This window comes from Vibrio paracholerae, from assembly GCF_037672085.1.
Taxonomy (GTDB): domain Bacteria; phylum Pseudomonadota; class Gammaproteobacteria; order Enterobacterales; family Vibrionaceae; genus Vibrio; species Vibrio cholerae.
The window spans coordinates 115,343-173,013 of sequence record NZ_JBBHLM010000003.1 but is presented as its reverse complement, the minus strand read 5'-3'; the positions used below and the strand labels follow the sequence as shown (position 1 = coordinate 173,013).

The 57,671-nt window shown below is 48.8% G+C and carries 49 protein-coding genes (2 of these 49 running past the window's edge); 31 read left to right on the top strand and 18 right to left on the bottom strand.

Annotation, left to right across the window (positions count from 1 at the left end):
• From R4537_RS18080 to R4537_RS18060, 5 genes are all read left to right on the top strand, one after another.
• Positions 1-1,308, top strand: the 3' portion of a protein-coding gene (locus R4537_RS18080) for a dipeptide ABC transporter ATP-binding protein (protein ID WP_071178124.1). It extends 408 nt beyond the left edge of the window; only the last 1,308 of its 1,716 coding nucleotides appear in the window; its start codon lies off the left edge, out of view; the stop codon is at positions 1,306-1,308.
• 91 nt (positions 1,309-1,399) lie between these two features.
• Positions 1,400-2,956: an ABC transporter substrate-binding protein gene (locus R4537_RS18075; protein WP_000855619.1), complete on the top strand. Its 1,557-nt coding sequence runs from the start codon at positions 1,400-1,402 to the stop codon at positions 2,954-2,956.
• Positions 2,957-3,109: 153 nt separating this feature from the next.
• Positions 3,110-4,087 carry an ABC transporter permease gene (locus tag R4537_RS18070; RefSeq protein ID WP_071178125.1) on the top strand — a complete coding sequence of 326 codons (978 nt, stop codon included), beginning with the start codon at positions 3,110-3,112 and terminating at the stop codon, positions 4,085-4,087.
• A gap of 2 nt (positions 4,088-4,089) precedes the next feature.
• A complete protein-coding gene (locus tag R4537_RS18065; RefSeq protein ID WP_029628102.1) occupies positions 4,090-5,028 on the top strand; it encodes an ABC transporter permease in 939 nt (312 codons plus the stop codon).
• Positions 5,029-5,202: 174 nt separating this feature from the next.
• Entirely contained in the window at positions 5,203-6,141 is a 939-nt protein-coding gene (locus R4537_RS18060) for an SPOR domain-containing protein (protein ID WP_071178126.1), read from the top strand.
• Between the two features lie 78 nt (positions 6,142-6,219).
• Here the strand turns inward: R4537_RS18060 and gorA are convergent, their stop codons facing one another.
• Both gorA and R4537_RS18050 read right to left on the bottom strand, forming a co-directional pair.
• Positions 6,220-7,575 carry a glutathione-disulfide reductase gene (gene gorA / locus R4537_RS18055; RefSeq protein ID WP_071178127.1) on the bottom strand — a complete coding sequence of 452 codons (1,356 nt, stop codon included), beginning with the start codon at positions 7,573-7,575 and terminating at the stop codon, positions 6,220-6,222.
• A gap of 105 nt (positions 7,576-7,680) precedes the next feature.
• A complete protein-coding gene (locus R4537_RS18050; RefSeq protein WP_071178128.1) occupies positions 7,681-8,520 on the bottom strand; it encodes a 23S rRNA (adenine(2030)-N(6))-methyltransferase RlmJ in 840 nt (279 codons plus the stop codon).
• Positions 8,521-8,799: 279 nt separating this feature from the next.
• Here R4537_RS18050 and prlC point away from each other — a divergent pair, with 279 nt between their 5' ends.
• On the top strand, positions 8,800-10,842 hold the full coding sequence (gene prlC / locus R4537_RS18045) for an oligopeptidase A (RefSeq protein ID WP_071178129.1): 2,043 nt from the start codon (positions 8,800-8,802) through the stop codon (positions 10,840-10,842).
• 137 nt (positions 10,843-10,979) lie between these two features.
• Positions 10,980-13,151 (top strand): DNA helicase II, encoded by a 2,172-nt coding sequence (gene uvrD / locus R4537_RS18040; protein WP_000566888.1) that lies wholly within the window; start codon positions 10,980-10,982, stop codon positions 13,149-13,151.
• A gap of 859 nt (positions 13,152-14,010) precedes the next feature.
• Here the strand turns inward: uvrD and R4537_RS18035 are convergent.
• The 3 genes from R4537_RS18035 to rarD all read right to left on the bottom strand — a co-directional run bounded on the left by R4537_RS18035 (position 14,011) and on the right by rarD (position 16,531).
• Entirely contained in the window at positions 14,011-14,679 is a 669-nt protein-coding gene (locus R4537_RS18035) for a LysE family translocator (protein WP_071178130.1), read from the bottom strand.
• A gap of 74 nt (positions 14,680-14,753) precedes the next feature.
• Positions 14,754-15,581, bottom strand: a complete 828-nt coding sequence (locus R4537_RS18030) for an AraC family transcriptional regulator (RefSeq protein ID WP_071178131.1) — start codon at positions 15,579-15,581, stop codon at positions 14,754-14,756.
• A gap of 101 nt (positions 15,582-15,682) precedes the next feature.
• Positions 15,683-16,531, bottom strand: coding sequence for an EamA family transporter RarD (rarD, locus tag R4537_RS18025; protein WP_029628108.1), 849 nt, complete (start codon positions 16,529-16,531; stop codon positions 15,683-15,685).
• 226 nt (positions 16,532-16,757) lie between these two features.
• Between rarD and recQ the strand changes: the two genes are divergently transcribed.
• Together recQ and R4537_RS18015 are read left to right on the top strand one after the other, a co-directional pair.
• Positions 16,758-18,593 (top strand): ATP-dependent DNA helicase RecQ, encoded by a 1,836-nt coding sequence (gene recQ / locus R4537_RS18020; protein ID WP_071178179.1) that lies wholly within the window; start codon positions 16,758-16,760, stop codon positions 18,591-18,593.
• Positions 18,586-18,897 carry a DUF3630 family protein gene (locus R4537_RS18015; protein WP_071178132.1) on the top strand — a complete coding sequence of 104 codons (312 nt, stop codon included), beginning with the start codon at positions 18,586-18,588 and terminating at the stop codon, positions 18,895-18,897. Before recQ ends, R4537_RS18015 begins: the two co-directional genes overlap by 8 nt.
• Before the next feature lie 20 nt (positions 18,898-18,917).
• On the opposite strand, the gene R4537_RS18010 is transcribed toward R4537_RS18015, so the two are convergent.
• Positions 18,918-19,766 (bottom strand): SIS domain-containing protein, encoded by an 849-nt coding sequence (locus R4537_RS18010; RefSeq protein ID WP_071178133.1) that lies wholly within the window; start codon positions 19,764-19,766, stop codon positions 18,918-18,920.
• 230 nt (positions 19,767-19,996) lie between these two features.
• On the opposite strand from R4537_RS18010, the gene murQ reads away from it, so the two are divergent.
• The gene (gene murQ / locus R4537_RS18005; protein ID WP_071178135.1) at positions 19,997-20,899 is read left to right on the top strand and encodes an N-acetylmuramic acid 6-phosphate etherase; all 903 of its coding nucleotides are present in this window, start codon (positions 19,997-19,999) and stop codon (positions 20,897-20,899) included.
• Positions 20,900-20,922: 23 nt separating this feature from the next.
• Positions 20,923-22,368: a PTS N-acetylmuramic acid transporter subunit IIBC gene (gene murP / locus R4537_RS18000; RefSeq protein WP_071178136.1), complete on the top strand. Its 1,446-nt coding sequence runs from the start codon at positions 20,923-20,925 to the stop codon at positions 22,366-22,368.
• Between the two features lie 105 nt (positions 22,369-22,473).
• On the opposite strand, the gene R4537_RS17995 is transcribed toward murP, so the two are convergent.
• Positions 22,474-22,962: a TIGR00645 family protein gene (locus R4537_RS17995; RefSeq protein ID WP_000440285.1), complete on the bottom strand. Its 489-nt coding sequence runs from the start codon at positions 22,960-22,962 to the stop codon at positions 22,474-22,476.
• A gap of 387 nt (positions 22,963-23,349) precedes the next feature.
• Between R4537_RS17995 and R4537_RS17990 the strand changes: the two genes are divergently transcribed.
• The 13 genes from R4537_RS17990 (at position 23,350) to R4537_RS17930 (ending at position 40,048) form a co-directional block, all read left to right on the top strand.
• Positions 23,350-23,640 (top strand): helix-turn-helix domain-containing protein, encoded by a 291-nt coding sequence (locus tag R4537_RS17990; protein ID WP_071178137.1) that lies wholly within the window; start codon positions 23,350-23,352, stop codon positions 23,638-23,640.
• The gene (locus R4537_RS17985; RefSeq protein ID WP_071178138.1) at positions 23,630-24,979 is read left to right on the top strand and encodes a type II toxin-antitoxin system HipA family toxin; all 1,350 of its coding nucleotides are present in this window, start codon (positions 23,630-23,632) and stop codon (positions 24,977-24,979) included. The genes R4537_RS17990 and R4537_RS17985 overlap by 11 nt, the downstream gene beginning before the upstream one ends.
• 48 nt (positions 24,980-25,027) lie before the next feature.
• Positions 25,028-26,152, top strand: coding sequence for a hypothetical protein (locus tag R4537_RS17980; RefSeq protein ID WP_071178139.1), 1,125 nt, complete (start codon positions 25,028-25,030; stop codon positions 26,150-26,152).
• Between the two features lie 439 nt (positions 26,153-26,591).
• A complete protein-coding gene (locus R4537_RS17975; protein ID WP_071178140.1) occupies positions 26,592-26,897 on the top strand; it encodes a helix-turn-helix domain-containing protein in 306 nt (101 codons plus the stop codon).
• Positions 26,894-28,144, top strand: coding sequence for a type II toxin-antitoxin system HipA family toxin (locus tag R4537_RS17970; RefSeq protein WP_071178141.1), 1,251 nt, complete (start codon positions 26,894-26,896; stop codon positions 28,142-28,144). The genes R4537_RS17975 and R4537_RS17970 overlap by 4 nt, the downstream gene beginning before the upstream one ends.
• 331 nt (positions 28,145-28,475) lie before the next feature.
• Positions 28,476-28,718, top strand: coding sequence for a helix-turn-helix transcriptional regulator (locus tag R4537_RS17965; RefSeq protein WP_071178142.1), 243 nt, complete (start codon positions 28,476-28,478; stop codon positions 28,716-28,718).
• Positions 28,705-30,447, top strand: coding sequence for a DUF927 domain-containing protein (locus R4537_RS17960; protein ID WP_071178143.1), 1,743 nt, complete (start codon positions 28,705-28,707; stop codon positions 30,445-30,447). Before R4537_RS17965 ends, R4537_RS17960 begins: the two co-directional genes overlap by 14 nt.
• Positions 30,448-30,695: 248 nt before the next feature.
• On the top strand, positions 30,696-30,893 hold the full coding sequence (gene mads1, locus R4537_RS17955) for a methylation-associated defense system helix-turn-helix domain-containing protein MAD1 (RefSeq protein ID WP_001083515.1): 198 nt from the start codon (positions 30,696-30,698) through the stop codon (positions 30,891-30,893).
• 1 nt (position 30,894) lies between these two features.
• Positions 30,895-33,285, top strand: a complete 2,391-nt coding sequence (gene hsdR / locus R4537_RS17950; protein WP_071178144.1) for an EcoAI/FtnUII family type I restriction enzme subunit R — start codon at positions 30,895-30,897, stop codon at positions 33,283-33,285.
• Positions 33,286-33,305: 20 nt separating this feature from the next.
• On the top strand, positions 33,306-34,874 hold the full coding sequence (locus tag R4537_RS17945) for a class I SAM-dependent DNA methyltransferase (RefSeq protein WP_175463831.1): 1,569 nt from the start codon (positions 33,306-33,308) through the stop codon (positions 34,872-34,874).
• A 1-nt stretch (position 34,875) separates the two neighbouring features.
• The gene (locus tag R4537_RS17940) at positions 34,876-36,012 is read left to right on the top strand and encodes a restriction endonuclease subunit S (RefSeq protein ID WP_071178146.1); all 1,137 of its coding nucleotides are present in this window, start codon (positions 34,876-34,878) and stop codon (positions 36,010-36,012) included.
• Positions 36,012-36,809 carry a hypothetical protein gene (locus R4537_RS17935; RefSeq protein WP_071178147.1) on the top strand — a complete coding sequence of 266 codons (798 nt, stop codon included), beginning with the start codon at positions 36,012-36,014 and terminating at the stop codon, positions 36,807-36,809. Before R4537_RS17940 ends, R4537_RS17935 begins: the two co-directional genes overlap by 1 nt.
• Positions 36,806-40,048: a DEAD/DEAH box helicase gene (locus tag R4537_RS17930; RefSeq protein ID WP_071178148.1), complete on the top strand. Its 3,243-nt coding sequence runs from the start codon at positions 36,806-36,808 to the stop codon at positions 40,046-40,048. Before R4537_RS17935 ends, R4537_RS17930 begins: the two co-directional genes overlap by 4 nt.
• Before the next feature lie 250 nt (positions 40,049-40,298).
• Here R4537_RS17930 and R4537_RS17925 read toward each other — a convergent pair whose 3' ends face one another.
• From R4537_RS17925 to R4537_RS17910, 4 genes are all read right to left on the bottom strand, one after another.
• Positions 40,299-41,000 carry a hypothetical protein gene (locus R4537_RS17925; protein ID WP_071178149.1) on the bottom strand — a complete coding sequence of 234 codons (702 nt, stop codon included), beginning with the start codon at positions 40,998-41,000 and terminating at the stop codon, positions 40,299-40,301.
• A gap of 502 nt (positions 41,001-41,502) precedes the next feature.
• Positions 41,503-43,878: a TOTE conflict system archaeo-eukaryotic primase domain-containing protein gene (locus R4537_RS17920; protein ID WP_071178150.1), complete on the bottom strand. Its 2,376-nt coding sequence runs from the start codon at positions 43,876-43,878 to the stop codon at positions 41,503-41,505.
• A 25-nt stretch (positions 43,879-43,903) separates the two neighbouring features.
• A complete protein-coding gene (locus tag R4537_RS17915; RefSeq protein ID WP_071178151.1) occupies positions 43,904-44,275 on the bottom strand; it encodes a helix-turn-helix domain-containing protein in 372 nt (123 codons plus the stop codon).
• A gap of 97 nt (positions 44,276-44,372) precedes the next feature.
• A complete protein-coding gene (locus R4537_RS17910; RefSeq protein ID WP_071178152.1) occupies positions 44,373-44,678 on the bottom strand; it encodes a type II toxin-antitoxin system HigB family toxin in 306 nt (101 codons plus the stop codon).
• A gap of 324 nt (positions 44,679-45,002) precedes the next feature.
• On the opposite strand from R4537_RS17910, the gene R4537_RS17905 reads away from it, so the two are divergent.
• Positions 45,003-45,323 (top strand): helix-turn-helix domain-containing protein, encoded by a 321-nt coding sequence (locus tag R4537_RS17905; protein ID WP_071178153.1) that lies wholly within the window; start codon positions 45,003-45,005, stop codon positions 45,321-45,323.
• Positions 45,316-46,545 (top strand): type II toxin-antitoxin system HipA family toxin, encoded by a 1,230-nt coding sequence (locus R4537_RS17900; protein WP_071178154.1) that lies wholly within the window; start codon positions 45,316-45,318, stop codon positions 46,543-46,545. Before R4537_RS17905 ends, R4537_RS17900 begins: the two co-directional genes overlap by 8 nt.
• 208 nt (positions 46,546-46,753) lie before the next feature.
• On the opposite strand, the gene R4537_RS17895 is transcribed toward R4537_RS17900, so the two are convergent.
• The 3 genes from R4537_RS17895 to R4537_RS17885 form a co-directional block, all read right to left on the bottom strand.
• Positions 46,754-47,092, bottom strand: coding sequence for a hypothetical protein (locus R4537_RS17895; RefSeq protein WP_071178155.1), 339 nt, complete (start codon positions 47,090-47,092; stop codon positions 46,754-46,756).
• Position 47,093: 1 nt separating this feature from the next.
• A complete protein-coding gene (locus R4537_RS17890; protein WP_054823113.1) occupies positions 47,094-48,344 on the bottom strand; it encodes a tyrosine-type recombinase/integrase in 1,251 nt (416 codons plus the stop codon).
• A gap of 338 nt (positions 48,345-48,682) precedes the next feature.
• Entirely contained in the window at positions 48,683-49,549 is an 867-nt protein-coding gene (locus R4537_RS17885) for a YicC/YloC family endoribonuclease (RefSeq protein WP_071178156.1), read from the bottom strand.
• A gap of 241 nt (positions 49,550-49,790) precedes the next feature.
• Between R4537_RS17885 and rph the strand changes: the two genes are divergently transcribed.
• Both rph and pyrE read left to right on the top strand, forming a co-directional pair.
• Entirely contained in the window at positions 49,791-50,507 is a 717-nt protein-coding gene (rph, locus tag R4537_RS17880; protein WP_032481519.1) for a ribonuclease PH, read from the top strand.
• A gap of 364 nt (positions 50,508-50,871) precedes the next feature.
• Positions 50,872-51,513 (top strand): orotate phosphoribosyltransferase, encoded by a 642-nt coding sequence (gene pyrE, locus R4537_RS17875; protein ID WP_001924404.1) that lies wholly within the window; start codon positions 50,872-50,874, stop codon positions 51,511-51,513.
• An 86-nt stretch (positions 51,514-51,599) separates the two neighbouring features.
• Here the strand turns inward: pyrE and lpxN are convergent, their stop codons facing one another.
• Genes lpxN through slmA form a run of 3 tightly spaced genes read right to left on the bottom strand, consistent with a single transcriptional unit; the run spans position 51,600 to position 54,131 of the window.
• On the bottom strand, positions 51,600-52,577 hold the full coding sequence (lpxN, locus tag R4537_RS17870; RefSeq protein WP_071178157.1) for a lipid A biosynthesis myristoyltransferase LpxN: 978 nt from the start codon (positions 52,575-52,577) through the stop codon (positions 51,600-51,602).
• Positions 52,578-52,587: 10 nt separating this feature from the next.
• Entirely contained in the window at positions 52,588-53,535 is a 948-nt protein-coding gene (lpxL, locus tag R4537_RS17865) for an LpxL/LpxP family Kdo(2)-lipid IV(A) lauroyl/palmitoleoyl acyltransferase (protein WP_071178158.1), read from the bottom strand.
• A gap of 5 nt (positions 53,536-53,540) precedes the next feature.
• Positions 53,541-54,131 (bottom strand): nucleoid occlusion factor SlmA, encoded by a 591-nt coding sequence (gene slmA / locus R4537_RS17860; RefSeq protein ID WP_000918348.1) that lies wholly within the window; start codon positions 54,129-54,131, stop codon positions 53,541-53,543.
• Between slmA and R4537_RS17855 the strand changes: the two genes are divergently transcribed.
• A complete protein-coding gene (locus tag R4537_RS17855; RefSeq protein ID WP_001889830.1) occupies positions 54,087-54,224 on the top strand; it encodes a hypothetical protein in 138 nt (45 codons plus the stop codon). The two genes, slmA and R4537_RS17855, sit on opposite strands and share 45 nt — an antisense overlap.
• A gap of 65 nt (positions 54,225-54,289) precedes the next feature.
• Here R4537_RS17855 and coaBC read toward each other — a convergent pair whose 3' ends face one another.
• On the bottom strand, positions 54,290-55,489 hold the full coding sequence (gene coaBC / locus R4537_RS17850; RefSeq protein ID WP_071178159.1) for a bifunctional phosphopantothenoylcysteine decarboxylase/phosphopantothenate--cysteine ligase CoaBC: 1,200 nt from the start codon (positions 55,487-55,489) through the stop codon (positions 54,290-54,292).
• Between the two features lie 182 nt (positions 55,490-55,671).
• Here coaBC and R4537_RS17845 point away from each other — a divergent pair, with 182 nt between their 5' ends.
• Entirely contained in the window at positions 55,672-57,351 is a 1,680-nt protein-coding gene (locus tag R4537_RS17845) for a methyl-accepting chemotaxis protein (protein ID WP_042988059.1), read from the top strand.
• Positions 57,352-57,462: 111 nt separating this feature from the next.
• On the top strand, positions 57,463-57,671 hold the 5' end (the start) of the coding sequence (gene radC / locus R4537_RS17840; RefSeq protein ID WP_000053459.1) for a RadC family protein. The gene runs 466 nt beyond the window's last position; 209 of the gene's 675 nt are visible here — the first part of the coding sequence; the start codon lies at positions 57,463-57,465; its stop codon lies off the right edge, out of view.

Sequence of the window (57,671 nt, the reverse complement as noted above, 5' to 3'; positions counted from 1 at the left end):
CAAGTCGGTATTCCGCAGCCTGAAAATCGTCTTAAACAGTATCCACACCAATTTTCTGGTGGCATGCGTCAACGGGTGGTGATTGCGATCGCGTTGGCTGGTGAGCCGGATTTGATCATCGCCGATGAACCTACCACCGCGCTGGATGTGTCGATTCAAGACCAGATCCTGAATCTGATTCGTGAACTGTGTAAGAAGAATAATGTGGGTTGCATGTTGGTTACTCACGATATGGGGGTGGTTTCTAACGTTACTGATCGCGTCGCGGTGATGTATCGTGGTGATTTGGTGGAGTTCGGCCCGACCGCCAAAGTACTTGGCACACCGGAGCACCCTTACACTCGTAGTTTGATTTCGGCGGTACCGCGTTCTGATCGCAAACTCGACCGTTTCCCCCTGGTGAGCTATATCGAAGAAGCGAAAGAGCTCAAGCCGTTGGATGTGAAAAGCCATTGGTTGGGGCAGAGCCAAGATCACCGCAAATACACAGGGCCGCTGTTAAAAGTCGAAAACGTCAATCTACGTTTTGTGACCAAAGATTCGCTGTTTGAAAGCCGCCGTGAGTATGTGCAAGCGTCGAATAACGTCAGTTTTGAAGTACATGAAGGGGAAACCTTTGGTTTGGTGGGCGAATCGGGTTCAGGTAAATCGACCATTGCGCGTGTGATTGCTGGTTTGTATCAACCCAATGCGGGTCGAGTGACTTTTGAAGGCATCGATTTAACCGCGATGAAATCGGAGCACGAACGCCGTCCACTGCGTCGTCAAATGCAGATGGTATTCCAAAACCCGTACACCTCGATGAACCCGCGGATGAAGATATTCGACATCATCGCAGAGCCGATCCGCTTCCATAAGTTGACACGTAATGAGAGTGAAACTCGGCAAATCGTCAACGATCTGCTTGAGCATGTTGGCTTAGGTAAGATGGCGGGTTTGAAGTATCCCCATGAATTTTCAGGTGGTCAGCGTCAACGGATCTCGATTGCACGCGCTTTGGCAACGCGTCCGCGACTTTTGATTTGTGATGAACCGACTTCGGCACTAGATGTGTCGGTGCAGGCACAAATCCTCAATTTACTCAAAGATCTGCAAGATGAGCTCAACCTCACCATGCTGTTTATCAGCCATGACTTACCCGTCATTCGCCAGATGTGCGATCGAGTGGGAGTCATGCAGATGGGGACGCTACTGGAAGTGGCACCCACTGAGCAGTTGTTTACCGATCCGCAGCATGAATACAGCAAGAAATTGATTTCCTTAATGCCTGAATTCACAGGCTTACGCGAAAGCACTACGGCAGCATAGCCGTTAACCATGGACCAACTTTGGTTGGCGATTGTTACAAAAGCAAATACAACAAACTAGGGATCTGGATTCCCGCATAAGGAGTTATGCAATGAAAACCATGAAAAACAAACTGGCGTTGGCTTTGATAGCGGCTGGCTTGAGTTTTGGTGTGATGGCAGCGGATATTACCGTGGCTTACGACGCTGACCCGGTCTCAATGGACCCACATGAGCAGCTCGCTGGTGCAACGTTACAGCTCTCACACATGGTGTTTGATCCACTTATTCGCTTTACACAAAAAATGGAATTTGAACCTCGTCTGGCAGAATCTTGGCAGCGTGTGGATAACGAAACCATGCGTTTCACTTTGCGCAAAGGCGTGAAATTCCACACTGGTAACGATTTTACTGCTGATGATGTGGTATGGACGTTCAATCGTTTGAAAGAATCGGCGGATTTTAAAGGGATTTTTGAACCTCTGGTCTCTTTGACTAAAGTTGATGATTACACCATCGAAATCAAAACCGCAGGTACTTACCCGCTGATTGAAAACGTGGCGACTTACATCTTCCCGATGGACAGCAAGTTCTACACTGGCACCACGGCGGATGGTAAAAACAAAGCAGAAATCGTTAAGCACGGTAACTCTTTTGCTTCTGAAAACATCTCCGGTACTGGGCCATTTAAGGTGACTGGGCGTGAACAAGGCGTGAAGCTTGAGTTCCAACGCAATCCAGAGTACTGGGATAAAGCCTCTAAAGGTAATGTGGACAAACTGAAGCTGGCCGTGATTAAAGAAGATGCGACTCGCGTTGCGGCACTGCTGTCTGGCGGTGTGGATATGATTGCACCGGTTTCACCGAATGATTACCAACGCATTAAAGATGCTAAAGGCGTTGATCTCTTCACTATGCCGGGCACGCGCGTGATTACCTTCCAAATGAACCAAAACAGCAACCCAGCGTTGAAAGATGTGCGTGTACGTCAAGCGATTGTCTACGCCATCAACAACGAAGGGATTGTCGATAAGGTGATGAAAGGGGCGGCCACCACGGCTGCGCAGCAAAGCCCAGTTGGTTATGCAGGCTACAACGAGAGCCTAAAACCGCGCTTTGACCTCAATAAAGCGAAAGAGCTGATGAAAGAAGCGGGTTATGAGAAAGGGTTCAACCTGACCATGATTGCGCCAAACAACCGTTACGTGAACGATGAGAAGATCGCGCAAGCGGCATCGGCGATGTTGTCAAAAATCGGTATTAAAGTTGACCTAAAAACCATGCCTAAAGCGCAATATTGGCCCGAGTTTGATAAGTGTTCGGCAGATATGCTGATGATTGGCTGGCACCCAGATACCGAAGATTCAGCGAACTTTACTGAGTTCCTGACCATGACGCGCAACGCTGAAACGGGTAAAGGGCAATACAACTGTGGTTATTACTCGAATGCGGAAGTGGATCAGTTAGTCAATGCCGCTAACGTTGAAACCGATCTGGAAAAACGTAGCGCTATGCTGAAGAAAGTGGAAGAAATCCTGTATAACGAAGCGGCGTTTGTACCTCTTCACTTCCAAGACCCGTCATGGGCTGCGAAAAACACCCTGGATATTGCACCGATCATCAATGGTATGGACTTCCCATACTTTGGCGATCTGGTGGTGAAAGAGTAATCTCGGACACTCTGCTCTGTAGGCGTTGGTCTACAGAGCCTACCTTCGGGTACAGGGTTTTGTTTCAGTCGGACCCTGTACCCTTTTTCAGGCTGAAAGGTTTTGGCGCTTAATCGCGTACACAGATTCACATGGAAAGTTAAGGGGCAAGGAATGTTTTCGTTTCTGGTCAAGCGCCTGTATCAGGCACTGATAGTGATGTTTGTGATCAGTTTGGTAGCGTTTGCCATTCAGGACAACCTGGGTGATCCGCTGCGCGAGCTTGTGGGTCAGTCCGTTTCCGAAGCAGAGCGTCAAGCACTGCGTGACGAATTAGGCCTCAATGATCCCTTCATTATTAAATATTCACGTTTTATTACTGCTGCGGTGCAGGGGGATTTAGGGACTTCCTATTTCTTTAAGCGTCCGGCGTTGGAAGTGATCTTCGATAAGCTGGTGGCGACACTGGAGCTGGTGTTTGGTGCCACGTTGATCATCATAGTGTTTTCGATTCCACTTGGGGTCTATTCGGCAATTCATCCGAAAAGTTTGTTTACCAAGATAGTGATGGCGGGCAGCAGTATCGGCATTTCGATTCCGGTCTTTTTAACCGCGATCATGTTGATGTATGTTTTCTCGATTGAGTTAGGCTGGTTACCATCTTATGGTCGCGGCGAAACGCTTAACCTATTGGGTTGGGAGTCGGGCTTTTTTACTATCGATGGCTTGCGTCATCTGGTATTGCCTTCTATTGCGTTGGCTTCAATCATGTTGCCGCTGTTTATTCGTCTGGTACGCTCGGAAATGCTCGAAGTACTGAGCTCGGAATACATCAAGTTTGCTCAAGCCAAAGGTTTGCCGCTCAATAAAATCTATTACCAACATGCGCTGAAAAATACCATGTTGCCAGTATTGACCGTGGGTGGGGTGCAGATTGGTACTATGGTGGCCTATACCATTTTGACCGAAACCGTATTCCAGTGGCCGGGAACGGGCTTGCTGTTTTTAGAGGCAATTAACCGTGTGGATACGCCACTCATCACCGCCTACGTCATCTTTGTTGGATTGATCTTTGTCGTGACTAACACGATTGTCGACCTTTTATATGGCCTGATTAACCCGACCGTCAACCTCACTGGCAAAGGAGCTTAACCATGAGTGCAGTATCGACCGCTCCTTCACGTTGGGAGCGCTTTAAGCAGTCTGATTTTCTGTATTATTTCTTGCGCGACAAAGTGGCGATGAGCAGCTTTGCGTTGTTTATGCTGTTTGTGGTAGTGGCAATCAGCGCGCCCTTGATTGCGCCCACCAACCCGTACGATCTCTCTTCGATTGACATTATGGACGCAGAACTTCCACCCTCATGGATGGAAGGGGGGAATGAACACTTTTTGCTGGGCACCGATGAGCAGGGGCGCGATATTTTCTCGACCATTCTGTACGGTTCACGCTTATCACTGACCATCGGCTTTTTGGCAGTGGGCCTACAACTGACACTCGGCATTGTGATTGGTCTGTCAGCAGGTTATTTCGGTGGCCGTATCGATAGTTTTTTAATGCGTTTTGCCGATATTCAGCTCTCATTCTCCACCATGATGGTGGCGATCATCGTCTCGGCGATTTTTAAAGCCAGCTTTGGTGGCGAGTTTTTCAGCCAATATGCGGTGGTGATGCTAGTGGTGATCATCGGTATTGCTGAATGGCCACAATACGCGCGTACGGTACGTGCTTCGGTGCTGGCGGAGAAGAAAAAAGAGTATGTCGAAGCGGCACGCGTAATGGGCTTTAAAGCCCCACGTATCATGTTCCGTCATATTCTTCCCAACTGTTTATCACCGATCCTGGTGATTTCAACGGTACAAGTGGCAAACGCGATCATGTCAGAGGCGGCACTCTCCTTCCTTGGCTTAGGTTTACCGGTCGATCAGCCTTCACTGGGCTCTCTGATCAGCATCGGTTTTACCTACATTTTCTCCGGTGCATGGTGGATAACCGCCTTTCCCGGCATTGTATTGGTATTGCTGGTATTGGTGATTAACTTGCTTGGCGATTGGTTGCGTGATGTATTTAACCCGAAAATTTACAAAGGGTAAGTAAATCCGATTGATTTGCTTCACAAACTGTCCATAAACTAAGAGCCGTATTTAAATGCGGCTCTTTTTTTGCATTTATTTTTGCTATGCCGATTCTCAATTAGGGGCCGAGGAAGGTGGTTTCGCCTTGTTCGAACTCTTATTTCAATCACTGAGTATTAAGGAGGTAAGCGGATGCCCAGATGGATTCTATGCAGCAAGTCGATATTGGCTTTGCTGTTGTTCGCTCCCGTGGTCGCTGCAGAACAGGCGGCAGCAGAAAATCGCGAGTATTTATGTGATGCACAGCAGGCGGCGGTTAATCAACTGCCGGTGCTGGATGGATCTTGCCCAATAGGCGATGGTTTGTGGGGCAAAAAACCTAAGTCTGGTGACTCTCTGTTTTGGATCCAGTGTGGCATGTTAAGTAAGCCTATGCCGCTTTCGACAGTCAAAGCGATCTACAAACAGATCTCAACTGATATTTGGGTCAAGCCTGAGCCTAAAGGCGAGCGCTGTTTGATTGGCCCTTATAGCGATTTTACGAGCGCTAGCAAGGAGCTGAAAAAGGTCAAAAAACTGGCGACGTTTGAACAGGCGTTTATTCGCCAAGTGGTGAAAACCTCTGCCCAACAAGCAGTAATGAAACCTAAATCGGCGGGCTCGTCCATCTCCGCTCCTGTCACTTCTGCGGCTCAATCGGTTAGCCCAACGAAGGTGGCAGAAAAGTCGCCTCCTGTTGCTGCTACCACCCCAAATAGCACTAAACCCAATAACACTACTCCCAAGCCAAGCGGTAATAACGGTTTTGTTTTGCGTAAGTCAGCAAAAGTAGGTAACCAAACCTTTGGATTACCGTATAGCGATAATCCCAAAGTACAGTTTTACATGGAACATGAGATGGCATGGAACCGCCTCGATTATGATGCGGCGCAAATTGTGTGCCGAGATCTGGGTATGCGTTTGGCTAGCGAGCAAGAGTGGTCGACTCTATTAACATCGAAACAGATGCAGCAAAATCAATGGCCTGTGCAATTGCCTTATTGGGGTGTAGATCGTAAGGCCATGTTCAGCAACGGGAAAGTCAATCCAGTGAAGGGAAATTCTTTGCTTAATGTGGTGTGTATTAAGTAAAACGATTCGAGATGTTGAATACCATCAGATCAAATAAAGAGAGCGGCCTACAGCCGCTTTCTTTATTTGCATTAGAGACTACCGCATCGTGACGAACTCTTCCGAGCCTGTAGGGTGAATTGCGACCACGGAGTCGAAATCGGCTTTGGTTGCGCCCATTTTCATCGCGACACCAAAACCTTGGATCATTTCATCAACCGCAAAACCGATGCCGTGTAGACCGACCACGGTTTCTTCAGGGCCTGCGCACACCAGCTTCATTTTGCATGGCTGACGGTGAGAGGTGACGGCGGTGTACATAGCGGTGAAGCTGGATTTGTACACTTTCACATTCTCTGCGCCGTATTGTGCAATCGCTTGTGGCTCAGTAAGACCAATGGTGCCGATCGGTGGGTGGCTAAACACCACGGTTGGCACCAACTGGTAATCCATCTTGGCGTTCAGTTTGTTGTTAAACAGGCGCTCAGAGAGTTGGCGACCTGCTTTTACGGCAACAGGAGTCAGCTCAATGCCGCCTTCCATGATGTCACCCACACAGTAGATGCCTGCTACGTTGGTGTTTTGGAATTCATCGACCTTGATGTAGCCTTGCTCATTGGTAGCAACGCCCGTTGCAGCAAGGTTGATGGCATCGGTGGCTGGGTGGCGACCGATGGCCCAAATTAGGGTATCAACGTTGTACGTTTGACCATTTTCCAGATGCAGCGTCAGGCTACCATCGGCTTCTTTGACCACTTGTTTTGGCACGCTATGGGTGTGCAGCTGTGGCCCTTCCGCGTTCATCACTTCCACTAAGGTTTCGATGATCATGGGGTCGAAGCTACGCAGTGGAGACTCTTTGCGGCAGAACAGGTGAGTTTCGCTGCCGAGCGCATTCAGCACGCCGGCGATTTCTACTGCGATATAGCCAGCACCGATCACGGCAACGCGTTTTGGCTGCTCATTCAGCTCAAAAAAGCCGTTCGAGTCGATGCCGTATTCTGCGCCTGGAATATTAGGAATGCTTGGTCGGCCACCTACGGCAATCAGAATGTGGTCAGCGGTGTAAAGTTCGCCATTCACTTCGACGGTTTTCGCATCCACAAACTTAGCGAAGCCCTTAATCACGTGAACTTTATTGTTGCCCAGAACACGATCGTAAGATTGATGGATGCGTCCAATATAAGCTTGACGGCTTTCCACTAGCTTTGCCCAGTTGAAGTTTTTCACATCGACATCAAAGCCGTAATCTTCTGCATAAAGGTGCATCGCTTCTGCGATTTGCGCGCCGTGCCACATCACCTTTTTCGGTACGCAGCCAACGTTGACACAAGTGCCGCCGAGATCTTTGGCTTCGATGAGTGCCACTTTCGCGCCGTACATCGCCGCGCGGTTAGCGGAAGCGATACCACCGCTACCACCACCAATGCACAGGTAGTCAAAATGTGTTGCCATTACTTTCTCCAATTATGTCTGGCGAAGATGCTCTTCGCTCTTTTCTTGTATTCCTTATATCAGGGCGAGGGCGTCACAATCCACCCACCTTGATGAAAAAACAGCTTATTCCGGTACCACCCACTCGACTTTATAGTGTCCAGTGGCGGGGGCAATCGCCTGTTTGAGGAAAGGCAAAATGGTCTGCATCTGGCTTTCCAGCGTCCACGGAGGGTTAATCACTATCATGCCCGAAGCTGTCATGCCGCGCTCATTGGTATCTGGCGCGACACCGAGTTCAATTTGTAAGATTTTACGGATCTCTAAGCCTTGCAAGCCTTGTAACATGTCATCGATATCGCAGCGATTGACCACTGGATACCAAATCGCATAAATGCCGGTTGCCCAACGTTTATAGCTGTGAGCGATGGCGCGCACCACATCACCATACTCTTTAGCCAGCTCATAAGGCGGGTCAATCAGCACTAAACCACGGCGTTCTTGTGGTGGCAAACTGGCTTTCAGGCGTGCGAAGCCATCTTCTTTATAGATAGAGACTTGGCGATCGCGGTGAAACTCTTGCTCCAGCAATGGGTAATCGCTTGGATGCAGCTCAGTCAGTACCATGCGATCCTGTTCACGCAGATGGGCGCGTGCCACACGGGGTGAACCCGGGTAGTAACGCAGCGTTTCCCCTTGATTGAGCTGGCGAATCGCATCCAGATAGCTGTCGAGCTCCGCCGGAATGTGGTCTTGTTGCCAAACGCGGGCAATGCCTTGCTTGTATTCGCCGGTTTTTTCTGACCATTCATGGGTCAGATCGTAACGACCTACACCAGAGTGAGTATCATGGTAGACAAAAGGTTTCTCTTTTTGTTGCAGAGAATTGAGGATCAGGCTCTGTACGATGTGCTTGAGCACATCCGCATGATTGCCTGCGTGGAAACTGTGTCGGTAACTTAACAAAATAGACTCTCAAACCCGCTTGAGGGGCGCTGTACTGACCGCTGATTGACTTGCGCCCAGTAATAGAAACAAAAATATTGGCTCGATTATATACCGATTTTACGTGCAGCGCGCAGCGTAACGGCGTGGTTTTTTAGGCGGCTTAAGGCGCGAGTGAGTCGTATTTTGCAACGCTTTTCCTTGGGTCAGCTATTGAAAAATCGTTCTGCTACCTATATTTACTTATACAACTCACAGGTCAAAATTCGGCCTGTCTCTATGCTGAAAAGGAATCTTTTTATGTCAAACCCACTTCTTACCTTTACGGATCTGCCGCCGTTTTCTGCGATTAAACCGGAGCACGTAAAGCCAGCGGTTGAGCAGGCGATAGCGGATTGTCGCCACACCATAGATAAGGTTTTAGCCGAGAATCCACAACCGAGCTGGGAAAGTGTGATTGTGCCGATTGAAGAGGTCGATGATCGCTTAAGTCGTATCTGGTCACCAGTCAGCCATATGAATTCGGTGCTGAACAGTGATGAGCTGCGTGACGCCTACGAAAGCTGCTTACCGCTGTTGTCCGAGTACAGCACTTGGGTTGGCCAGCATAAAGGGCTGTTTGAAGCCTACAAAACCATTAAAGAGAGCGCGGAGTTTGCCAAGCTCGATCGCGCGCAGCAAAAAACCATCAGCGACAGTCTGCGTGACTTTGAATTGTCAGGCATCGGCTTGCCACTGCAAGAGCAAAAGCGCTATGGCGAAATCAGTAAGCGTATGTCTGAGCTTGGCTCTAAGTTCTCCAACAACGTGCTGGATGCCACCATGGGTTGGACCAAGCAGATCACCGATGTAAACCTGCTCGCGGGCATGCCGGAATCGGCACTGGCGGCGGCACAAGCAGCAGCTGAGGCCAAAGGTTTAGAGGGGTATCTGCTGACCTTGGATATTCCGTCTTATCTACCAGTGATGACTTACTGTGATAACCAAGCACTGCGCAAAGAAGTGTATGAAGCGTATGTCACGCGCGCTTCGGATCGCGGCCCGAATGCGGGTAAATGGGATAACAGCGAAATCATTGCTGAGCAGCTCAAACTGCGCCATGAGATCGCGCGTATGCTCGGCTTTAGCACTTACAGCGAAAAATCGCTGGCGACCAAAATGGCGCAAACCACTGATCAAGTGCTTGGTTTCTTAAATGATCTCGCCAGCAAAGCCAAACCACAAGGTGAGCGCGAAGTGGAAGAGCTGCGCCAATTTGCTGAAAGTGAGTTTGGCGTCAAGCAGCTTGAGCTGTGGGATATTGCTTACTACAGCGAAAAGCAAAAGCAGCATCTGTTTGAAATCTCCGATGAAGAGCTGCGCCCTTACTTCCCAGAACAAAAAGTGGTGAATGGCCTGTTTGAAGTGCTGAGCCGTTTGTTTGGCATGCAAGTCAAAGAGCGCCAAGGGGTAGATGTATGGCACGAATCGGTGCGCTTTTTTGATATTTTTGATGCGCAAGGAACGCTGCGTGGCAGCTTCTATCTCGACCTGTATGCTCGTGAACACAAACGCGGTGGCGCGTGGATGGATGAGTGTCGTGTACGTCGCACTACCGACAGTGGCGCACTGCAAACACCAGTGGCTTACCTGACGTGTAACTTCAACCGCCCAGTGGGTGATAAGCCTGCGCTGTTTACCCACGACGAAGTGACCACTCTGTTCCACGAATTTGGTCACGGCATTCACCATATGCTGACGCAAGTGGAAGTGGGCGCGGTATCCGGCATCAATGGTGTGCCTTGGGATGCAGTCGAGCTGCCAAGCCAATTCTTGGAAAACTGGTGCTGGCAAGAAGAGGCGCTGGCGTTCATTTCTGGTCATTACCAAACTGGTGAGCCACTGCCGAAAGCCATGCTCGATAAAATGCTGGCGGCGAAAAACTTCCAATCGGCGATGTTTATTCTGCGTCAGTTGGAGTTCGGATTGTTCGACTTCACGCTGCACACCACTTACGACCCAGAAGTGGGCCCCCAAGTGCTGGAAACCTTGGCGGAAGTGAAAAAGAAAGTGGCGGTGCTGCCGGGCTTGGAGTGGAACCGCTTCTCGCACAGCTTTAGCCATATCTTTGCGGGTGGCTACAGCGCCGGTTACTACAGCTACTTGTGGGCAGAAGTGCTTTCGGCGGATGCGTTCTCACGCTTTGAAGAAGAAGGCATTTTCAACCGTGAGACTGGCCAAAGCTTCCTCAACAACATCCTTGAGATGGGTGGCAGCGAAGAGCCGATGGAGCTGTTTAAGCGCTTCCGTGGCCGTGAACCACAAATTGATGCTCTGTTGCGTCATGCCGGAATCGCCGCGTAATCGATAGTACTTTCAGCCCACCTCGTGTGGGCTGAAATTTTTCCGGTCACCGCTGCGCCCATTCAAGACGTTTGGGTATCTGCGACACTTGGGGTTATAATCGCCGCCATTATGTATAAATAACCAGTGGCGAAGTCATGATCGATCCCTCTCTATTGCTCGACGGTCTCAACGATAAACAACGCGAAGCGGTGGCAGCGCCACTGGAAAACTTACTGATTCTGGCCGGTGCTGGTAGTGGTAAAACCCGCGTGCTGGTGCACCGAATTGCGTGGCTGATGTCGGTGGAAGAAGCCTCACCGTTTTCGGTGATGGCGGTGACCTTTACCAACAAAGCCGCAGCCGAAATGCGTGGTCGAATTGAAGAGCTGATGCATGGCACCGCCTCTGGCATGTGGTGTGGGACTTTTCACGGTATTTGCCACCGCATTCTGCGCGCCCATTATCTCGACGCTAAGCTGCTGGAAGATTTTCAGATCATCGACAGTGACGATCAGCAGCGCCTGCTCAAACGCCTTATCAAAGCGCACAATCTGGATGATAAACAGTGGCCGGCACGGCAAGTCGCATGGTGGATCAACAATCAAAAAGATGAAGGGTTGCGCCCGGCGCACATCAACGCCTTTGATCCGGTTACTCAAACTTATCTCAAGCTGTACACCGCTTACCAAGAAGCGTGCGATCGCGCGGGCTTGGTCGATTTTGCCGAAATTCTGCTGCGCGCCCTAGAGCTTCTGCGTGGTAATCAGCACATTCGCGAGCATTATCAGGCGCGCTTTAAGCACATTTTGGTTGATGAATTCCAAGACACCAACGCGATTCAGTACGCGTGGCTGCGCATGATGGCGGGCGCACAGTCGAATGTGATGATTGTCGGTGACGATGACCAATCGATTTACGGCTGGCGTGGCGCGCGAGTGGAAAACATCGAAAAATTTACCCGCGAATTTCCGAGCGTGAATACCATTCGACTGGAGCAAAACTACCGCTCCACCAAGACCATTTTGGAAGCCTCAAATACACTGATCGCCAATAACAGCGAGCGGATGGGCAAGCAGTTGTGGACTGAGGGCTTGGTTGGCGAACCTATTTCGGTGTATTCAGCGTATAACGAGCTCGATGAAGCGCGCTTTGTGGTCAGCAAAATCAAAGGCTGGCAGGAGCAAGGCGGCACACTGACCGATTGTGCGATCTTGTATCGTAACAACGCCCAGTCACGGGTACTGGAAGAGGCGTTATTGCAAGCGAGTTTGGCGTACCGCATTTATGGCGGGATGCGCTTTTTCGAGCGTCAAGAGATCAAAGATGCGCTGAGTTATCTGCGTTTGATTAATAACCGCAATGACGACACCGCATTTGAGCGAGTGATTAATACGCCGCCGCGCGGTTTGGGTGATAAAACCCTAGAGACCATTCGCTTTGCCGCGCGCGATCGCGGCTGCACCTTGTGGGATGCCAGTGTCGGTCTGCTCAATGACCAAGTGCTCACTGGGCGTGCTGCGAGCGCGCTGAGCCGCTTTGTTGAGCTGATCAATGCTTTGGAAGAGGAAGGCATCGACATGCCGCTGCACGTGCTGACTGACCATGCGGTGAAAACCTCGGGTTTGCTGGAGATGTATCAGCAGGAAAAAGGCGAAAAATCCAAAGCGCGAATTGAAAACTTGGAAGAGCTGGTGACGGCGACGCGCCAGTTTGAAAAGCCAGAAGAAGCGCAAGAGATGACCATGCTGACCGCATTTTTGACCCATGCGGCACTGGAAGCCGGTGAAGGTCAAGCCGATGAGCATGATGATGCGGTACAGCTGATGACTTTACACAGTGCCAAAGGATTAGAGTTCCCGCTGGTGTTTATGGTCGGTGTGGAAGAGGGCATGTTCCCGAGCCAAATGTCTGCCGAAGAGGCGGGGCGTCTCGAAGAGGAGCGTCGCCTGTGTTACGTCGGTATGACCCGCGCGATGCAAAAGCTCTACATCACCTACGCGGAAATGCGCCGCTTGTATGGGCAAGATAAGTATCACAAACCCTCACGCTTTATTCGTGAACTGCCAGAAGGCTGTTTGGATGAAGTACGCATGAAGGCGCAAGTCAGCCGCCCAACCAGCACAGGGCGCTTTAGCCAAACCGTAGTAAAAGAAAGCTTTAACGAAACCGGTTTTAATTTGGGTTCACGAGTCCGTCACCCGAAATTTGGCGAAGGCACCATCATTAACTTTGAAGGCAGTGGCCCGCAAAGCCGAGTGCAAGTGGCGTTTAATGGCGAAGGCATTAAGTGGTTAGTGACGGCTTACGCGAGATTAGAGAAGGTGTAGATAGAATAGGGCGGCGACGTGGCTCCCCCCCCCCTTTTTTAGAGGTAGGTCTTACTCTCCTCCCCCTTTTAGGGGGAGGTCGGGAGGGGGTATTGCGCACCAAGCAATAATCACCCAACCATTTGCAAGCGCCAAATACCCCACCCTAACCCTCCCCTAAAAGGGGAGGGAAGAAATTGCCCCTAGATACAAAGTAACGATTAACGTTTCTGTTGAGGAGTAAAGTGGTGATGACTTTTCGGGATAAAAAAGAAAACCCCGGGGGCAAGCCCACCGGGGTTAGAGTCTTACTCGCAGCATTCCAGCTACTAAAAGGTGCTCCCTGCATCTAATCCTTGATAGTACGCTGCAATCCGTCAGCTCAATCCTTGCATCGCCATCCTAGCGGTGTCCTGTGTCTTCCATTACAACTCACAATCCTAGCGAGTTCACATCACTTGTTCCTTGAGCGGTGTCCCTGCCATCATCCTGATGTTCAGTCCTTGCCTCGTCCAGAGGTGTCCATTTCCCATCCTTGTCGTTACCATCCTAGCAACGATTGCGTCCGTTCAATGTCCAATTACGCTTTCCTTGCCGAGCATTCATCCTGAATGTTCGATTCTTCTTCCTGAAGATCACCAATCCTTGGTGCTTTCCTGTTCCGTGTCAGTATCCTTCCGACGAGATTCATCTTACTGAGCTGAGCTTTCTGAACAAGCAAATCGAAGCGATTTCTTGATGTTCGAAATAATGAAATTTTGAACATTTTATTTAAAAACAATTATTTAAGTTGTTTTTGTCAGTGTTTTTTATCGCAGAAAGCGAATTTGTCCTACCGCTTTGTAAGAGATCTCGCACAGCATGATCGGCCAAAGTCGGATCATAGCCATCCGAAGGTTTGTGCTATAGCGCGGCTTGCTTGCCATAAAATCACGCCACCGGCCAAGATAAACACCGCAGCGCATATGCTATCGACGGATCGCGTAATGCGCTGCATACGTTGTTGCATGGCAGACGTGGTAAGCAGCCAAGCTAAACAGGAGAACCAAGTTAGGGATAAACCAGCTAAAATCAGGGCGGCACTCACTTTACCAGACACGGACATGCTGGCTGGGATCAGGCTAGATAACAGGCTGACAAAAAATACGAGAGCTTTCGGGTTCAAGAGATTGGTCATCATGCCTTTTGTGAAGGCTTGACGGCGGTTGCCGAGAATGGAGAGCGCAGGGCTATGCGTCGGTGTGCTGGCATTTTTTTGCGCCACCACTGATTGCAAAGCGCCGACCCCCAGATAAAGCAAGTAGCTGCCGCCAGCCAGTTGTAACAGGTTAAACAGCATTGGCTGCTGTTTGACTAAGTAGCTAATGCCGGTCAGGCTCAAAATCAAATGGATTAAAATGCCGCACGACAAACCTAACGCGATCATCACGCCAGTTTTACGCCCGTGCTGTGTGGCGTTTTGCACCACTAAGGCGACATCAGGCCCTGGGCTTAATAAGGCAATAAAATGCACACCGGCTAAGGTGGCTAAAATGGACATTTCGTTCATGCTTTCTCCTCACATTATTCACGGAGTATGCCGCGCGGCGAGCGCGAGGAGCTTGTAAATTTTTGACAGCGTGGTTAAGAAAAGCGAGTGATCAAAGAAGGCGAAAGGCCATAAGTGGCTTTGAAGGCTTTACTGAAATGGGCCTGATCGTAAAAGCCGACCTGATACGCGACATCTGTACCTGGTTTGCCACTTTGCAGCAGTTTCATTGCTTGCTCTAGGCGTAGCCGCCGCAACCAAGCGTAAGGCGTGAGTCCTGTTTGGGCTTTAAAATGGCGCTGAAATTGAGTTGGAGAGAGTTGGCACAATTGCGCTAACTGTTCGAGCCGGATTGGTTGGTCAAGCTGGCTGAGTACCCACTCTTTGAGTAGAGCGAGATTGTGTTGACCGAGTGGTTTTACGGCGGGCTGTTTTAGGTAGCTATAACGCTCAAGCAGCGGAGCAAAGCCTTGATAAGGTAAGCAATCTTTGGCGAGCTGGCTGAGGTTGTCCTGTCGCAGCAAATGGTGAAGTTGCTGCAAGGAGTGAAATAGGGTCGGGTCTTGTACAATCAACTGCTCAAAGCCGATCACTTGCTCAATCTGGTTGGCTTCGAGCGTCTGCTGTAACCATTCAGGTTCAATGGAGAACACTTGCACTTGATAGCCCGTATTACTGTGCGCGTGACCATCATGCAACTCATCGGGTGACATCAATACCACGCCACCTTGTCCCACTTGATGCCAAGCCCCTTGGTGATAAAAACGTTGCACACCTTGGGTGATAAGGCCGATATGGATATCCAGATGATAGTGACGCTCAAACGCAAACTGGCGATAATCTGCTTCAATCAGACTGATCGCGGGGTAAGCGCTGGGGCGATAATTCACTGTATCTTTCACTTTGTCCTTCACTTTATCCATTAGAGACCTAATGTATAGACACCGAATCTAGAAAAGCCAAAAAGTCGGCTAGATTGGTGCAAGCTTAGGCAGTCACGCTTCTTCTGTCTTGTAAAAAATGATCAGTCTCTTCGTGCCCGTCTTGCTGCGTGCCCTGTTTTTAAACCATCAACACTGAAGATGACCAACGCACTCCAAATAAAAGCAAAGGTGATCGCTTTATCGCTGGTAAAGGCTTCACCGTAGACCAGAACTGCGAGCAAAAACATCAAACTCGGGCCGATATATTGGAAAAACCCAAGCGTTGAGAGTTTGAGACGCGCCGCGGCTCCGGTAAAACAGAGCAGGGGCAAGGTAGTCACGACGCCAGCGCAAACCAAGAGCAGATTGAGTTGCCAAGTGTTGAGTGCCATATCACTGGTTGGCGTATCGGCGAGCCAGATTAGGTAGATGGCGGCGGCGGGCAGCATAAACAGGGTTTCAAGGAACAAGCCTGTTTGCGCATCGACTTGGATCTTTTTACGCAGCAGACCATAAAAGCCAAAGCTGGTGGCAAGGGCAATCGCCACAATCGGCACTGAGCCAAACACCACTAACTGAATACCCACGCCAATCGCGGCAAGCGCGACCGCAAACCACTGCAATTTACGCAGGCGCTCGCCGAGAAACAGCATGCCGAGCAGCACGTTGAGTAGCGGATTAATGTAGTAGCCCAAACTGGCATCCAGCATATGGTTGGCGTTGATTGACCAGATAAAAATCAGCCAGTTACCCCCCACGAGCAAAGCGGTCACTAACAGCAGCCAAAATTTACGTGGAGTGTGTACTACGCCAACGACGCTGCGCCAGCGACGACCGAGGTGAATCAGCACTGCGAGCAACACAAATGACCACACCACTCGGTGGCTAAGGATTTCCAGCGCGGATACGGCGCCAAGTGCTTTGAAATAAATCGGCGCAATGCCCCACATGGTGTATGCGCTGATCGCGAGCAAAATTCCTTTTTTGGCATCTTGTTGGTCGGGTGTCATGAACAACTTCTCTGGTTATGGTGATGACCGCTTTGGCGGCGGTAGCAGCGAAGTATAACCTGAGAATAGTACACTGTACGTATTTTGCGGTTTTATTCACCGAGTAACCCCTCTACAATAGCCAGCTTGTTGGCGACTGATGAATCACACTTTGCACTCTATCGATATGACCGCGACTTTAATGGCTGAATCTTCTGCTCTCTTTGTCACTCCTGAACGTGTTTTGCACGAGGTGTTTGGCTATCAGCAATTTCGCGTCGGTCAGCAAGAGGTGATTGAGGCGGCGCTGGCTGGGCGTGATAGCTTGGTCATTATGCCGACTGGCGGTGGTAAATCGCTCTGTTACCAGATCCCTGCACTGGTGCTGAAAGGGGTCACCTTAGTGATTTCTCCCCTGATTTCGCTGATGAAAGATCAGGTTGACCAGCTTAAAGCCAACGGTGTCGCCGCCGAGTGTGTCAATTCCACCTTGGCGCGCGAGGAACTGATCGCGATTTATAACCGCATGCATGCTGGCCAGCTCAAGCTGCTGTATGTGTCGCCAGAGCGGGTATTGACCGCCGAGTTTATCGAACGGCTCAGCCATCTGCCGTTAGCCATGATTGCGGTCGATGAAGCGCACTGTATTTCGCAATGGGGACACGATTTTCGCCCTGAATACGCCTCATTAGGCCAGCTTAAGCAGCGTTTCCCGAATGTGCCAGTGATGGCGCTGACGGCGACTGCGGATGACGCGACGCGTCACGACATTATGCAGCGTTTGCAGCTCAATGAGCCGCATCAGTATCTGGGCAGCTTTGATCGCCCGAACATTCGCTACATGCTGGTGGAAAAACATAAGCCGGTTTCACAAGTGATCCGTTATCTGGAAACTCAGCGTGGGCAGTGCGGCATCATCTATTGTGGTAGCCGTAAAAAAGTCGAAATGCTCACCGAAAAGCTGTGCGGCAACCACATTCGCGCCGCCAGTTACCATGCCGGGATGGATGCCGATGAACGCGCTTGGGTGCAAGAGGCGTTTCAGCGTGATGACCTGCAAATTGTGGTGGCGACCGTGGCGTTTGGCATGGGGATTAATAAACCCAACGTGCGCTTTGTGGTGCATTTTGATATTCCACGCAACATTGAATCTTACTATCAGGAAACTGGCCGCGCAGGGCGTGATGGCCTGCCTGCTGAAGCCATGATGCTGTACGACCCTGCTGACATGAACTGGCTGCGCCGCATGCTGGATGAAAAGCCCGATGGCGCGCAAAAACAGGTCGAAAGCCACAAGCTCACCGCCATGGGCGCGTTTGCTGAAGCGCAAACTTGTCGCCGCCAAGTGTTGCTCAATTATTTTGGCGAATATCGCGATAAGCCATGTGGTAACTGCGATATCTGCCTCGATCCACCCAAGCGTTTTGATGCCACGGAAGAGGCGCGCAAAGCGCTGTCGTGTGTCTATCGCGTCAATCAAAACTTCGGGATTGGCTATGTGGTGGAAGTGCTGCGCGGCATGCAGAACATCCGTATTCGCGAGCATGGCCACGACAAAATTACCACCTACGGCATCGGCCGCGATCACAGCCACGATTACTGGGTGAGTATTTTCCGCCAACTGATCCACAAAGGCATGCTCTACCAAAACATCACGCGCAACTCGACGCTGCAACTGACCGAAGAAGCGCGCCCCTTGCTGCGCGGTGAGATGAATATTGAGCTGGCGGTACCGCGTTTAGATACCGCGGCGCGCGCGGCGAAATCCGATAAGTTGTCGGGCAAAAACTACGACAAAAAGCTATTTGCCAAACTGCGTAAGCTGCGTAAATCGATCGCCGATGACGAAGGGTTGCCACCGTATGTGGTGTTCAGTGATGCCACCTTGATTGATATGGCGGAGATCATGCCGACCTCTTATGGCGAAATGTTGGCGGTGAATGGGGTTGGGCAGCGCAAGCTGGAAAAATACGCCGACCCGTTTTTGGATCTGATTCAGGAGCATTTGACCTATCATGGCTGAGTTTGGTTTAGGTGAATACCTTGCCGGCGAAGGACGCTTGATTGTGCGCGCCGAAAACTTCGATTTTGAGGCTTTTGCTGAAACCGCTTGGCGTTTGGTGAACCTGCTTTCCGCTCGGGTGTTGGAAAAGCAGTGCGATGCAGATCTACACACTTGGCTAATTGATTTTGAAGGCTGCCATTTACTGCTGCGCGGCGAGCATTACAGCCAATCATTGTGGCTAGAAACCCTAACCGCAGGTCAGGGTGATGAGGAGCTGGCGTTTATTGCCAAGCTCTTGCCGCCGACCTGCAACGCCAAGTAGTTTGGGTATAGGTATCACATTCAACGCATCTGGCGAATGTCGGAAGAAATGTCATCGATCAACTGCCGTGCGGACGTTTCACGCTGCTGAGTGAGGGTGATAAAAATCAGGTCGGTCAGCACGTTTTGCGCGGTACGCGAAGCAATCGCAGAGCTGCGGTGCTGCGTTTCATCGGCAATCGTATCCAGTGCCAGATCGGCCAGTTCACGTAAGCGATTTTTGTTCGGTGTAGTTAGGGCAATCACTTTCGCGCCTTGCTGTTTGGCCGCTTGTGCTGCAATCAGAATTTCGCGCTTTTCTCCCGAAAATGAAATCGCAATCAGCACATCTTGGCTATGTAAGGTGCGAGCGGTCGCGATCTGCACGTGGCTATCTTGCTCCGTGAGCGCGGTAATGCCGAGCTTGAGTAGCTTAAATGCGAGATCTTTGGCGACCAGTGCTGAGCCACCAATTCCGATGATCTGTACCCGCACCGCTTGCTGAATCCAGCTGATCGCCTCACTAAACTCATCCAAACGCAGGGCATTGGTGGTGTGAAACATCGCTTCGGTTTTGGTTTGCACCAGTTTTTGGGCAATTACGGCCACGGGGTCATCGGCCAAGATGTTGCTGTGTAAAGGCTGGTTGACCATGACTTGTTTGCGTCCCAGCTCTTCGGTGAGGGCGAGTTTAAATTCGCTGTAGCCTTTAAAACCAAGCCGTTGGGTAAATTTGACTATGCTCGATTGGCTCACATTGGCCCACGCCGCCAAATCTTGGCTGGTCATCGCTGCCGCCTGCGCCGCATTGGCGAGAACCCAATCACCAATCTGGCGGCCACTCTCGGAAAGTTGGGTGCGACGGCTGACGATGCGTTGTAGTACGGACATTTTTTACACTCCTTATGAATAAATTATTCCATTGTAGGAATAATGCCTGCCACGCGTCACTCTTTCTCAATCAATGGCTTCATGGTTGAACGTTTATTTTTCTCGATGCTTTTCACGATTATTCCAAAAAACGCCTGCTTAAAGAATAACCTTAATTGTGATTCCTATCACCAAAATGGAATATTTTATTCCATAGAATCGCCTCAATTCGAAATTTGCCGAGAAGCCTTATGAAGATTGATTTAACCCGCTTAGTGACCGAAAGCCGTAATCCAGCCAGTGAGCAGATTGATACCTTGTCCACGTTGGACATGCTGCAAGTTATCAACCAACAAGATCAGTTGGTCGCCTTGGCGGTCGCGCAAACCTTGCCACAAGTCGCGCAAGCGGTGGAAGCGATTACCGCTGCTTTTGCTCAAGGTGGACGCTTGATTTATATGGGCGCAGGTACGTCAGGTCGTTTAGGCATTCTTGATGCGAGTGAATGTCCGCCGACCTACGGTAGTAAGCCTGATCAGGTGATTGGTTTGATCGCTGGTGGACACACGGCGATTTTGAAAGCGGTCGAAAATGCCGAAGACAACCGCGAGCTAGGCCAAAGCGATCTCAAGGCCCTGAACCTTAATGAAAAGGATGTGCTGGTTGGCATCGCGGCCAGTGGACGCACCCCTTATGTGATTGGGGGAATGGAGTACGCGCGCTCAGTCGGTGCCACCGTCGTGTCACTGGCGTGTAATCCGGGCTGCCCGATGGAGGCGTGCGCCGATATTGTGATTACCCCGGTAGTGGGTGCGGAAGTGGTTACTGGCTCATCACGCATGAAAGCGGGCACTGCGCAGAAACTGGTGCTCAATATGCTGACCACGGGCGCGATGATCAAAAGTGGCAAAGTGTTTGGCAACTTGATGGTGGATGTGGAAGCGACCAATGCCAAGCTCATCCAACGGCAAACCAATATTGTAGTAGAAGCGACAGGCGTAAGCGCTGAGCAAGCGGAAGCGGCATTGGCCGCGTGTGGTCGCCACTGCAAGACTGCGATTTTGATGATTTTGGGGGGTTTTAGCGCAGAGCAAGCCGCACAAAAACTGGCGCAGCACCAAGGCTTTATCCGCGCAGCGCTCAACCAAGAATAAACAGCAGAGAGAAGGAGCCGATGATGGTCAAAATAACCCAAACCATGATGGCACAGGTGCTGTCTCTGGTGGGCGGCAGTGGTAACGTCGCCAAATGTGGTAACTGCATGACTCGCTTGCGTTTAACGCTGAATAATTCTGCGCTCGCCGATCATGCGGCGTTGAAAAAAATTTCCGGAGTGATGGGTGTGGTTGAAAGTGACGCGCAACTGCAGATCATCCTCGGTCCCGGTAAAGCACAAACGGCCGCGGATATGATGAATGCCTTGATTGAATCGGGCGACAACGTGGCACCTTCAGTGAGCGAGGCGGATCTCTCCACGATTGCCGCGCAGCAGAAAAAGCAGATGAAGAGCAAGCAAACCAGTGCGGTACAACGCTTTTTGAGCAAGTTTGCCACCATTTTTACCCCGCTGATCCCCGGATTTATTGCCGCAGGCTTGCTACTTGGCATTGCGACTCTGCTTGAGCAAATCTATGTGGTTGGCCAAACCCCGAGCGAGTTTATGCTCGATCTGGTGGCTTACCTAAAAGTGTTTGGCAAAGGGCTGTTTGCGTTTCTCAGCATCTTGATTGGCTATAACGCGCAGCAGGCATTTGGCGGCTCTGGCGTGAACGGGGCGATTCTGGCTTCGCTGTTTGTACTCGGTTATGACCCAGAAGCAACCAAAGGCATTTACTCGGGGATGAGTGAGTTCTTCGGCTTTGCAATTGACCCGCGTGGCAACATCATCGGGGTATTACTGGCAGCAATTTTAGGCGCGCAAGTGGAACGTAAAGTGCGTGAATACATGCCGGATGATTTGGATATGATCCTGACTTCGGTGGTGACTTTGCTGATCATGGGCGCGGTGACTTTCCTCATCATCATGCCTATCGGCGGTGAGCTGTTTAAAGGCATGTCATGGCTGTTTTTAAACCTCAACGATAACCCACTCGGTGCTGCCATCTTGGCCGGTTTGTTCTTAATCTCGGTGGTGTTTGGTATTCATCAAGGTTTTGTGCCGGTTTATTTCGCGCTGATGGAAGCGCAAGGCTTTAACTCACTGTTCCCGATCCTTGCTATGGCGGGTGCTGGGCAAGTCGGTGCTTCACTGGCGCTGTACGCGAGAGCCAAAAAAGAGACCACGATTCGCACTCAAATTAAAGGGGCGATCATCCCAGGTATTCTCGGCATTGGTGAGCCACTGATTTATGGCGTGACGCTACCGCGAGTGAAACCTTTTGTCACCGCCTGTATTGGCGGTGCGGCGGGCGGCTTCTTCATCGGCCTCATCTCTTATTTAGGGCTGCCGGTTGGCCTCAATACGGTGTTTGGCCCATCCGGTGTGGTGGCGATTCCTCTGATGACTTCAGCCGACGGTATTTTTGCGGGTATGGCGGTATTTGTCGGTGGTTTGCTCATCTCTTATACCGTTGGCTTTGCTGCTACCTACTTCTTCGGTTGTAAAGACGTCGATCTGAGCTAAGTGGGTTCCCTGTAGGTTATCCCCTTAACGGATGGGGGATAGTAAAAGCGCCCAATCTAGGGCGCTTTCTTTTCAACGATTCAAGTTTTTCAACGATTCAAGACGCTACTTCTTGGTGATTTTATCTAAGTAGCCCATCGCAAAAGCCGATACCACAAAAGTAATGTGCAGCAGCAAGTACCATTTGATTTTGTCACTTTCGATGTTTTCGGTATTCATAAACACTTTGAGCAGATGAATGGATGAGATGGCCACAATCGAAGCAGATACTTTGTTTTTCAGCGAGCTGGTATCAAGCTTGCCTAGCCAACCGAGTTTATCTTCGCTCTCATCGACATCGAGTTTAGACACGAAGTTCTCATATCCGGAAAACATCACCATCACGATAAGGCCGCCCACCAGCGACACATCAATCAAAGAGAGTGCGACTAGGATCAGATCCACTTCTTTGATGGTAAAAATGTTTGGCAGTAGGTGGAAAATTTCTTGGAAGAATTTAATGCCCAGCGCGAGCAGCAGCAGGCTTAAGCCAAGATAAATCGGCGCCATAATCCAACGTGAAGAATAGAGAAGTTTTTCGATCAAACGTTCCATAGGTTTCCAAGTGCTAAGAGGTTAGGGGATGAAATAAAGCCCCGAATCAACGAGGCTTTAAGGGTTATTCGATGTTTTGGATCTGCTCATTGAGTAGCGGCCTAGACCCTAACAAACTCAATGAGTTATCGAAAAGAAACCGATCAAAAATGCCTGTTTGCCCACCAAACTGCCCACCACTTGCCTATGGCTTTTACTAAATCTTAGTGGTTAGCAATGGAAAAACAGTGCCGTTTTTATGCTGCTGTTAGAGCTAAAACATAGCAGTTTTGAAGGGCTTTATCGAGTGATTTTTTCAACACTTAATTTTATTATGGATATAATAATATCCAATTTATGTTTTATTTTGCTACTATGGATATAACTGTATCCATTTGGTTGTTTCGGATGAATTTTACCTTACTTGATGATACCGATGTAAGCCAAGCCTATGCGGCTTATCTGCGAGAGTTACGAAAGCAGGCAAAACTGTCACGAGCGGCGCTTGCTGAGCGAAGCTGTGTACCTGCGGCCACCATTAAGAAATTTGAGCTAACTGGGCAAATTTCATTTCGCCAATTGCTGTTGCTATGGCAGACCCTTGATTCGCTAGATAGGCTTTATCAGCTCACACAGCCTAGCAAAGAACGCGCTGCTATACCCATGAGTATTGATGAGGTGCTAAAAGATGAGTTTTAAACCGATTCAAAAACTCACTATAACTCGTACGTTAAGCTCAGGTGAACAGATATCTGTTGGAGTCTTGGCGCAGAATCGGCAAGGCGTTTTTTTTCAGTATGTTGACGACTATTTGCAGCAGTTTGGGAATTTATCACCTTTTACTTTGCAGGCGAATGCGCAAGTTCAAGCCGCGCCTAAAGCACCGCACCAAGGTGTACATGGCGTATTTGGCGATTGTTTACCTGATGGCTGGGGCATGCTGTTGCAAGATCGTATTTTCCGGCAAAAGGGCATCCTGCCTAATCAATTAACAGCGATGGATAGACTGGCCTTTGTCGGTGTTAAAGGCATGGGAGCATTGTCTTTTTCTCCGGTGTCTGAGTTTTCAGCCACGACGAACGCGGATATTGATTTAGCGACGTTAGGCTTAGAAGCACAAACGTTGTTCGATTCTTCGATGTCAGAGTATATGGATGATAATCACGATGAGTTAGATGGGCATACTCAACAGGTGTTGGCTGCATTGGTCGCGGGTGGTAGTTCGGGCGGGGCAAGACCAAAGGCGCAGATTTATATGCCTGCCGGGGAAACTAAGCATTGTCGAACTTTTGCACAGCCCGGTGATGAAGCTTGGCTGATTAAGTTTACCTCGAAAAATTTAGCGCTCGGGCATGAAGAAGGTTTGTGTGAGGCGGTGTATTTGCAAATGGCCGAGCAAGCTAAGTGCCAACCACCAGTCTGGCAACTCATTGAAGCACCTTCTACAAGCGGTGCGCCTGCTTGGTTAGCACTCAAGCGTTTTGATTATGTCACTGAACAGGTCGACTCAGGCAGTCAACTCAGTGCAGGTCGATTACATATGCACAGCGTTTGTGGGCTGCTGGATGCAGACTTTCGAACGCCAAGTTTAGATTATATTGACTTGATCAAAGCCAGCCGTCAGTTGTGTAAATCTCCTGCTGCTGGGCAGCTGCAATTTCGCCGTGCCGTTTTTAACCTGCTGTCGTCTAACCAAGACGACCACAGTAAAAACTGGGCGTTTTTGCAAGCGGATGACGGTCAATGGAATCCTGCCCCTTTTTACGATGTTACCTACAGCCCACATCCATTCAACGAACACGCCACTGCGTTCGGAGGTTATGGTAAAGCGCCACCGCTTAAGGTGATGCAAAAACTTGCTACCAGTGCTGGCTTTGCGAATTGGCATGATGCAAGGCAAGTCATTGAAGAAGTCGCAGAAGCCATCAGCCAATTTACGTATCTGGCACAGCAGCAAGGGATCGGTAAAACAACAGTGTCTGCGATTGCTAAGACATTGGATCAGCGCAAACAGGAAAATGCAGCGCTTTTTCAATGAAAGTAAAACAAACTTTTCAATTCACAATAAATACATAACAAGGTCATCGTGAGCGAATATCAATACTATAAATTTGAGCGTCTGGATGGGTATTTAGATGCTAAAGCACGTCAAGCACTCCGATCAATTTCAAGCCGTGCCGAGATCAGCGCTACGTCCTTTCAGGTGTATTACACCTACAGTGACCTAAAGGCGGAGCCTTCTGAGCTGATATTAAAATACTTTGATATTGGTTTTTACTATGCCGATTGGGGCTCAATCGATGCCTACATCAAGCTACCAGCAGGAACGCTCCCTGAAGCTTTACTTGGCTTTTCAAGTGATGGGCTTCATGTTCACGAAAACGATGAGTGGCAGTTGCTGATTTTTTCACTTGAGGAGTATGACGAATATTTTGACGATGAGCATGCCGACGACTTTTTCCAGTATTTAGCTGGGTTACGCTGCGGGTTAATGCAAGGGGATTGGCGCCTTGTGTACTTCATGTGGCTCAAAGCGTTTGATTTTAATGATGACGTTGAGCAAATGCCGTTGATTCAATTCGATTTTGAACATCTCAGTGAAGAGTTGCAGGCATTTGCGGCACTGTATGATATTCCCTTAGCATTGGTTAAGGCGCTCGCTATGGTGCTGAGCGAACAACCCAGTCACCAAGCCAAACAAACTCAGCTTACGCTTGATGCGTGGCTCCATAATCTCTCGGAAGCAGAGAAAGACACGCTATTACGCACGTTGTTTGAGCAAGGCCAGCTTACACGTCACCAAGCCTTAGCGCTGACGCGAAAAGAACCTGCCAACACAGACGAGATCTATCAATACTGGTTAACCCCCGCCGTCATTTCTCCTTTCATTGAGCAAGCGCAAAGTCAATTACAGCAAGAGCAAGCCGCAGCACTCGCAAAAAAATTAGCCATCGAAAAAGCGGAAAAAGAAAAAGCGTTGACGGATATCTACAATCAGCGTGAGCACTACTGGCAGCAATCACAAGAGCAAGCGGATCGAACTTGCGCTAGTGGTTACGATGCGGCATCACGCTATCTGCATCAGCTGTTTGATGCCTATCAGTTCAAAGCGGATGAAGCGGCGTTTGAACAACGTTTTAAGCGCTTTGTTGTGGCGAATAATAGCCGTAAAGCGCTGTTAAATCGGTTGAGTGATTTGCTTAAACGATGAGGCAAGAGACTGGCCAAATGACGTTAGCAAAAAACTGATTGAGGGTTAATTGAAGGTTGTAAGCCCGCCAAAAGGTCTACAAATTGTTACCCATAAGGTAACTTTGTGAGACCTCTAACCGCTGCATTTATCCATTCAGTAAAATACACTGACGAGTACTCAACTTGCATTTCACACTTTTACGCGCAGAAAAGTGCGGATTTTTACATTTTTATGCGCGTAAAAGTGTAATTTGATTGCCTTTGGCATTCAGGGATTCACATCATCGCCTTGGCCAACGCGCAAACTAAACCTAAAAGTAGGATATAAATCCAATTATATTGAGTAAAATGGGAATATAGTCCCACATGTAAACTGTTGGAGTTGCTTGGAGTTCAAGGTTGGACTATATTCCCATTAATGGTTGAATAATGGGAATATAGTCCCTTTGGTTGGTGATATGGCTAAGCGTGACTTACACAATGTATTGTTTCCAAAGCAGCGCAAAATCCTGACGCAGTTTGGTGAAGACTTGCTGTTGGCGATGAAAAGACGTGGTTTTACCAAAAAGCTGCTGTGTGAACGTACTGGTTTTGACCATAAAACCGTGAACAAAGTCTTCGCAGGTGATCCGGGTGTTGCCATAGGCACTTACTTAAAGGTGATGGCCGTTCTTGGCATGGAAAGCAACTTTGCAGAAATGGCCGCTCATGATGAAGTGGGCATCAAGCTGCAAAACATAAAATTGCTGGAAGGTTCAAGATGAGCCGTGAAATCGTCGAAGTCTATGCCGACTGGCAGCCAATTGAGGCGCCTTTGCTGATAGGGCGGCTTTCTTACAGCGATTCAAGCCGAGGTGGCGTGTTTAGTTTTGCCTACGATAAAGCATTTTTAACTTCAGCCTATCGCTTGCAAATTGATCCCATCCTGACCCTCCACTCCGGTGAACTCTACAACGATGAAGCCGATAAAAACTTCCGTGCATTTCTTGATTCATCGCCCGATAGATGGGGACGTATTTTAATGCAGCGGCGTGCGGCCATTGAAGCACGCAAAGGCATTCGAGCAACAAGTCGATTAAATGAATTGGATTACTTGTTGGGCGTGCACGACTCTTACCGGATGGGTGGTATTCGATTTAAGCGAGCAGGCTCGGCTGCTTTCTTAGATGACAATTCTGAATTTGCTGCGCCGCCAATGGCTTCTTTGCGAGAGCTAGAGCACGCAGCAATGCAGATTGAAAAAGACGATAACATCGACAGTGACGAGTATTACCGCTGGTTGAAAATGCTGATTTCTCCAGGCTCATCATTAGGTGGTGCAAGGCCCAAGGCTTGTGTGACAGACGAACAAGGCCACTTGTGGATTGCCAAGTTTCCCAATCTAAATGACACCCATGACGTGGGCGCGTGGGAGATGGTCTGCTATGAATTGGCGCTGGCGGCAGGTGTTGACATGTTTCCAAGTGAGATTAGGCAATTTTCGTCACAGCATCATACCTTTTTAACCAAACGGTTTGACCGCGACGGTGAAAAGCGGCTGCATTTTTCATCGGCCATGACACAGCTTCAATACTATGATGGTGAACAATCTCAAGGTGCCAGCTACTTAGAAATTGCTGAATTTATTTCCAATTCTGGTGCACAAACCGAAGCTGATTTAGCACAGTTATGGCGACGTATCGTGTTTAATATTGCGGTGTCCAACACGGATGATCACCTGCGTAACCATGGATTTTTATTAACCAAGAAGGGCTGGAAGTTATCACCCGCTTATGATTTAAACCCGATAGTGGGTAAGCATGGCCTGCATCTGAATATTACCGATACAGACAACGCTTTAGACTACCAGCTAGCCTTTGATGTGAAAGACTTCTTCCGACTTTCGCAAATCCAAGCCACGCAAATTTACGATGAAGTATTAATGGCGGTTAAGCAATGGCAAACCGTTGCTAAGCGCCTAGGGATCAGCCGAGCAGAGCAGGCCATGAAAGAATCGGCGTTTAACGTTTAATGAGTCAGTGAAACTATATTTTCAATTCTTAGCATATAGAGAAGTTATAGTTTCACTTTTATGTTTTGCCTCACTCTCCATGTGTTTTAACACACCTCTTACCCCTTGGGCTTTTGGGGCAGTATGGGCAAAGCCTTAATTCATGCCAGTTAGCCACATACTAACCCTGCCCACAGAGCATTAATTACTTGGGGCACTCTCTACAAACTGGGGCAAGTAGCTACTTGTACCCTCAGAAAGCTGCACGATCTGGGCATTTATCTGCCTACTGCGTCCGCTTAGTACTGGCAAACTCCTAACTGAACTTAACAGATCAGTGAGGAAGCAAACGATGAACCCAACTACACAATCACCCACCAAATCAACCCAGCCAGCGCGTCAGCAGCGGATTTTGCGCTTGCCCGAGGTAAAGGCAAAAACCGGCTTTGGCCGTAGCACCATTTATGCTTTGATGGCCAACGGAGAATTTCCCCGATCCATTCGTATTGGTGCGCGTGCCGTGGGCTGGTTAGAAAGCGATATCGACCAGTGGATTGAAACCCGCCGTATCGGTGCTGCTTATGGCCGTGGATAAACCATCAGCATCAAACCCGTTACCTGCCAATGAGGTGAATAACAACATGCCAACATTACCGGCTGGTTTTGCCTATAACGCGCAAAACTGGCTGGTGATGCAACCGGCAGGGCAAGATAGCCCAGTTAAAATCTGCTCTTGGTTGCAAGTGGCCGCCCGAACCCGCGATCCGCAAGGGGACAACTACGGCTATTTATTGCACTGGTTAGACGATGACAATCGCCATCGGTATTGGGCTATGCCAGCAGAACTATTGGCCGGAGACGGCAGCGAGTACCGCCGAATTCTACTCAGCCGAGGCATGCGGCTAAGCAACAGTGTCAAAGCGCGGCAGTTGCTCTCGCTGTTTATTCAACAAATGGGCGAACTGGCCACGCAAAAGGCCATCAGCGTGAACTGTATTGGTTGGCATCACCGCGCTTATGTGCATCCGCGCCTCACCTTTTACCCAAGTGAACACAGCAACAACCCGCGCATGGTGCTGCAAACCATGCACCCGATAGAAGGCTTTATTCAACAAGGCAGTAGCGACAGTTGGCGGCAGCACGTTGGCCGTTATTGTCTGGATAACCCGTTATTAATCGTTGGTGTCTGTGCTTCACTGGCCGCGCCTTTGTTGCATTTGTGCGGGGTGGATGGTTTTGGTTTACACCTTTACGGTGCCAGCAGCACCGGTAAAACCGCGGCGCTGTATCCGGCGTTATCGGTGTGGGGCGAACCTAATCAATTACGCCACAGTTGGCGTGCCACGGCCAACGGTTTGGAAGGCACAGCATTAGCGCATAACGATGCTTTGCTGGCACTCGATGAAATGGGTGAAGTTGACCCAAAAGAGGCAGGCGATGTCGCTTATATGCTTGCCAATGGCCAAGGTAAAACCCGTGCAGGCAAATACGGTGAAATGCGCTTACCCGCCCGTTGGCGTTTGGTGTTTTTATCCACTGGCGAAGTGACGCTCGAAAGCCATCTTGCCAGTATCGGCAAGCGCGTAAAAGCCGGCCAGCAAGTGCGCGTGATTGATCTCAGTGCCGATGCCGGTGCGCAAATGGGTGTGTTTAACCATTGCCATGGCATGAACGCCGCCGATTTAGCCGATCACCTAAAACAGCAAAGTCGCCAACATTACGGCTGCTTGGCCTTGGACTGGTTACGGTATTTAACGCAGCACAGCGCGCAGGTGCGACCCGTTTTCCAAAACGTACGCCAACGCTTTTTAGCCAGCTTACCACCCGAGGCTGACGGCCAAGTGCGCCGAGTCGCCGAAAAATTTGCCTTACTGGCCAGCGCAGGCCTGTTAGCCATTCAAGCCAAAGTACTTGATTGGCCAGCTCAAAGTGTCGAAGCCGCCTGTTTAAGCCAGCTTAACCAATGGATACTTGCCCGCGGTGGTGTGGCTGCCAATGAAGACCAACAAGCCATTCGCCAAGTGCGCAGTTTTATTGAACAGCATGGTGAAAGCCGTTTTACACCTAAACAAATTGGTTACAGCAGCCAAGTACGCCAACGCGCGGGTTGGCTTGATTCTACAGGCTCACAAACCCTCTACCTGTTTTACCCAACCGGCTGGCGTGAAGCCACCGAAGGCCTAAGCCCAGATCGCGCCGCCAAAGCACTGATGGCCGCAGGCTACCTAATCCCCGATGGCAACCGACCACAGCGCAAAGTCAGCCTGCCCGACAACACCCGCCCACGCATGTATTGTGTTAAAGGCAGTATTTTGGATGACTAAAGAAGCAATGAATCCTGTGTGTGCTTGTCGCCTTGCAGTGCACTGCCAGTCAACTTAAGGGCTGGGTTCAGTTTGTAGTCCATTGCAGACAGTACCGCTAGCGTACTGGTTGTGTACCGACAAGGTAAAATGGATTACTTTTTAATCCTCTTAAATCCTCACTATTCGGCTTAAATCAAGTTTACTTTGCTGAGCGAATATGTGACTATTTTACAAAAGCCTCAAGCTCATAACATTAGGTACCTTTTGTGAATTCAGACCGCTGGTTATCTGTTGAAGAAATAGCCGAATATCTTGGCGTAAGCAAAGATACTGTGTACTCATGGATCAGTAAAAAGGGTATGCCTGCTCATAGGATTGGTCGGCCTTGGAAGTTTAAAGCAGATGAGGTGGATCAGTGGGTTAGATCTGGTGGCGCATCAGATGACAGCAAGGAAGAAAAATAGTATGGCCTTAAACGAAGCAGATACTTGTCGAGTCTATGTGACGCCAAAACTTAAAGAGTCTGGTTGGGAAAACAATCCTAGCGCAATAACTGAACAGTACACATTTACCGATGGTCGTGTTCAGTTTAAGGGCAGCAAAGTTCAACGTGGGGAGCAAAAGCGAGCGGATTATTTACTTAAGTACACTCGCGACTTTCCTATTGCTGTTGTTGAGGCTAAACCTGAAAACAGCCCTGTCGGCCAAGGGATGCAACAGGCAAAAGATTACGCAGAAATTTTAGGGCTAAAGTTTGCTTACTCAACCAATGGTCATGAGATCTTAGAATTTGACTACACCACTGGTGAAGAGCAATTGTTGTCGCGCTTTCCAACCCCTGATGAGTTATTCAAGCGGCTTTGTGGCGATGAAGGTTTAAAGGATGAAGATCTTGATACCTTGCTGTCCCCTTACCACCATGTTTCAGGATATTCCCCACGTTACTACCAACAAATAGCCATAAACCGGGCAGTTCAGTCGGTGCTTCAAGGTAAAAAGCGCTCATTAATTACGATGGCAACGGGTACGGGTAAGACTGTCGTCGCTTTTCAAATTAGTTGGAAGCTGTGGAGTGCTCGTTGGAATCGCACGGGAGACTATAGAAAGCCTCGCATTCTATTTTTGGCAGATAGAAATGTGTTGGTCGATGACCCAAAGGATAAAACATTTACCCCGTTTGGTGATGCCAGGCACAAAATTGAAGGCGGCAAAGTTGTTAAAAGTCGTGAAATTTATTTTGCCATTTATCAATCCATTGCCAGTGATGAGCGTCGCCCTGGCTTGTATAAAGAATTTCCGCAAGACTTCTTTGATCTAATTATCATTGATGAATGTCACCGAGGCAGTGCCCGCGACAACAGTAACTGGCGCGAAATTCTGGAGTATTTTGAGCCAGCCTTTCAAATCGGTATGACTGCGACGCCGCTGCGTGAAGATAACCGCGATACTTATCGCTATTTTGGCAACCCCATCTACACCTACAGTTTGCGCCAAGGTATTGATGACGGATTTCTTGCGCCATACCGCGTACACCGAGTTATTTCGGAAGTCGATGCGGCAGGTTGGCGACCCAGCAAAGGTGATGTAGACCGCTTTGGACGAGAAATACCAGATGGTGAATACCAAACCAAGGACTTTGAACGGGTTATTGCGTTAAAGGCTCGAACTGATGCGTTTGCAAAGCATCTCACCGACTTTATGAAGCGAACCGATCGTTTTGCAAAAACGATCGTGTTTTGTGTCGACCAAGAACACGCCGATGAAATGCGTCGGGCGCTTAATAACTTGAATTCTGACCTTTCACGCAAGAATCCTGATTACGTTGCACGTGTGACATCAGAAGAAGGGAAAATTGGCAAAGGGCACCTCAGTCGTTTTCAAGAGTTGGAAACCAGTACCCCAGTGATACTGACCACTTCACAGCTATTAACAACGGGGGTAGATGCGCCAACTTGTAAAAATGTTGTGCTTGCGCGTGTTGTGAACTCAATGAGTGAGTTCAAGCAAATTGTTGGCCGTGGTACTCGCCTGCGCGAAGATTACGGCAAGCTGTGGTTCAACATCATTGATTATACCGGCTCCGCCACACAAAATTTTGCTGATCCTGACTTTGACGGTTACCCAGAAATTGAAGATGAAGTGGTGATTGATGAAGACGGTGAAGAAGTGGTGGATGACACTTTAACACCAGAGAGTGAAGAGTTAGAGGTTGCTGAAGAGACCGGTGAATACGAAGTGAATACTGAAGGTGAAGGCGCTGATGATGAAGAGGAGCACGAACCGAGAAAGTACTACGTAGACGGTGGCAGCGTTAAAATTACGTCTCATTTGGTCTATGAGCTAGACGAAGACGGTAAACAGCTTCGCGTCATCCAATATACCGACTACACCGCAGAAAAGGTAAAGACCCTATTCTCCTCACTGGACGAACTAAAAGATAGTTGGGCTAACCCGTTAAAGAGAGAAGAGATCATTCTCGAATTACAACAACGCGGGATCCAGTTTGATGATTTGGTGGCAGAGTCGGGTAAAACAGATGCAGATCCATTGGATTTACTTTGTCACATAGCATTTAACGTACCGCTGCGAACCAGAAAAGAGCGCGCTGACTATTTGAAGAAAAACAAACCGGACTTTTTTGATCAGTACGGCCCAGAGGCACGCGCGATCTTAACGTCTTTACTGGACAAATATACCGACCACGGCCCCAAGCAATTCAGTATTCCGGATTCGCTACAGGTACCGCCCATTTCTGAATATGGCAATGTGATGGAAATAGCCAATCTCTTTGGTGGTGCATTGCAAATGAAAACCGCCGTGGACCAATTACAAACGCTGCTCTATAGCCAGCAATAACAGAAGTGACGATACGATTTATGGCACGAACAAAGAAAGCAGATCAGCCGATGACCACCGCCCAGCAATTAGGTGCGATTGTTAAATCGTCTCGGCAAATCATGCGTAAAGATAAAGGCTTAAATGGCGATCTCGACCGCCTGCCAATGCTCACTTGGATCATGTTTTTGAAGTTTCTCGACGACTTAGAACAAATGCGAGAAACCGAAGCCGTGCTAGAAGGAAAAAGCTTTCAGCCAGCCATCGAAGCGCCATACCGCTGGCGAGATTGGGCAGCAATTGAAGGTGGTATCACCGGCGACGAGTTAATTGCCTTTATTAACAACGACGAAGCAATGCGACCTGATGGCACGCGTGGCATCGGTTTGTTTGCCTACTTGCGTAGCCTGCAAGGTGACAACGGTGGTGATCGCCGAGATGTGATTGCGACCGTGTTTAAAGGTATGCAAAACCGCATGATCAACGGGTATTTGTTACGTGATGTAGTCGACAAAATAAACGGCATTCATTTCAACTCATCTGAAGAGATGCACACTTTAAGCCGCTTATACGAAACCATGTTGCGTGAAATGCGTGATGCCGCTGGCGATTCCGGCGAGTTTTATACTCCTCGTCCAGTGGTTCGCTTTATGGTTGAGGTGATGGACCCGCAGTTGGGTGAGTCCGTATTGGACCCAGCCTGCGGCACGGGTGGTTTTTTGGTTGAAGCGTTCGAACACCTAGAGCGCCAGTGTAAAACAGTCGAAGACCGCGAAGTATTGCAAGAAAGCAGTATCTTTGGCGGTGAAGCCAAATCGTTGCCTTACTTGTTGGTACAAATGAACCTGTTACTGCATGGTTTGGAGTACCCAAGAATTGACCCAGAAAATAGCCTGCGCTTTCCACTTCGAGAGATGGGTGACAAAGATCGTGTAGATGTGATCTTAACCAACCCACCGTTTGGTGGTGAGGAAGAAAAAGGCATTCTTGGTAACTTTCCAGAAGACATGCAAACCGCCGAAACCGCAATGCTGTTCCTTCAGTTGATCATGCGTAAACTCAAGCGCCCGGGCCATGGTTCAGACAATGGTGGCCGCGCCGCGGTTGTTGTCCCAAATGGTACGCTTTTCAGTGATGGTATCAGCGCACGCATTAAAGAAGAGCTGTTAAAGAACTTTAATCTGCATACCATTGTTCGTTTGCCGGAAGGGGTATTCGCGCCTTATACCGATATTCCAGCAAACGTTCTTTTCTTTGATCGTTCTGGCCCAACAGAAGATATTTGGTTCTATCAAATAGAGACACCGGAAGGCCGAAAAAAATACACCAAGACTAAACCGATGGAGTATTGTGAGTTTAGTGACTGCCTAGCATGGTGGGGTAATCGCAAAGTTACAAATCAAGCTTGGACTATAAAGGCTAATGATGTTCTCAAGTATCATGACGATGGCAAACTTCTCGAAGTTAATCTAGATCGTAAAAATCCTTATAGTTTAGAGGCGCTTGAACATTTACCGCCAATTCAATTAATTGAAAAAATACAAGGAAAAGAATTAGAAATATTGGATTTGCTGAAAGAAATGAAAGCGCATTTACAGGCGGAAATCTAATATGATCGGTGATTTTGCGCTACAAATCGATAGATATGAGCCAGTTGAGTCTGGTCAGGTTTATAGAATGCTTGGCATGCGCTCTAAAATTGGCGGACCATTTATTAGAGAAACCAAGTCAGGCTCAGAAATATCAGCCGCAAAGCTAAATAAAGTTAAAGCTGGTGATTTTATTTACAGCCGATTGTTTGCTTGGCAAGGGTCGTTTGGACTTGTACCTGAGGTGATGGATGGTTGTTATGTGTCTAATGAATTTCCTTTGTATGAATTAGATACATCAAAAGTAATACCTGAATATTTGGTTTATTGGTTTGGTCTTCCTCATGTCCAAAAAATGGTTGAAGCTGATTGCTCTGGCTCCACGCCTGGAACACGAAACAGATTCAAAGAAATATTTTTTGAAAGATTAGATATTGAGCTTCCTTCGATAGAACAACAAAAGAGCATTGTAAAAAGCATCCAGCTATTGGAGCAAAAGAGAAGTGCTGTTATTGATTTGAGATCTACAGTGTTGGCTGATGCGCAAGCAATGCTGAGTAGTGCCTTCCATAAAATTATTGAGGGCGCTGTCTACAAGCCTATGTCGGCAGTGGCTCCGATTGTTAGAAGACAAATTGAAATTACAGTTGATGGTGAATACCCAGAACTGGGTGCTCGGTCTTTTGGCAAAGGTATTTTCCACAAGCCGACGTTAATCGGTGCGGAACTCGATTGGCAAAAGCTGTATACCGTCCACTCTGGCGATCTGGTCTTAAGTAATATTAAGGCTTGGGAAGGCGCTATTGCTGCTGCTGGAGATAAAGATCACGGTCGAGTTGGGTCGCACAGGTATATCACATGTGTGCCTGTAGAAGGGGTAACAACTGCAAACTTTCTGGCGTTTTATCTTCTGACTCAAGAGGGTATTGAACAAGTACAGGCAGCTTCGCCTGGTAGTGCAGACCGAAACCGAACCTTAGCGATGAAAAGATTAGAGAAAATTAAGGTTCCTGTACCCGATTACGATAAGCAGCTTTGGTTTAATCAACTGCAAAGCTATGTTGAAAAAATTAAACAAGCTCAATCAGAAAATGAAATAGAGCTAGAGGCCCTGATGCCTTCAATTTTGGATAAAGCCTTTAAGGGAGAATTGGTTTAATGTCTATGCCTGCACCGACGCTTGCATATGATGCTGGAACCCAGCCTGTTATTGCTCATGGCTTGTCTTATCAGGATGAGCAAGTGAGCGAGATGTTAGCTGGCCCCGTAAAGCATATTTTGCAAGATACCGCAGGCAATGATGAGCTCCAGGAGTTACTTGGCAGTGTTGTGAGCACGGAATTTGAGCAAGAGGGTTTACGCCAAGCGCTGATCGATGAAACCGTGCCAGATAATTGGCGAGTAGGCGAAGCCATTGCCGAAGCCTTTGTGGCTGATATTGGCAATTGCGTGTTTCCGTGGCCCACAGGGCGTGATCTTAAAAACCCGAATGCCAGCCCAGCAGGGTGCGATTTGACTGGATTTCAACCTGTAAACGATGCTGAGCTTCCCTACCGTTTTGCGTTTGGTGAAGTAAAAACGTCTGAAGAGAACAAAGCGCCGCCAAGCGTGATGACAAGCTTGGGTACCCAATTGTTTGGGCTACGAGATAATCGCCAAGTAAAAGATGCCCTCTTACGTTATTTAGGGCTCCATGCGGTGCGAGCACCTTGGGAACCGATGTTTAAAAGCGCTGCCAAACGCTATTTGAGCTCGAACACAAAGGACGTTGCTGTTTATGGTGTTTTGGTGCGCGATATTGCCCCAAGCGCTTCTGATATTGCTGGCCGAGCAAAAGCACTGGCGGCCGATTGTCCAGTGCAAACTGATATTGAAATGTACGCTTTATACCTTCCCCTAAACATGATTGGTACGCTGTCTGCTCGTGCTCAGGCGGCTATGCAGGAGGCGTCATGACGCTTTCACAAGAGCACTTACTACAGGTAGATCAGCATTGGGCTGTTCAGTCCATTAGCGCTGAGCGGCGTGATACGGCTATGGAAATGGCGGAGCGGCGCTTGGTTGATGTGGCGCTGGGTAATCTACTCGAACATGCGGCAACTGAGTTTGACAGTGACTTGTTAGAGCAAGTAGCAACAGCGTATGAGTTGGCCGCGATCGAAGGCATTGGCGCTTTGTTGCACCCTGTTGCCAATCAGGACAATAAAAATATTCGTGAGCTTGCACAAGCTGGCGCGTTTCGAGCGTTCGGGCTTTATCGTGTGTTACCCGTACCGAGTGACAATGAGGCGCGCTTGTTTCATGTGTTGCATGTGTCGGGTTTGGCGTATTGCGCCGATCGCTGGACCGATTTACGTCGATGGTTTGAAGAGCAGAACAATACAGTAGCAGTACCCAGTGTGGCTGGTGTTACTTGGGATAAGCGTCTGCTTTACCGAATTTTTGATTGCTGGTTGCGACTACTACGTAAAAACCGCTGGGACGACTTAGATCAGATTTCAGAGATTGTGCTTGGTTTACGAAACGATCAAGCAAACTACGAAAAAGTGTTACTAGAGCAAACTCAAGGTGCAGAGGCGCAAAGCATCGCCATGCGTTTAGTGGCGCTTTATCACTGGGCCAAAGCAACAGAGCGTTTAGCGGTGTACATGCTGCAAGGCGAACCGGTAGCGATAGATGCGCAATTAGATCAGCATTTTGAAGCGGCGCAAAAAGCGGCACAAGCCTCTAAAGATCCGCAGCTCGAAATGATTTTACGCTGGTTACATGTCGCAAGTCGAAAAATGGTCGCTGGCTCTTTATGGTGGGTGGCGCATACGGTTAACTCCCGTGTGACACGCTTTGTTTCCCATGTGACTAAGCACAAGAGCTTATTTGAACTGTTACCGCCGCAACGAGCTGCACTGCAAGAGCAAGGTTTACTCGACCAAGCCAGCAGAGCGGTAATTGTTGATTTGCCTACATCCGGTGGTAAAACAGCGTTGGCGCAATTTCGTATGTTGCAAGCGCTGAATCAGTTTGATCAGGATGATGGTTGGGTGGCCTATGTTGCGCCAACTCGCGCTTTGGTTTCGCAAATTACCCGACGATTACGTGAAGATTTTGGCCCATTAGGTATTCAAGTTGAGCCGTTAACTGGCGCGATTGAAGTCGATGCTTTTGAAGAAGCGCTTTTGGGTGAAGCACGTGCTTTTCAGGTTTTGGTTGCAACACCTGAGAAGCTTCAACTGGTGATGAGAAACAAAAAAGTCGCTCGCCCATTGGCTCTGGTTGTGATGGATGAAGCTCACAACATTGAAGATGAGTCTCGTGGTTTGCGTATTGAGCTTCTGCTTGCAACGATTAAGCAAGAATCACCTCGGGCAAACTTCTTACTCTTGATGCCATTTGTCCCGAATGCTAATGATTTAGCTCAATGGCTAGCCGCTGATCGTGGCCGAAGCATCAGCTTGGGCACCTCTGCTTGGCAACCGAATGAGAGAATTGTTGGCTTATTTGATATTCATAAAGGTGAAAAACGTGGTGATTGGAATTTAAGTTTTGAAACGTTGACGACTACTCAACGGACGATTCACCTTAAAGGAATCCACAATGTAGATGGTAACCGCCCTCTGCAAAAACTGACGTACTCTAGCGCTAAAGGGCTCGCAACACAGGCTGTTGCTATGGCTAAGGTTTTCTCTAAGCGTGGTACCAGTATTGCTGTAGCGCAGACAATTCCAGATGCTTGGAGTATTGCTCGTAAAGTTGCCGCAGAGCTTGAACCTTTAGTTTCGGTGCATGAAGACATTAAACTGGTTCAGCGTTTTCTAGCGGCTGAAATTAGTGAGGACTTTGAGCTAATTGATATGCTGTCAAAAGGTGTTGTTGTGCATCATGCAGGCTTACCCGCTGAGGCGCTTTCATTAATCGAATGGCTTACAGAAGCTGGCCATATTCGAGTGATGTGCGCGACGACAACCATAGCACAAGGGCTTAACTTCCCTGTTTCATCTGTTTTTCTTGCGACGAGAAAATTGCCTTACGGCAATGAAATGTCGCATCGGGCATTTTGGAACCTAGCGGGTCGAGCTGGGCGTATCGGCCATGATAGCGTAGGCGTTATCGGTATTGCAGCAGGTGCACAGCCGAATGAGATCCGGAAATATGTTAGTGATGCAACTGCATCGTTAGTTTCCCGCCTGGAAGGAATGCTGGATGATCTTCAAGCTGCGGGGGAATTAGCAAACTTATCTTGGGTTATGCAGCAAGAACAATGGGCAGACTTCAGAAGCTATATCGCTCATTTATGGAATGAAAAACGTAACTTGGACGCTGTAATTGGTGAAGCTGAACAATTACTGCGAAATACCTACGGGTTTGGTTCTCTTCGCGCTAAAGCTGATAAAGCCTCGCAAGAGAAAGCTGATGCGCTTCTTGAGGCTACCAAAGGGTATGTTAGAAAGTTAGCTGAGCATCCAGAAAATGCTTCTCTTGCTGATGTTACAGGCTTCTCTCCTGAGGGTGTTCGTTCAACTTTATTGGATTTGAATAACCTTGAAAACAAGTTAACACTCGCAGATTGGGAGCCTTCGAGTCTATTTGGCGATAAATCGAAGTCTGTGCTGCCAAGCTTGATGGGGATTATGCTGCGGGTTCCGCAGTTACAAGAAAGTTTACGAGAGATCAGTAAAGGACAGGGGAATAGTCATCGTAAACTTGCTGATATTACCCAGGCTTGGGTAACAGGTAGCTCCATTGAATCTATAGCGAAGACTTACTTTGAAGGTGATAGCCTTACAGATCAAATATCTAAAGCTTGCAGAGCAGTTTATAGAGATTTGGCCAATAATGGCGCTTGGGGGTTGTCGGCATTAAGCAAAATGCCAACTTCAGGGCTTGATTTTGAAGCCATGACAGACGAAGAAAAGCGCAGATTAAATAACCTTCCAGCGATGCTTTACCATGGTGTAAAAACCGAAGAAGGCGTGTTGATGCGGATGAACAGCGTTCCGCGTAGTATTGCTGAACGTGCCGGTGAAGACTTTAAGGCTCGAACTGAAGCCGGTGCAGAAAATACTCTGTCACCTCGAAAAGCCAGCGAATATCTGAAGTCTTTGAAACCGGACGATTGGGCGCGTTTGAAACCTGATAATTCCTCGCTGTCCGGCGAAGACTATTTGAAAGTATGGAAGCGGCTTGCAGGTGAAGCTTAAAAAGTTGTTCTTGTTCTAGAGGATGGTACCGACATTTATGTCGGTACCAGGTAATTTCAGTAAAAAATAGTTAATTACTAATGTCCATATAATCAAGCAGTTAAAGATTGCTAACCATTTCGTGGATCAACACGAGATGGTACGAATAGATGGCCATTTTGCATTGTTAATATTAAAATCGCACCAACAACACCCCTCCCGCTACCCGTTAGATCAGCGCCCTGTGAGGGGTTACTCTTTTTTCAGGCTTCTAATTTTTGGTTCCGTAATGAGTTACGGCACCAAAATTCGCTTTAATCCACACATCATTCTCCAGCCCACAAAGGTGGTGCAGTAGCGCTAGGTTGATCTGATGGCTGATCACGTTGCTGTTTCGTTTTCGGTTGTCTTTTCTTAAACCACTCAGTAATAACCCTATGCACGATTTACCCATTTGCTCCGGCGAACTGGGCAGGCAAAAGGCGCGGTTTTGCTGTTTGGGGTGCAAGGTAGCGCGCTTTCCTGTTTTAGATAAAGGCGAAATGCACCAAAAGATACAGGCGTTGGCGCGCGTGTTTGCTTGCAATCTTCTGGTTCGTATTATGCCGTTCGTATATACCGGTAAAAAATGTGCCGGTAACAAATGAGCTGGCAACAAAACTAGCCCGCCTTGCGCGTGGCCATCAACCTCAGGTAAAGGTAGCCAATACAGGTTTGGCCATTGCTCGGGGCTTTGCCATTTTTCTACGATCACTTGTGCGCCAATGCTATTCAGCCATTGGTGAATCGGGCAGCCAGGGTGTGCTTGTTTAACGCGCGGTAACTGATAGGCCAGCCATCGGGTTAAACGTTCGGCGGCATTCTCGCACTGGCTTAGTGCTGGGTAGAGGGTAAACGCGCCATGCCCAACGAGTAAATCGACCACCTGCTTTATCCATTCTCTATCCCAATCGTTGCCACTTGCCCATAACACGTCACTTATCACCTTGTTGGTTTTTCATGCCGTCTATTTTCAGTGGTCGGGTGCAGACTCGGTGGTGAAATAGATGAAAGAAATGGCCATCAAACTAACCAGTCAAATCGGTTTTTTGTTATGGGCAGTGCGCGGCTAACTGTTTGATATACATAGCCCAATACGGCGCTGTTTGGCGGCATTTGGCTAGTGCAAAAAAATCGAGACGCCAAACGATCGTTTGCATTCTGGGTTGGAAAAATCAAACGGTTTGTACTTTGATGCCGAGGTTGGTTTAGGGTGAAAAAAGTGCCAAATCTTTCTTTAAGCCAGTATTGGCAAGGCCTAGCAGCGTTGGATTTCAATCGAGAAGCCAAACAGTAAATGGGTTAATTTCCCTGTTTGGCGTTTCGATCCAAAAGCCAAACGGATAGTGGTTTTGGCGTATGGGGGTAAAGCCATGGGGAAGTGTTGAACGAAGAGCAGCTTGCTAATTTGACCTGGTATTTTATGAAGAGGCCTTTTACAGCTTTAGTGAAGGTTGCTTGTCACTGTTGCCATCAAAGTACTCAATGGCATACCCCATTGCTTTGTAGCTTTTCTCGCGTTTTTTAAACATGCGTTGCAGCATAGGGAGGGCGCAGTCTACATAATCGTGAATGGTGACTTGTGTTTTTCCTTCCGATTCACGATGAATACGACCAGCATATTGGGCCAACGTGCCTTTCCATGCGATTGGCATGGCCAAAAACAACGTATCCAGTCTTGGCAGGTCAAATCCTTCGCCCACATATTTTCCTGTTGCGACGACGACTTGAGCCGATTGCAGATGATTGTCAGCGTTCTTGCGTTCCGCAGCTTTCATGGCGCCTTTGAGTACGACAGTGCTTATACCCAACTCGGTAAGTCGTGAGTGTATGTACTCTGCGTGCTCTCTACGCTCTGTAAGGACTAACGGGTGTCCGCCATTTTGAACACACTGAGAGGCGTCTGAGACAACTTTTGAAGTGCGCTGCTCATTATTGACGAGCCAGCGGTAGGCATCGCTTATTTTTGGGCGCTCATCTGTTTTTATTAGCTCAGCTGGCGGTATATCGTAGAGCTGATGAATCATCACGGTTTGAGTAAATTGCTCATCAGGGCTTTGTTTCACTTTGTAGCGAATGGGCCCTGCCGCCATAAAAATGATTTTTTGATGACCATCTTGTCGTTCTGGTGTTGCTGTTAGGCCCAATACATACTTTGCTCTTACCTCGTTGAGTACCATTTCAAACCTTGGCGCGGATAAGTGATGGCATTCATCAACAATAATGTGGCCGTAGTCTTGGATGAGAGGCGTGATGGAATTGTCTTTTTTATTGACCAAGCTTTGGTAGGTGGCAATGTCGATAATGCCACTCGGCTTTCTTTTCCCCCCGCCTATACTGCCAATGTTTATTTCGGGTAGGAACGTGCGTAATCGCTCTTGCCATTGTTCGAGCAGTTGCCGGCTATGAACCAGTATTAGGGTATTTACTTTGCGTTTTACGATCATACCAATGGCAGTAACCGTTTTTCCAAATGCGGTCGGCGCATGCAAAATACCGAAGTCATGTTTAGATATTGCGGCCACTGCGTCTCGCTGGTTCTTTCGCAAAGTGAACTCGGGTGTAAGTTTTAATAATGGTTTGCCGGTTTCACGTTTATCGTCAAATAGTGGCGAAATATTGTGCTCTTGTAGCAAAGCAATCGCGTCATCAAGACAGCCTCGCGGTAGTGCTAGATAACCGTTTTCAATACGAGCACAGGAAATAAACCTTGGAATGCCATGGGTTGAAAAGCGCAACGCTTGTGTTTTAAAAAACACAGGATTAGAAAAACTCGCTAATCGCTTTAGTCCGGCCAGTAGTGGCCCAGGTAACTCGCTCATCAAAAAGTAGATATGGTTGGCCAAGGTAATGGTCACGTTTTTCGGCAAAGACTCTAATTTTATTGGTGCGGCTTTGGCTGTGATTTCCCAAGGAGGGCGGTTGTCTGTTAGCCCTTGTTCGGACAGCAATAGGGTATTGGGTGAAATGGTTGTTATGAGTTGATCAATACTCGACTGAGTGAGCGTTTTAAGCCCAGCAAGGTACTGCCATTGATCATCGATGGCATTCAGATCGCTGTCAACAAAGCAACTACGGCCTGAAAGGCGAGCCTCCTTTTGAAGTGGTAGCGCAATGAGGTTGCCAAACCCGCCTTCAGGAAGGACATCTTGGTTAGGAAAGAGCCTGTCATAGGAGTCAAACGATAGATTTGGAAATATTTCCATGGCTTTATCAAGCAAAGCGAAACCCAGTGCCCGAGCATGGTTCGCTGGGATATTGGTTTCAAAAAAGATCCATAAGTGCGCCCCGTTGCCAGAGCGCGAGATTTCTATCGCGTGCGGAATATCAAACGCTTGGCACGCTTTAGACATTGCTTTGACTTCTTCTTGCCAGCAGCCTTTGTCAAAATCGGCTGCCAACAAATAGCACGTATTATCTTTCAGTAAGGGATACAGCCCCACCACTTGATGACCGGCAAGGTGCCTGTAAATAATGCGCTCGTTTAGTTCGCTAAACTTTCGGTGTGAACAGTCTTGGCATTTAATGCGGGGTTTGTTGCAAACCCCGTTTACCCATTCATTATCACAGGCTACGGAATAGCCACTGCGACCCTGTTGGTTTTGCCAACGATTGGCAAAGATATCCTCTCGTCCACGAAATCGTTGTCTGAATAGGGCGACCTTTTGTTCTGGCGTGAATGTCTGTACTGAACGCTCGTTTTGAGCGCTACGCAAAGCCTCTCTTAATGCGAGAAGCTGCTGCTTTTCGTTTTCAAGTTCAGCTAGCCTGTGATCAATAGCAGAAATGTTTGGGTAGCGAGCGTCATTCATAACAAACTAATTTTGATTCGCAGCGCTATGAAGCGCGAACTTGCGGTGGCTTGATCAGTGACTCTGCTGGAATACCTAGCCCTTCATGAAGTTTCCAAATCATTTTTAGCGTGAGTGATCGCTTATGGTTTAGGATTTCATAAACACGATTGCTTTTACCTATCATGGGTTCAAGATCTTTAACCGTTAAGCCTTTGCGCTCCATCTCAAACTTTATTGCCTCAACAGGGTCTGGCAAATCCATTGGGAAATGCTTTGCTTCGTAGGCTTCAACTAACGTAACCAAAATGTCCAGCTTTTCGCCTTCGACGGTATCAGGCTCCGCCATCATTAGGTTTTCGAGATCGTTTAATGCCGCGCGGTAGTCGGCATCTGTTTTAATAGGTCTGATGTCCATTATATACCTCTTGTTACTACCTTTTGGCTTCAAATCGTTTGCACATCAATTTTTTATTCGGCTCGTCCATGAGCCTTACCCTTCGGGCTCGCGTTGCTCATGAAAATTCGTTCCCGACGAATTTTTCGTATTGTGCATGGCTGCCTATAAACCTTATGTAAACCACCTTGTAGGCATAATTGATCCAAACGACTAACCGGTATTTATTACCGGCAATGTTAAACACGACACGCGCATCTTTGAGGATGCTGGCATTTCTAAAGTCCTGTTTCACATCCGCCGGTGCTCCCCAATCAGCGTTTAATGCATGCCTATACCACGCTAACGTTGGCTCTTTAGCGTCAATGTATTCTGGGCTGTCTTCCCAAAATGTTTTTAAGGTTGATAGTGCGATAATTCTCATAAATAGATGTTAGTCCCAATTTGGGACTTTTGCAAGTTTGGTATTCTTGATGCGGTTAGGAGTTGTTACCGCATCCCCAATTGCCCCATTCCTTGGGGCAGTTTAATCTCCTCTTATTCACCCTCTAAAGCTTGTGGTATCAAGTGTTGCCCCATTGTCCCAAATGCTCACAGTAAGTGAGCGCGCGCGTTACGGTTTATCTATAATTGTATATCAAAAAGTGATTGGTGATACATAATAGCTAATCATTCTTGTGTTCGTGGGATTGCGGTGATATGTTTTTGTATATAATTATTCCTAATTGATTCATTAAGGCGTATCGAAATGAGCTATGTAACAGAGCAGATACTAGAAAGTCTTCGAGAAGCTCGGGTACGCAAGGGGTTTAGCCAAAGAGAGTTAAGCGCGTGTTCGGGGGTGCCGCAAAGTCATATTTCGAAAATCGAGTCTGGCGGTGTTGATTTAAGAATATCCAGTTTGATTGCACTTGCCCGTGTACTCGACCTAGAGCTATTGGTTGCGCCTAAAAAGTCAGTTCCTGCCATCAAGTCGATCATTCGAAGCAGCCAAGGTATTAACGGTATCAGTGATGAAGCTGAGCAGATGTCACCGGCATATCAGTTAGGGGAAGACGACGATGACTAATCATGTTTCTACGCTCAACGTGTTGCTCTATGGCGAACCCATAGCAACGATCACCAACGTGGGCAATGACAGAACGCTTTTTGCCTTTATGGATTCGTACATTCATGATGAATCACGGCCCGTGTTAGGGCTGGGTTTTAAAGATGCACTTGGTGGCTTACTGACTAATTTTAAACCGACCCAAACCAAGTTAACTCCGTTTTTCTCTAACCTTTTGCCAGAAGAAACCATGCGTCATTACCTGGCAGAGCGTGCCGGAGTGAATCCAGCGCGGGAGTTTTTTCTATTGTGGGTGTTAGGACAAGATTTAGCAGGTGCGATCACGGTTGAACCTGCTGATGGCGAAGCGCTGCCGCCTAATGTACAGCAAGACATTGACGATGAAACGAAAATAGATGTTCCAATGCGTTTTTCATTAGCGGGTGTACAGTTGAAGTTTTCAGCCGTACAACAGGCAAACGGTGGTTTGACTATTCCAGCAACCGGTCAAGGTGGTTCTTGGATTGTAAAATTGCCATCGTCTCGCTTTGACGCTGTTCCAGAAAATGAATATTCGATGATGGAACTGGCTCGTATGTTGGGGATGGATGTGCCAGAAACGCAGCTACTCCCGATTAAGCAGATTGCTAATATCCCAGATGGTATTGGTAAATTTGGTGACTCATTTAAAAATGCTCAGGCCTTTGTGATCAAGCGCTTTGATCGTGCAGGTGAGCAAGCCGTACATATTGAAGATTTTGCGCAAGTGTTTGGCGTCTATCCTCAAGATAAATACAAAAAAGCCAGTATGCGCAATATTGCTCAGGTTATCGGCATCGAAGGTCAATACGAAGACATTGCAGAATTTACCCGTCGATTGGTGTTCAATACCCTAATTGGCAATGCGGATATGCATCTGAAGAATTGGTCTGTGATTTACAAAGACAAGCGCGCAGCATCGATTGCACCTGCTTATGACTTTGTCTCGACCATTCCTTATATCCCCGATGATAGTGCATCGCTGAAGGTGAGTCGTAGCAAGAAATTCAGTGATTTCACGCTGGATGAGCTGTCACACTTGGCGGCTAAAGCCATGCTGCCAGAAAAATTGGTGTTAGATACTGCCAAGCAAACCGTGGCAGGCTTTCATGAAATCTGGGCGAAAGAAAAAGCGCATTTACCGCTCACCAAGTCGATGATTGAAGCCATCGAAACACATTTACGAAGCATACCGCTACGCTAAAATGAGAACCGACGCGTACAAAGATACAGAGGCGTCGGTCATATTGGTTTAAAGATTATGTTTGGTGGCTTGTTTTGTTAATCCAAGCCCCGATTGCCCCATTCCTTGGGGCAGTTTAATATCCTCTTATTCACCCTCTAAAGCTTGCGGTATCAAGTGTTGCCCCATTGTCCCAAATGCCCACAGTAAGTAAGCAAATTAGGGCTTGTTAGTTTCGCCTGATGGGCCTTTTCGGCATGCGGCTGCGTTTGCCATCGAAAAAGGCTAATACTCTGAACCAATAGAGTGATTCTTCATAACCTAGGCTATACGTTGGGCGTGCAGGCGGGATGAGCCCCAGTTTGCGTCCTAGGCTGACAATCACGTAGAACGTGAGTTTTAATGTCAGCCAAGGAGCGAGTACCAAGAATACCATCAGGCAATGCCGGGTAAGTGCGTGGCCTACGCCATGAGATTGTTCGAGTAGGGCAATGCCAATACACCAGCCAAGTCCTGCCAGCATGGCTATTGGAAAGGTAATGGGGGCGAGTCGCATCATAAATTGCATGTTAATGCCCTCCTGTGTTGTGCTGTGAAGGGTGCTCAAAGTTCACCAGTGGTTCGATCACATCAGCCACGGTTTGATGGGCAATACGGCGCTCTTCAAAGTAATCGTGGCGGTCGTAGATACCCTCAACGCCTTTTAGCTTATGGTTAAGACAGCGTTCGGCCACATTGCCTGCAATGCCCAAAGAGGCGGCAAGGCTGCGAAAGGTCCGGCGCAGATCGTGTACGGTGAAGTGTTCAAGTTTGCCCATCTTATTGGGAGGCTGTTTTTTGCGCCCTGGCTCGCGACCAAAGAGTTTAGAAATGGCGCGGTTTAGCGTATCTGGCCCCATATGTGGCCGATGGCTTGCTCGTCTGGCTGGAAAAACATAAGGCGAGCCACAAGCGCGGACTTGCAGCTCGTTAAACCAGGCAATGGCTTGGCGCGGTAAGGGGATGCTAATGGGCACGCCGGTTTTGCTGCGTTCTTTGGGCAGATCCCACACGCCTGTGGTTAAATCCATTTCACGCCACATGGCTTCGCACAATTCGCTTTTGCGCACGCCCAACACCAAAAACAGACAGCAAGCGAGGTAGTTGTCGCGGCCAAAGCTATTGATATGGGTATGAAACACGCTAAAAGCGTAGTGAATTTCCTCTTTGCTGAGCATCCTGTCTTTACTGGACTCTACGCCACCAGCATCATCCACGGTAAATGCTGCGGCTGGGTTGTTCAGGGTTAAGTCGAGCTTTATCGCATGTCGAAACAGCTGCTTCATGTACATCAAGGTATCGTTGGCAATGGTAGGGCGGTTACTTTCTCGAATGCGCTCTAATACTTCGCGTACGTCACGTGCAGTTACCTCAGCAATACACTTAATGCCAATGACAGGGCTTATGTCTTTGGTGTAAACCCGATACGGGATCTTGGGATGCTTTAGTCGTCGACTCAGATCGGTTCGATACCAGTCATGGAACAGTTGATCCACGGTTTCAATGTCAGGTAACTCGATTTTCTGTTTTTCCAGAAGAGGATCTATGCCGTCACGTACTTCCTTTCGAAAATAAGCGGCGGCAATTCGAGCGTCTGCCAACGACATTAAAGGAAATTGCCCCAAGGTTGCTTCTCGTCTTCCTTTGGCTGTGGTGTAGCGGATCATCCAATAAGGCGAGCCCTGTTTGCGGACGCAAAAGTAGAGGCCTTCACCATCTGAATATTTTTTGGGGTCGGCTTTGCTGTATGCAATAACCTGTTTTGCTGTGAGTTTTCCCATGTTTACTCCATAGTTGCTGAAATAATGGAGGGGGCAATAATGGCTGCCCACCACCGATTTGCTTATTGAATCAGCAGCTAACCTGTTGTGGTGGCGAGTTAAATGCGAAAATTGGGTAACTTACTGCCCACCAATTTGCTCACCGCAAAATGCTTATTGAGCAAAAATGAGGGGACTGCCCACCATTCTGCCCACCACTAAACAGGTAGTTGGTAACGGACATCTGCAAACCGATTTGGACGGAAAAAAATAAAAAAGCCCTGTATTTTCAATGCTCTTCACAAGGTAATACAGGGCTTCTAAGACATTCTTGGACGGGTAACTTTCTACCTAGGAACCTATTCGATGTTTTGGATCTGCTCTCTCATCTGCTCGATGAGTACTTTCAGCTCCACACCGGAGGCGGTGATATCGGTTGAGATGGATTTCGAAGCCAAGGTGTTCGATTCACGGTTGAACTCTTGCATCATGAAATCGAGTTTACGGCCACACGAGCCACCTTTTTTCAACACTTCACGCGCTTCTTTGACATGAGAGTCGAGGCGATCCAGCTCTTCGGCTACATCCGATTTTTGTGCCAGCAGGATCAGTTCTTGCTCTACGCGGCTTGCATCAAGCTCGATTTTCGCCTCTTCAAATTTGCTGAACAGACGCTCGCGTTGCCATTCCAGAATTTCTGGCATGCGTGCGCGTACTTTGACCACTTCGGCGCTGATCGCATCCAAACGTTGCTCAATCAGCGCTTTCATATTGTCGCCTTCTCGGCCACGCGCGGCGATAAATTCGTCCACGCCTTCATCAAACGCACTGAGCAGTGCTTGGTTGATGGCGTCCATATCCTGCTCAGGCGTTTCCATCACGCCCGGCCACTGCATCACTTGGAATGGGTTAATGCGGCTGAGTTCACCGGTCATGTGCATGATCTGGTTAGCGGCATTAATCACTTGCTGGGCGAGTCCTTGATTGATGGTGAGGTGGCTTTGCGCGGCTGGATTCGCTTCAAAGCGCAAATGACACTCGATCTTACCGCGTGACAGGCGCTGACGAAAACGCTCGCGCAGCAGTGGTTCTAAACCACGGAACTGCTCAGGCAGGCGGAAGTACGTTTCTAAATAGCGTTGGTTAACCGAGCGAATTTCCCACACGGCGCTGCCCCAATCGCCTTTGACTTCTTTGCGTGCGTACGCAGTCATGCTGTAAATCATCAGGATGTCCTTTGCTTTCATCTCTTTGTGACTGGCGCTAATAGTAGCAAAGCGGGTAAAACGGCGCTACCGCGCTGAATTTGTTATACCCAAACAACTTGGAGTTGCAGGTAGGGTATATCGACGGCCATCTTGACGCTGCAGCACCAAGTAGTTGGGGTATTGCCTAGCGCCTATAGGGGCTTTGGGCTATAATCCTGCCCCAACCGAATTGATACAGCCACAAGAAGGTCGAGACCCTATGCGTCCAGATAACCGCGCTGCGGACCAAGTTCGCCCCATCAAAATCACCCGCAACTACACTGCGTACGCAGAAGGCTCGGTGTTGGTGGAATTTGGCAACACCAAAGTGTTGTGTAATGCCAGCATTGAAGAAGGTGTGCCACGTTGGTTAAAAGGCCAAGGTAAAGGCTGGGTGACGGCGGAATACGGCATGTTGCCGCGTGCAACCCATTCACGCACGCGCCGTGAAGCGACCAATGGTAAGCAAGGCGGTCGTACCATGGAAATCCAGCGTCTGATCGCGCGCAGCCTACGTGCTGTGGTGGATCTGGAAGCGATGGGTGAAATCATGATCACCGTTGATTGTGATGTGATTCAAGCCGATGGCGGCACGCGTACCGCTTCGATTACCGGTGCAAGCGTGGCACTGGCCGATGCTTTTGCCCATCTGATTGCTAAAGGCCAACTGAAGAAGAACCCGATGAAAGGCCATGTGGCTGCGGTTTCGGTTGGTATCCTAGGTGAAGATGTGCTGTGCGATCTGGAATATGTCGAAGATTCTGCCGCTGATACGGATATGAACGTGGTGATGACCGAAGAAGGCAAGATGATTGAAATTCAAGGCACTGCTGAAGGTGAGCCGTTCAGTCATGAGCAGTTGCTGGAATTGCTGGCTGTCGCGAAAAAAGGCATTGCCGATATTGTCGCAGTGCAGAAGGCATCGTTGTTAGATTGATTAAGTAGCTCCCAATTGGGGGCTATTTTTTTGCCTAGGAAATCCCTTTTTGGACGATGCCTGATCCTCATCGCCTTCTAGGGGGAGTTAGCTTTAAGTGTGATGGCTCTTTTAGGGGCGCTAGCCTTAAAACACCTCCCCCTTTTAGGGGGAGGTTGGGAGGGGGTAGATCACGAGCAGATGCGTTTGTTGCTGGTAACCCCACCCTGACCCTCCCCTAGAAGGGGAGGGGAAAAATACAACCCTACTCAAGAAGGGGGGAGCACAGAACACCCCCCTCTTCTAAAAAGAGACGGAACAATGTTTGAATTTCTCCCTGTGGGGAGGAAGTAAGTCCAAGTGTATGAGTTAAGAGAGAGAAATGATGAAAGCTTACCAGCGTGAATTTATTGAGTTTGCCCTAGAAAAACAGGTGCTGAAGTTTGGCGAATTTACTTTGAAATCAGGCCGTAAAAGTCCTTATTTCTTTAACGCTGGTCTGTTTAATACTGGCCGAGATTTAGCGCGCTTGGGCCGTTTTTACGCGGCAGCGTTAGTCGATTCTGGTATTGAGTTTGATGTGCTGTTCGGCCCCGCTTACAAGGGCATTCCGATTGCTACCACCACAGCAGTAGCACTTGCGGATCACCACGATGTGGATACGCCTTACTGCTTTAACCGCAAAGAGGCCAAAGATCATGGCGAAGGCGGTAATCTGGTGGGCAGTAAGTTAGAAGGTCGCGTGATGCTGGTGGATGATGTGATCACTGCCGGTACGGCAATTCGTGAATCGATGGAGCTTATCCAAGCCAACAAGGCTGATTTAGCCGGCGTGCTGGTCGCGATCGATCGCCAAGAGAAAGGCAAGGGCGAACTGTCTGCGATTCAAGAAGTGGAACGTGATTTCGGCTGTGCGGTGATTTCGATTGTGAGCCTGACCGATCTCATCACCTATCTTGAACAGCAAGGTAACAACACTGAGCATCTAGAGGCGGTGAAAGCGTATCGCGCGCAGTACGGCATTTAAGCGCATTCATCCAACTAAGCCTAAAACGAAAAAAACAGCCTCAAAATGAGGCTGTTTTTCTAGCATTAAGCTCAAGAACAAAACGCTTAGCTTTGATCGCCATGATGGGAGTTGTCGTAAATCTCTCGTCCATCACGCTGAGTTTTCAGCAACGACAAGTTCCACATGTACTGTTCCGGCTGTGGCGTGACCAGTGCTTCAATCGCACGGTTCATCGCCAGTGCATCGGCTTCTTCATCGCCGGTTGGAAAGTTTTGCAGCGCAGGCAAAATGTGCACTTCATAACGGCCTGAGTCACTGTTGTAGCATGACATCAAAGGCACCACGTGCGCTTTGCACAGCTTAGCCATTTTGCCAAACCCTTTGAGCGTGGCTTTTTCGGTAGCAAAAAACGGTACAAACACGGAGTTTTGCGGGCCGTGATCTTCATCCGGCACCCAGTAGCCAACATAGCCGGATTGAATGGAACGCAAGAAAGGTTTGATGCCCGATTCACGAGTGAAAATACGGCCACCATACTGCATGCGTTGGACGTGCATTAGCCAATCGGCAATCGGGTTGCGCTGCGGTTTCATGATGTTGGCGACTTTGTAGCCGCGTGCAGCCAGCATGACGGCGGCGTAATCAATGGCCCAAGAGTGTGGGACTAACAAAATCACGCGCTCACCGCTATCTAGCAGCGGCAGCAAGTTCTCTTCGCCAATCAGTTCGCCCCGTGCGTTGTTGTAGCGGGTCGAGCGCACCAACAGCTCTGAATAACCGAGCATAAACTGCGAGGCTTTCACAAACGTATCGTGCAGGATCTGCTCGCGCTCTTGCTCGCTTTTCTCTGGAAAACAGTAGGCGAGGTTAACCCGAGCGCGGCGCACTACTCGGCCATTTTTCTTAATGATCAATGGCACTAAGGGCTTGGCTAATCGATCTCGTATGCGCCATGGAATAAAGGCCAACAGTGCCGCGAACGCGATGCCGATCCAAGTGCCCCAGTGTTTAGGGTGCAGATAGCGCCACTCAAATTGCGGGTTATGTAGATGGCGTGCAATGCCGTTGTCTTGATCGCTCACAAATTCACCTTTACTGATAGCGCGAGTTGGTCAGTTCGTAGTCCGGCAAGGATTTGAAGCGTTTGTGCAGCCACATCCATTGCTCGGGGGCGCGCAGTATAATCTCTTCGACAAATTTATTCATGTAAGCTGCGGCAGCGGTTTCATCTTTTTGCGGGTAGTCCGCTTCAATCGATTTATCAGCCATGATCTCATAGCGCCCTTGCGCGTTACGGAAACCGGATCCAATCACAATCGCGCAGTGGCTGGTATAAGCCAAAATACTGGTGCCGGTTGTGGTGCAAGCTTCTTCTACTGCAAAGAAAGGCACAAACACCGATTTGTTGTGGCCGTAGTCCTGATCCGGTAGATAGAATACTCGCTCGCCTTGGCGTAGCACGCGGATCATCTGCTTGATATCGGTTCGGTTGATAAGCTTATTGCCGTTACGTGTGCGACCACGGTACTGAATGAACTCATAGGCAGGATTACTGTGCGGACGATACACGCCATAGCCGCCGATGCCTAGTACACCAAAAGCACGCGCGGTGATTTCCAGATTCAGCGCATGTACGCAACACAACAAAACCCCTTTGCCTGCTTCGGCGTGTTGGCGCATTGCGTGAGTATCTTTATCAATCAAAATGCGTTTAAAGCGCCAGGTTGGCCAGAACCAAGTGACGCCAGTTTCAATCAGGGCCGCACCGGTATTTTTGAAGTTTTCTAAGACAAACGCATCGATCTCGCTTTGGCTCATGGTTGGAAAGGCGAGTTCCAGATTGCGTCTGGCGATGTGGACACGTTTTTGACCAAAGCGCATCGAAAATTGGCCTAAACCGCGGCCGATTTTTAGCAGCAAAGGATAAGGCAGCAGGTTAACCAGCAGGGCGAGTAGGCCAAAACCAAGCCAGACTCCCCAGTATTTTGGGTGCAATAAAGAGAAGGAGAATTCAGGTTTGCTGTATTTATCTTGACTCATTGTACTCACTTAATCTGTGCACTTAGCAGCGCCCAGTATTCATCAAAATTCGCGGTTGGCAGGTATTTGAAATCAGAACGCACAAAGCGATTCAAGCTGCCTTCCACCTGACCGAGCAGCTGCGCGGCGAGGATATTTTCATCAACCGGGAAGGATTTCCCTTCACGGAGTTTACGTTCACGCAGAATTTGACGCAAAGAGGTTTCAATCCGTTCAAACAACTGATTGATGCGATCGCGTAAGCGCTCATTTTCAAACATCAAAGCATGTCCCGAGAGAATGCGTGTCAAGCCTGGGTTACGTTCGGCAAAGGCGAGCAGCAGTTGCATCACTAAACGAATGCGATTGAGTGTATCTTTTTCTTCATCAAAGATGCGGTTGATACGCGACATCAAGGATTCTTCAATAAACTCAATCAAGCCTTCAAACATACGAGCTTTGCTCGGGAAATGGCGATACAGCGCGGCTTCGGACACGCCAACTTGCTTAGCGAGTTTTGCGGTGGTGATGCGTGAAGCCCCGTCATGGGATTCCAGCATCTCGGCAAGAGCTTGCAGGATTTCTTCGCGTCGATTGATTTTTTTATTGCCGGCCATGCCCCGTTTTTCCTTTTGGTTATCACTGCTGATGAACAACAACTACGCCGCAGACTAAGCGCCTGCGACAAAGATGAAACCTTTGAAGTGTAACTAAGCTCAGAGGTTGTTCGAAGCGTGTTGATAAAAATGGTTGAAGTAGGTGGCGAAAATAACGCCTACATTTGCTCATGAATCAAATGCATTACTGCGCTAGCGAGCGCATCTTTACTGGTTAAAGGTAGGCTGTGTTGCCCTTCTTTCCAGAATAGGGTCAAGGCATTGTCATTGCTGTTAAAGCCTTGGCCAGCAATCGAGACGTCGTTGGCGCAGATCATATCCAGATTCTTGCGCACGAGCTTGCTACGCGCATAGGTCTCGACATCTTGCGTTTCTGCCGCAAAGCCAACGGTAAACGGTCGATTCTCAGTCAGAGCCGCAACGGACGCCACGATATCGGGATTTTTCACCATCTCAATGGTCAATGTGTCGTTATCACGGCTCTTTTTGATCTTCTGCTCGGCCACGGTTTGTGGACGATAGTCGGCTACCGCGGCGCACGCGATAAAGATCTGGTGTGAGGTTGCCTCTTTCATCACTGCGCTGTGCATTTCTAATCCACTTTGCACATCAATGCGATTGACGCCTACCGGCGTTGGCAGATGCACCGGCCCGCTGACCAGCGTGACGTCAGCGCCGAGCTGCGCGGCGGCTTTGGCGAGCGCAAAGCCCATTTTGCCTGAGCTGTGGTTGGTGATATAGCGTACTGGGTCGAGCGCTTCACGAGTTGGGCCTGCGGTGATCAGCACGCGTTTACCGAGCAGAATTTTCGGGGCGAAGAAGTTTTCACAGTGCGCCACTAATTCCATCGGCTCCAACATACGACCTGGGCCGACATCTCCACAGGCTTGTTCGCCAGCCGCAGGACCCCAAGTCAGATAACCACGGCGGATCAGCGTTTGTAGATTTTCTTGGGTCGCGATATTGCGATACATCTGCTGATTCATGGCCGGAGCAATCGCTACTGGTGCGCTGGTGGCCAGAATGAGCGTGGTGAGCAAATCATTGCCCATGCCTGCGGCCATGCGCGCGATGAGATCGGCAGTCGCTGGTGCCAGCAGCACCAAATCGGCCCATTTAGCGAGCTCAATATGCCCCATTGAGGCTTCTGCCGCAGGGTCAAGCAAGCTATCCGACACGGGACGTCCGGAAACGGCCTGCATGGTCAGCGGAGTAATGAATTCTTTGGCGGCGTGGGTCATCACCACTTGCACGGTTGCGCCGCGCTCCACCAATCGACGAGTCAATTCTGCACACTTATACGCTGCGATACCGCCACTGATACCGAGCAGAATCTTTTTGCCTGCCAATGATTGCATTTGGGATCCCTCAAAAAATCTGCGCGCTATGTTAGCACAGCTCTTAATAAATGTCGGAGTGGTGTCAATCTTGTCTTTTTCTTGAACTGGTCAAGCTGCAAATCATCGGTCATTTCACAGACTATAGACCATGGATATGCGATAAGTTCTTCACAATCCTAACAATAATAAAAGGGAATCTTATGCTGTCTTCTCTACGAAGCCGTACCAAATTACTGCTATTGACGGTCATTCCTCTGATCGTCATTACCGCCTTGGTCATGGCGGTGAATTATCAGAGTGGGTTATCTACCTTACAAAAAGAGCTAGAAAACTACCGCACCGATCTGATTGATGCCAAGAAAAAAGAGCTGCAAGCCTATCTCATGATGGGGGTGACTGCGGTGAAACCTTTATATGAGAGTGATAAAGCCGGTGAAAACCAAGCGCAAGCCAAACAAATCCTCAAAGCGATGCGTTTTGACAGCGATGGCTATTTCTTTGCTTACGACTCACAAGGGGTCAATACCCTACATGCGATTAAGCCTGAATTAGAAGGCAAAAACCTCTACGGCATGAAAGATGAAAATGGTGTGGCGGTGATTGCTGGCTTAATTGATGCCTCGAAAATGGGCGATGGATTCCTCTATTTCTCTTGGCACAAACCGACGATTAATGCTCAAGCGCCGAAACTGGGTTATGCCGAATACCTACCGAAATGGGATTGGGTATTGGGGACGGGCATCTATATTGATGATGTCGATACCCAAGTGGCAGAGTTTCGCGCGCAGCGCGAGGCGGATCTCTACGATCAAATGATCTCCGCGATTGGGCTTTCGGTTGTCGGTTTGGTGTTCACTATTATTGCGGTGAGTGTTTTGGTGTCTCGCGGCATTGCACCACTGCAACATGTGGTGAGCTCATTACAGGCGGTCGCTGCGGGTGGCGGCGATTTAACCGCGCGAATTAAAGTTGAGAGCCAAGATGAGATTGGCGATGTGGCGAAAGCGTTTAACGCCTTTATGGATAAGCTGCATCCGCTCATGACCGATATCCGCGCCTCGGCCAATACGGTCGAAGCGGCTGCGCAGGAGTTGGATCAACAAACCTCGCAAGCCAGCCATAAGATGGACGGTCACTGTTTAGAGACCGATAAAGTTGTCGCGGCGGTGACTGAAATGAGCGCCACGGCGCGCGAAGTGGCGAGCAACACTTACTCGACCGCGCAAGCGATTGAGTCGGCTAACAGCCAAATTGCTGTCGCGCAGAAAGAGGTGAATCTGGCGATTGATGGGATTGGTGAGTTGGTCAACGAAGTGAACCAAACCTCTGCCGCGGTCGGCGATCTCAGCCAACAGGCGGCGAAGATCACCCAAGTGCTGAAAGTGATTGGTGATATTGCTGAGCAAACCAATTTACTGGCACTGAATGCGGCGATTGAAGCGGCGCGAGCGGGTGAACAGGGGCGCGGCTTTGCTGTGGTGGCCGATGAAGTACGCTCACTGGCGAGTCGTACTCAAAATAGCACCAAAGAGATTGGTGAAATGCTCAATGCGTTGCATCAAGGGGTCAGTAAAGCGGTGCAGAGCATGAACATCAGCCAAGAGCGTGGTGAGAAAACCGCGCTGGAATCGGTGCAGATTAAAGAGAGCTTAGCGGGGATCTCCAAAGCAGTAAGCCTAATTCATGATATGGGCATTCAGACGGCTTCTGCGGCTGAGCAGCAAAGCGCCGTAGCAGAAGACATCAACCAAAATCTGGTCGCGATTCAGCAGATCGTCAATGAACTCAGTGAAAGCTTTAAACAGACCGAAAGCGTGAGCGCAAGTTTGTCCCATTCTGGGCAACAGATGGGCACTTTGGTTGGGCATTTTAAGCTTTAATCAACAGTGAAATTGCATCGCCGCTTGAGGTGATTCGAAACTTGAGAAGGGCCGCTTGCGGCCCTTCCTTTTCTCTGGCTTGAGTAAACAAAACCGACGCCGAGAAAAGAGATGAGTCTGAAAGAGTTACCCACCGAATCGATGCCGCGCGAAAAATTGCTGCAACGCGGCCCGCAATCATTAAGTGATGCGGAATTGTTGGCGATTTTCCTACGTACAGGCACGCATGGTATGAATGTGCTCGCCTTGGCGGATCTGCTGCTGCGCGATTTTGGATCGCTGCGCGCACTGTTTTGTGCCTCCAAGGAGCAGTTTTGTCG

Coding starts and splice junctions, on each gene's coding strand:
- R4537_RS18075 (WP_000855619.1), top strand. CDS start 1,400: ATGAAAACCATGAAAAACAAACTGGCGTTGGCTTTGATAGCGGCTGGC.
- R4537_RS18070 (WP_071178125.1), top strand. CDS start 3,110: ATGTTTTCGTTTCTGGTCAAGCGCCTGTATCAGGCACTGATAGTGATG.
- R4537_RS18065 (WP_029628102.1), top strand. CDS start 4,090: ATGAGTGCAGTATCGACCGCTCCTTCACGTTGGGAGCGCTTTAAGCAG.
- R4537_RS18060 (WP_071178126.1), top strand. CDS start 5,203: ATGCCCAGATGGATTCTATGCAGCAAGTCGATATTGGCTTTGCTGTTG.
- gorA (WP_071178127.1), bottom strand. CDS start 7,575: ATGGCAACACATTTTGACTACCTGTGCATTGGTGGTGGTAGCGGTGGT.
- prlC (WP_071178129.1), top strand. CDS start 8,800: ATGTCAAACCCACTTCTTACCTTTACGGATCTGCCGCCGTTTTCTGCG.
- uvrD (WP_000566888.1), top strand. CDS start 10,980: ATGATCGATCCCTCTCTATTGCTCGACGGTCTCAACGATAAACAACGC.
- R4537_RS18035 (WP_071178130.1), bottom strand. CDS start 14,679: ATGAACGAAATGTCCATTTTAGCCACCTTAGCCGGTGTGCATTTTATT.
- R4537_RS18030 (WP_071178131.1), bottom strand. CDS start 15,581: ATGGATAAAGTGAAGGACAAAGTGAAAGATACAGTGAATTATCGCCCC.
- rarD (WP_029628108.1), bottom strand. CDS start 16,531: ATGTGGGGCATTGCGCCGATTTATTTCAAAGCACTTGGCGCCGTATCC.
- recQ (WP_071178179.1), top strand. CDS start 16,758: ATGACCGCGACTTTAATGGCTGAATCTTCTGCTCTCTTTGTCACTCCT.
- R4537_RS18015 (WP_071178132.1), top strand. CDS start 18,586: ATGGCTGAGTTTGGTTTAGGTGAATACCTTGCCGGCGAAGGACGCTTG.
- R4537_RS18010 (WP_071178133.1), bottom strand. CDS start 19,766: ATGTCCGTACTACAACGCATCGTCAGCCGTCGCACCCAACTTTCCGAG.
- murQ (WP_071178135.1), top strand. CDS start 19,997: ATGAAGATTGATTTAACCCGCTTAGTGACCGAAAGCCGTAATCCAGCC.
- murP (WP_071178136.1), top strand. CDS start 20,923: ATGGTCAAAATAACCCAAACCATGATGGCACAGGTGCTGTCTCTGGTG.
- R4537_RS17995 (WP_000440285.1), bottom strand. CDS start 22,962: ATGGAACGTTTGATCGAAAAACTTCTCTATTCTTCACGTTGGATTATG.
- R4537_RS17990 (WP_071178137.1), top strand. CDS start 23,350: ATGAATTTTACCTTACTTGATGATACCGATGTAAGCCAAGCCTATGCG.
- R4537_RS17985 (WP_071178138.1), top strand. CDS start 23,630: ATGAGTTTTAAACCGATTCAAAAACTCACTATAACTCGTACGTTAAGC.
- R4537_RS17975 (WP_071178140.1), top strand. CDS start 26,592: ATGGCTAAGCGTGACTTACACAATGTATTGTTTCCAAAGCAGCGCAAA.
- R4537_RS17970 (WP_071178141.1), top strand. CDS start 26,894: ATGAGCCGTGAAATCGTCGAAGTCTATGCCGACTGGCAGCCAATTGAG.
- R4537_RS17965 (WP_071178142.1), top strand. CDS start 28,476: ATGAACCCAACTACACAATCACCCACCAAATCAACCCAGCCAGCGCGT.
- R4537_RS17960 (WP_071178143.1), top strand. CDS start 28,705: ATGGCCGTGGATAAACCATCAGCATCAAACCCGTTACCTGCCAATGAG.
- hsdR (WP_071178144.1), top strand. CDS start 30,895: ATGGCCTTAAACGAAGCAGATACTTGTCGAGTCTATGTGACGCCAAAA.
- R4537_RS17945 (WP_175463831.1), top strand. CDS start 33,306: ATGGCACGAACAAAGAAAGCAGATCAGCCGATGACCACCGCCCAGCAA.
- R4537_RS17940 (WP_071178146.1), top strand. CDS start 34,876: ATGATCGGTGATTTTGCGCTACAAATCGATAGATATGAGCCAGTTGAG.
- R4537_RS17935 (WP_071178147.1), top strand. CDS start 36,012: ATGTCTATGCCTGCACCGACGCTTGCATATGATGCTGGAACCCAGCCT.
- R4537_RS17930 (WP_071178148.1), top strand. CDS start 36,806: ATGACGCTTTCACAAGAGCACTTACTACAGGTAGATCAGCATTGGGCT.
- R4537_RS17920 (WP_071178150.1), bottom strand. CDS start 43,878: ATGAATGACGCTCGCTACCCAAACATTTCTGCTATTGATCACAGGCTA.
- R4537_RS17915 (WP_071178151.1), bottom strand. CDS start 44,275: ATGGACATCAGACCTATTAAAACAGATGCCGACTACCGCGCGGCATTA.
- R4537_RS17910 (WP_071178152.1), bottom strand. CDS start 44,678: ATGAGAATTATCGCACTATCAACCTTAAAAACATTTTGGGAAGACAGC.
- R4537_RS17905 (WP_071178153.1), top strand. CDS start 45,003: ATGAGCTATGTAACAGAGCAGATACTAGAAAGTCTTCGAGAAGCTCGG.
- R4537_RS17900 (WP_071178154.1), top strand. CDS start 45,316: ATGACTAATCATGTTTCTACGCTCAACGTGTTGCTCTATGGCGAACCC.
- R4537_RS17895 (WP_071178155.1), bottom strand. CDS start 47,092: ATGCAATTTATGATGCGACTCGCCCCCATTACCTTTCCAATAGCCATG.
- R4537_RS17890 (WP_054823113.1), bottom strand. CDS start 48,344: ATGGGAAAACTCACAGCAAAACAGGTTATTGCATACAGCAAAGCCGAC.
- R4537_RS17885 (WP_071178156.1), bottom strand. CDS start 49,549: ATGATTTACAGCATGACTGCGTACGCACGCAAAGAAGTCAAAGGCGAT.
- rph (WP_032481519.1), top strand. CDS start 49,791: ATGCGTCCAGATAACCGCGCTGCGGACCAAGTTCGCCCCATCAAAATC.
- pyrE (WP_001924404.1), top strand. CDS start 50,872: ATGAAAGCTTACCAGCGTGAATTTATTGAGTTTGCCCTAGAAAAACAG.
- lpxL (WP_071178158.1), bottom strand. CDS start 53,535: ATGAGTCAAGATAAATACAGCAAACCTGAATTCTCCTTCTCTTTATTG.
- slmA (WP_000918348.1), bottom strand. CDS start 54,131: ATGGCCGGCAATAAAAAAATCAATCGACGCGAAGAAATCCTGCAAGCT.
- coaBC (WP_071178159.1), bottom strand. CDS start 55,489: ATGCAATCATTGGCAGGCAAAAAGATTCTGCTCGGTATCAGTGGCGGT.
- R4537_RS17845 (WP_042988059.1), top strand. CDS start 55,672: ATGCTGTCTTCTCTACGAAGCCGTACCAAATTACTGCTATTGACGGTC.